Raw genomic sequence first — 57,671 nt, 5'->3', positions numbered from 1 at the left:
ACACCTTCACCACCTGGGCCGAGACCACCACGGTCTACCACGAGGGCGTCCCCGGCCACCACCTGCAGGTGGCGACCGCAACCTACCGCCGGGAGCTGCTGAACAAGTGGCGCCGGAACGTCTGCTGGACCTCCGGTCACGGTGAAGGCTGGGCGCTCTACGCCGAGAAGCTGATGCAGGAGTTGGGCTACCTGACGGACCCTGGTGACCACATGGGCATGCTGGACATGCAGCGCATGCGTGCCGCCCGCGTGGTGTTCGACATTGGTGTCCACCTGGAGCTGGAGGTGCCCGAGCGTTGGGGGTCGGGCACCTGGACTCCGGAGCAAGGGTACGGCTTCCTCCAGCAGAACCTCGCCATCAGCGAAGGCCAGCTGAGCTTCGAATTCACCCGCTACCTCGGTTGGCCGGGCCAGGCGCCGTCGTACAAGGTGGGCCAGCGGCTGTGGGAGCAGATCCGCGCCGAGCTCGAATCCCGGCCGGGCTTTGACCTGAAGGCCTTCCACACCAAGGCGCTCAACCTGGGCTCCGTCGGACTGGACACCCTGAAGCGGGCGCTGCTGGGATAGGCCCGCAACGACCCTCCGTCCCGGAGATCGGCCATCCTCCGGTCCCTGCTTCACGAGACAATCGCCACATTCGACCGGGGAATAACTTCACAAACGGGTAGTCTTCCGGCGGAAATCCCGTGATTCCGTGGCCGGGACCGAAAACCCCCCGCGTAACATTTCTCAACGTTCGTTCGCCGTGCTAAGTGCCGCAGTCCTAGCGTGTTCCAGTGAGCACTCAGACAAGCACCCCCGCATCCGCCGGAAAGACCGGCTTCCAGCTGCCCAAGTGGGCCGGCTCGTTCGGCTTCCAGATCATCGCCGCCCTGATCGTAGGCCTGGGTCTCGGCCTGCTGGCCAAGTACACGGGCAGCACCAAGGCGAACCCCAATGCCCTCGGCGCAACCCTGCAGACCATCGGCTCGAGCTACGTCTCGCTGCTGCAGACCGCCGTAGTGCCCCTTATCTTCACGGCAGTCGTGAGCTCCATCTCCAACCTGCGTGCCGTCTCCAACGCCGCCCGGCTGGCCTGGAACACACTGCTCTGGTTCGCCATCACCGCCTTGATCGCCGTGCTGATCGGCATCGGCCTGGGGGTGTTCCTGCAGCCCGGCGCCAATACCGGCATCACCCAGGAGGCCAAGTACAACGGCAAGTCCGGCGACTGGTGGGCCTTCCTGGTCGGCCTGTTCCCGAAGAACTTCCTGGGCCTCGGCGCCAGCACTACCGTGGCCGACGGCGTCGCCACCACTTCGGTGAGCTTCAACGTCCTGCAGATCCTGGTGATCGCGGTCGCCGTTGGCATCGCAGCCCTGAAGGTGGGCAAGGCCGCCGAGCCGTTCCTGAACCTCAACGCCGCAGCCCTGGCCGTGATCCAGAAGGTCCTCTGGTGGATCATCCGGGTCGCCCCGCTCGGCACCGTCGGCCTGATCGGCAACGCCGTGGCGATCTACGGCTGGGACACCATCGGTTCGCTGGGCAAGTTCACCTTCGCCATCTACGTGGGCCTGGCCCTGGTGCTGTTTGTGGTCTACCCGGTCCTCATCCGCAGCCACGGCCTGTCCGTCAAGCAGTACTACTCCGGCGTCTGGCCCGCCGTGCAGCTGGCCTTCGTCTCCCGCTCATCCGTGGGTACCCTGCCGCTGACCCAGCGCGTGACCGAACGCAGCCTGGGCGTACCCCGCGCCTATGCCTCCTTCGCCGTGCCGCTTGGCGCCACCACCAAGATGGACGGCTGCGCCGCAATCTACCCGGCCGTCTCGGCGATCTTCGTGGCCCAGTTCTTCGGCATCCAGCTGGACTTCACGCAGTACCTGCTGATTGCCCTCGTCTCCGTGCTGGGCTCCGCCGCAACCGCCGGAACCACCGGCGCCGTCGTTATGCTGACCCTGACGCTCTCCACACTGGGACTGCCGCTGGCCGGCGTCGGACTCCTGCTGGCGATCGACCCGATCCTGGACATGGGCCGCACTGCGGTCAACGTGGCCGGGCAGGCTTTGATCCCCACCATCGTGGCCAAGCGCCAGGGCATCCTCGACGAGTCGCTCTACAACGCACCGCGCAACGGTGACCCGTTCGCGGACGACGACGAAACCGCCGCCGGCGCCGTCGACCCTTCCGCCGCAGCCGCTCCCGCAGCCGCTCCCGCAGCGTCCCCGGATGGCCGCGAGCTGGCCGCCGCCAAGGGATAACCCGGCCCCGGGCAGAACCACAGGAAGTCCCCGGGAGGTTCCCGGGGACTTCCTTGGTGTTGCCGGCTCAGGGACGGCGGCGACGTAGGATCCTAGTGTCCGCCCCGGCCTTCGCCCCCGCCGATAACTCCCGCTGCCACTGCCTTTGCCACGGCGTCCGCCTCGGCCTGGGTCAGGGTGCCATCGGTGACGGCCTTGTCCAGACGGGTCTTTAATACCGCAGCCCGGTCGGCCTGTGCAGCGGTGCGCAGCTCCTCCAGCGCCGTGGTGACCTTGGATTCATCGATTCCGAGGGAGGCAGCGAGTGACTTCGCCAGTGCCGCCTCCCTGGTGGCCCGGTCCGGCTTGGTGCCTTCGGCCAGCGGTGTGGCCGGCTTATTGGCTTCGCGGAACGCCTTCAGGGCCTCCGTTACCTTGGCCTCGTCCACGCCGAGCTTGGCAGCGAGTTCGGCAGCCTGGGCTGCGCCGCGATCGCCACCACCGTGTCCGTGTCCGCCCCGCATGCCCCCACCCTCGGTGGCGCCGGGCGTTGCCTCTGTCGAAGCGCTGGAGCTGGGGCTGGGGGTCGGCGTGGTGGCGGCTGAGGCCATCCCGGTGACCCCAAGCCCGGCTCCGAGGGCCAGGGCCCCGGCCGAAATCGCGAGTGTCATTCTCTTCGTTCGTGACATGCGCTGTCTCCTGTTCTGCAGCTTCGTGCCCGCTGCCATTGGTGATTGTCTCTTCCAAGACGTAGTTCCAGTCTCCGCCGGGCACTTCGGCAGAAGCTGTCCGGAACCTTTCATCTTCCTGTGAAGCCAGGCGGCCGCCGCCTGCCGGAACTTTGGCCGGTTTCCGCGCTGCGGTTCCGGTCCGGGGAGCTCCGGAGTCGGTAGGCTCGGTGCATGCTGATCGTGACCTCCAATGACATCCCCGGCCACCGGATTGACGCAGTATTCGGCGAGGTCATGGGCCTTACCGTCCGCGCCCGGGATATCGGCGGCCAGGTGATGGCCGGCTTCCGTTCCCTTGGCGGCGGGGAACTGCCCGAAATGACGCGCATGCTCTACGAGAGCAGGCAGCAGGTGATGGCGCGGATGGTCACAGAGGCGGAACAACGCGGGGCCAACGCCATAGTTGCCTTGCGTTTCGACAACTCCCAGCTGGGGACCACGTGGACCGAGGTCTGCGCCTACGGTACAGCGGTATTCATCGTGCCGATCCCGGCCGGCGAACCGGGGGCCACCGGCCAGTCGGCCTTCCTGAGCCAAGCTGCCGCGGACAGAAATTTGCCCTGAGTGCAAACATGCACGTAGTGTAAATACGTGCATCCATCCCTGCCCTCCCGAGCCGCGGTACCTCCTGCGGCCGAGACCCTGCCCGAGGCGCCGTCGCGCCGTGAGCTGAACAAGGCCGCCACCCGCCAGGCCATCATCGACTCAGCGCTGGCCTTGCTCCGATCCAATGGTCCGGGCAACTTCACGGTCGAAGACATCGCTGATGCTGCCGGAATCTCGCGCCGCACGTTCTTTAACTATTTCGGCAGCACCGAAGCCGCCATCGCCGCGGTCACCTTCGGCTTCCTGGACAAGGCCCTTCAGCAGTTCCGGCTGCGCCCGGCCGGAGAACCCTTCCTGGACTCCGCCCGTGCCGCGCTGGCGGAACTGGCCGATCCGATGACGGTGGCCCCGTTGGCCGAGCTGTACAGCCTCGGCCAGGCCTATCCGCAGCTGAGCCGCTCCGAGCTGGAAGCCTGGGACCACTGCACGGGCCAGATCATCACCGCAGCCCGCGAGCGTGTCAGTGGCGGCGGCGTCGAACTCGATGAGCTGTACCTCCGGGCACTGGCCGGCTCAGTAATCTCCTGTGGCAAAGCCGCCATGGATGTCTGGTTCGCCCGGTGCGGCGGATCACTCACACCGGAGTCCCTATCCGTCCTCCGGCAGCTCCTGATCGATTCCATGAGCCTGCTCGGCTCCGGATTTGCCCGCCCCGGCACCCTTCAGGCCGGCACTCCGGCCGCCAACTCCAACTCCACCCTTTTCGCAGATCGGCTCTGACATGGCACTTTTGCTCTACCGCCTCGGCAAGTTCTCCTACCGGCACCGCTGGCTTGTCATCTCCGTATGGCTCGCCGTGTTGGTGGCCGTCGGCGGCGCGGCAGCCGCTTTCCACGGCACCTTGTCCAACAACTTCCAGATCCCGGGAACCGAGACCCAGCAGATGGCGGACAAGCTCAAAAATGAGCTCCCCTCATCCTCCGGCGGCTCCGCGAGTGTGGTTTTCGAAGCGAACGATGCCCAGTTCAGCCAGGCCGGAAAGGAAGCCGTCACGGCTGCGCTGGCCAAGCTCAAGACGCTCCCCGACGTTCAGGGAACGGTTGATCCGTTCGCCACCCAGGCGCAGCTGGATAAGGCGGGCACGGATCTGGCAGCAGGCCAGGAGCAGTCCGCCGCCGGGAAAGCCCGGCTGGAGCAGTCGGCCGCAGAACTCGCGGCAGGAAAAGCCAAGCTGGACGCGGCCGAGCAGCAAATGACGGCGGCCGGTATGGCGCCCGCCGCGATCGAGGCACAGCTCGGCCAGCAGAAGGCGGCCCTCGCCGACGGTCAGGCAAAGCTGGACGCCGGCACCAAGGACCTCCAGGCAGGCGAAGCCAAGCTGGCCCTGGGAGCACGCCAGATGGAAGCCTCGAAGGGCCTCCGTTTCGTCTCCGAGGACGGCAAGGCCGCGATCGCACAGGTCCAGTTCAAGACCTCAATCAACGGGCTCAAGCCAGAGGTCCGCCAGGAAGTCCAGGACATCGCCAAGGAGGTTTCCGCCGCCAACGTCACGGCGCTGCCCAGCAAGGAAATCAGCGAAGACATCTCCGAGCTCTTTGGCACCGCCGAAATTCTCGGCATCGCCGTAGCCGCCCTGGTGCTGATCATTATGCTCGGGACCCTGATCGCCGCCGGACTTCCGCTGCTGATGGCAATTGTCGGCGTCGCCGTCGGAGTGGGCGGCACCTTTGCCCTCAGCGGCACTATGGACATGAGCTCCATCTCGCCGATGCTGGCACTGATGCTTGGCCTTGCGGTCGGGATCGACTACTCCCTGTTCATCGTCAATCGGCACCGCGGCCAAATGCTCGCGGGCATGGACCCCGAGGAGTCAGTGGCGCTGGCAACCGGCACCTCCGGCAACGCCGTGCTCTTCGCCGGCCTCACCGTGATCATCGCCCTCGCAGCCCTGGTGGTCCCGGGTCTTCCGTTCCTCGCCGTGATGGGCCTCTCGGCCGCGGCGACGGTGGCCGTCGCCGTCGTCGTTGCCCTGACACTGACGCCGGCCGTCCTCTCCCTGGTGGGCCGAAAACTGATCTCTAAACGGGCCTGGGCCAAGGCGGAAAAGCACAATGCCGCGCCCGGCCACGAAACCGATGACCGTGCCAAGGACGAGTACCGCAGCAGCCACGGCTGGGGCGGTGTGGTAACCAACCACCCGTGGCTGGCCCTGCTCGCCGGAGTGGTCCTGCTCGGGGTTGTGGCGCTGCCGGCCAGCCAGCTCCGGCTCGCCCTGCCGGACGCCAGCTCCGAGCCGGTCGCCTCGCAGGCATTCAAGGCCTATGACGTCACCAAACGAAGCTTCGGTGAGGGCATGACCGGCCCGATCATTGTGGTGGGTGACTTCCCGGCGGGACTCAGCGTAGCCGAGGCCCAGGCCAAGCAGTTCGACGTCGCGGACATCCTGCGCGGAACCGACAATGTCAGCGCAGCCGTGCCGCTGGCCCTGAGCGAGGACCGCCGGACCGCTGTGTTCCAGGTCATTCCGAAGGAAGGCCCCGCCAGCGCCAGCACCGTCCGGGTGGTCTCCGAACTCCGCGCCGAGAAGGGCCAGATCAAGGACTCCACCGGCGTCAGCATCGGCCTCACCGGCCAGACCGCCGGCAACGTCGATGTGTCCACCAAGCTCGGTGACGCGCTGCCGCCCTACCTGATGATTGTGGTGGGCCTCTCGCTGGTCCTGCTCCTGCTGGTGTTCCGCTCCATTTGGGTTCCGCTGCTGGCGACCGGCGGTTTCCTGCTCTCGCTGGCCGCCGCCTTCGGAGCCGTCGTCGCGGTCTACCAGTGGGGCTGGCTCGGGGCTGTCTTTGGCGTCGAGAACCCCGGTGCAGTGCTGAGCTTCCTGCCCATCATCCTGATCGGTGTGCTGTTCGGCCTGGCGATGGACTACCAGGTGTTCATCGCCTCCGGCATGCGCGAGTCATATATGCACGGCGAATCGGCCAAACATGCGGTCCGCTCCGGCTTCAGCCATGCCGCTGCGGTGGTTACCGCCGCCGCGATCATTATGGTCAGTGTGTTCTCGGGCTTTATCTTCTCGCACCTGAACATGGTCCGGCCGCTCGGCTTTGCGATGGCCTTTGGTGTGCTGATTGACGCCTTTGTGGTCCGGATGACGATCGTTCCGGCCGTGATGTACCTGCTCGGCGAAAAGGCCTGGTGGCTGCCCCGCTGGCTGGACCGGATCCTGCCGGATGTGGACGTCGAAGGTGCCAAGCTGCGCAAGCCCAATGCCGACGCCGGGGATCCCGTCGCGGAAAGCGCCGGAACCGCTGCCCGGTAGCTCCACCGGCTGCCCCCAAGCACCAAACTGGCCGCCCGCTGATCACTCTGATCGGCGGGCGGCTCTGTTGTGGGCACGTTCGACGGCGGCCTTACCGGTTACTCATTGGGCCCCTTGGCGGCTCTTCGCCCGGGCACGAAGGAGCGTCCTGGCCCGTTCGCGGCGTTCGCGGCGTTCGCGGCGGCGGTCGCGGCGGTCGCGGTGGCTGGCCACCGCTGGGTCCGGCTGCGGCGGGTCTGCACCTTTTCCCGCGCTTGCTTCTGCACCTGCACCCGCGCTTGCTCCTGCACCTGCACCCGCGCTTGTCCCCGCGCCTGCTTCTGCACCTGCACCCGCGCTTGTCCCCGCGCCTGCTTCTGCACCTGCACTTGCCCCCGGTAACGGAGGGGCGGTGGAGTGATAGCTGTGGCCGGTGGGGGTGGTGACTTCAAGGATGTGCCGTTGGCCCGGCAGTGGTCCAGGGCGTGGCCGTGAGCTCCAGCCGGGGGTTTCTTTGGTGTGGTTGCAGGCTTCACAGAGCCCGGCGCCGTTGCTGTGTCTGGTGGTGCCGTTGTGGTGCCAGGGGATGATGTGGTCGGCGTGCCGGATCGGGGCGTCGCAGTACGGTGTGCGGCAGGTCTGGTCCCGGATGGTGAGGAAGCGACGCAGCCCGGGCGGGAAGAGCCGGGCCTTCGACTCCACCGCTGTCAGCTCGCCCGGGCCGGGCGCGGTGAAGAGCCGGCGGAGCCAAACGTTCAAGGCCGTGTTTTCGCCGTTACCCGGGTTGGCAAGAACTTCGCGGGCCCAGCCGGCGGGGACGATGCCGTAGCCGGGGAGGCGGGCGGGTTCGCTGTCGGCCTGGAAGAGGGTGCGGTCGGTCATCACGAGTTGGATCTCGATGCCGCTGATACCCCCTGGGGTTCCAGTGGTGCGCTCCACAAGGGCATCCGCCATGAGCTGGCCACGGGTCCGGGGGTCCCCGCCGGCGCGAAGGCTGTCTGCATTCCTGCTCAGGGCTGCGTGGACAGCCACGCCCTCGGTGACAGGGAGCAGGGCGGTCAGATAACACATGGTGTCCGGGGCCGGGCGGAGGCTAACGTGGCGTTCGGCGGCGGCGTGGCTGGCACGGCCGGTGACGGAGCGGGGGTCGCGCCGGTAGGCCGCGGTGCGGGCCGCGGCGACGAGCGCACGGTCTCCGGCGCCGTCGAAGGTTCCGGTGTCCGGCGCCAGTTCCTCATCCACGGCGCAGCGGCCCTCGGCGCACAGGCACGCGGTTTCACGCACGAGGAGGGTGGCGCGCCATTCGTTGAGCTGCCCCGCCTCCAGCGCGGCCAAGGTGTGGGGCATTTCGGTGACCAGGGCCTTCGCCAACCCTAAAAGCCGGCTGCCTTTGGCGGGTGATTCGCGGCGGGCGAGGGCGATCTGCGCCCCGACCCCGGCACCGAGCTCCGCGGCCGGCATCCCGGCGTCCGACTGTTCGCGGCGCTGGAGCAGATCGAAAGCGACGGACAGCCGGGCCTGACGGGCGGCCAGGGCGGACTTTTGGTCCTCCAGGGACCGGATTTCAGCAATTAGCCAGGCAGCGTCCGGCACAGGCACGTCGCTCCCGAAAGCCATGGCTGCCTCTTCCGTTCCCGGCTTCTTCCCGCAGCCAAAGGCGCAGGTGCACCCCATTGCTGCCGGAACCGCCGCGGTCGACCCATAACCGTCCATAGGTCAAGTGTTCCGCAGGGCTACGACATTATTGAACGCCTATAGAAGCCGGCCAACCGCTTCGAAGGCCAGCTCCGCCACCCGCCAATTCAGTTCGATCCGCCGTGTACTGCTCTCGGGCAAACTAATCTCCTGAAGCGCGCGGCCGGACATCGCCAGCACGCAGCGAAGGTTCCCCTCCGGTCCTTGATTCCCCTTTATGAACGAACTTTCCCAGTGGCCTCGGACATTAGGTCACCTCGACTACCGGCACAACGAACTAGGCTGGAGCGGTGACCCGCCTCATTCTTGCCTCCCAGTCCCCCGCCCGAACCAAGCTGCTCACCGACGCCGGAATCCGGCACGAGATCCTCGTCTCGGACGTCGACGAGGATGCCGTCCAGGCCCGCTACGGCGTCACGGACCCGCACGATACCGCGCTGCTGCTCGCCCGCGCCAAGGCCGAGGCCGTCGCCTCCCTGCCCGAAGCCGACGGCGCGCTGGTGATCGGCTGCGATTCCGTGTTTGAGTTCGACGGCGAGGCGCACGGCAAGCCCTACACGGCCGACGTCGCCAGGGAGCGGATGCTCCGGATGAGCGGCGGCAAAGGCGTCCTGCACACCGGGCACTGGCTCGTTGACTGCCGGGACACCGAGGGCACCGACGAGTCCCACGCCGCCGGCTCCGGCGCCACCCTCGGGCACGTCACCTCCGCCGAAGTCCACTTTATGGAGATGACCCCCGAGGAAATCGACACCTACATCGCCACCGGGGAGCCGCTGCAGTGCGCCGGCTCCTTCACGATCGACGGCTACGGCGGGGCGTTCATCCGCAAGGTCGACGGGGACCCGCACGCCGTCGTCGGGCTGTCCATTTCCACCCTCCGCGGGCTGCTGGGACAGGCGAAAGTAGGCATCACCGAATTGTGGACCAGCGGTGCCGCCGATCCCGCCCTCCTCCGGGCCGAGTGAGCTAATTCGCACGCACTTGTAGCAACCCTACAAAGGCAAGGGGCTTTACCCGCGGAATCCGCAAGTAATATCGGCGGAACCCACAAAACCGCGCTAGGCTCCCTGAAGGAAAGAAGGAGACGCCTTGTCAGCAAATTCGGAGCAGTCCGCAAATCCCGTGCAGCGATCAGCCCAAGAAGGCACCGCCGTAGTAACCCACCCCCTGAGCAAGGTGCTGATCGCCAACCGCGGCGAAATCGCGGTGCGCATCATCCGCGCCGCCCGCGATGAAGGCATCGCCTCCGTAGCGGTCTACGCGGACCCGGACCGCGACGCCCTGCACGTAAAGCTTGCTGATGAGGCCTACGCCCTGGGCGGCAACACCGCCGCCGAGTCCTACCTCGTGATGGACAAGCTGATCGAGGTGGCCCACCGCTCCGGCGCCGACGCCATCCACCCCGGCTACGGCTTCCTCGCCGAGAACGCCGAGTTCGCCGCCAAGGTGATCGACGCCGGCATCACCTGGATCGGGCCCTCCCCCGCCGCGATCGCCGCCCTGGGCGACAAGGTCCAGGCCCGCCACATCGCCGAAAAGGTCGGCGCACCGCAGGTTCCCGGCACCGCCGACCCGGTGGAGTCGGCCGAGGAAATCCTTGAGTTTGTGGACAAGTTCGGCTTGCCGATCGCCATCAAAGCAGCCTTCGGCGGCGGCGGGCGCGGCATCAAGGTGGCCCGCACCCGAGAGGAAATCCCCGAACTCTTCGAATCGGCCGTCCGCGAGGCTGTCGCCGCCTTCGGCCGCGGCGAATGCTTTATTGAGCGCTTCCTGGACGCCCCGCGGCACGTCGAGACCCAGTGCCTCGCCGACGCGTACGGCAACGTCGTGGTGGTCTCCACCCGTGACTGCTCGTTGCAGCGCCGCAACCAGAAGCTCGTCGAGGAGGCACCGGCCCCGTTCCTCACCGAGGAGCAGAACCGCCGGCTCTACGAATCCTCCAAAGCCATCCTCAAGGAGGCCGGCTACCTTGGCGCCGGCACCTGCGAGTTCCTCGTGGGCCAAGACGGCACCATCTCCTTCCTCGAGGTCAACACCCGACTCCAGGTAGAGCACTGCGTCTCCGAGGAAGTCACCGGCATTGACCTTGTCCGCGAGCAGTTCCGGCTGGCCCGCGGCGAGGAACTCGGCTACGGGGACCCGGAGATCCGCGGCCACTCGATCGAGTTCCGCATCACCGGCGAGGATCCGGGCCGGAGCTTTATGCCCGCCCCCGGCACCATCACCCGGCTGTTGAACCCGACCGGACCCGGCGTCCGGATCGACTCCGGGGTGGAGCAGGGGGACGTCATCAGCGGCAACTTCGACTCGATGCTCTCCAAGCTGATCATCACCGGCGCCACCCGCCCGCAGGCCCTGCAGCGCGCCCGCCGCGCCCTCGAAGAGATGGTGGTTGAGGGAATCCCCACCGTCATCCCGTTTGACCTCGCCGTCGTCACCAACCCGGATTTCGCCCCCGCCGAGGGCCCGTTCAAGGTCCACACCCGCTGGATCGAGACGGCGTTCGTCAATGACATCCCCGCGTGGACGCCGACCGGCACCGAGGCTGAAGCGCCCGACGCCGTCGAACGCCAGCGCGTCGTCGTCGAGGTCGGCGGCAAACGCCTTGAGGTCGTCCTCCCTGCGTCGTTGGGTACCGGCGGCGGCGCCGCTAAACCGGCTAAGGCGAAGAAGCGTTCGCGCGCCGGCGGGGCCGTCGCGGCGGCCGGCGGCAACGCCCTGACGTCCCCCATGCAGGGAACCATCGTGAAGGTAGCTGTCGGCGAGGGGGACCTTGTGGCCGAGGGTGACCTTGTTGTGGTGCTCGAGGCCATGAAGATGGAACAGCCGCTCACAGCGCACCGCGCCGGCATCGTGATCGGACTGACAGCGTCCGCCGGCGAGACGGTCTCCGCCGGCGCCATCATCGCTCTGATCGAGGACGCAGCCGGCCAGTAGCTTCCCGGCCACTGCTGCACGGGCAGGACGCAGGCGCGCCTCTGGCGCAGCGCTCTTCCGCCCGTGCAGACTTGGTCTGTGAAACCTTTCCTGCTCCTCGCGTCCCGGGCCGAGGACGCCGCCGCCGAGGATGAATACGAAGCCTACCTGCGCTACGGCGGCCTCGAACCCGCGCAGCTGACGCGCATTCGGATGGAAGCCGCGCCGCTGCCCCCACTGGACCTGTCCGATTACTCGGGGGTGATCGTAGGAGGGAGTCCGTTCACCTCCAGTGATCCTGCCGGGCAAAAAAGCGACGTCCAGCACCGGGTGGAGCGTGAACTCGCGGCCCTGCTCGACCGGATCGTGCCTTTGGATTTCCCGTTCCTCGGTGCCTGTTACGGCGTGGGTACGCTCGGCCGGCACCAGGGCGCCGTGATTGACCGCACTTACGGCGAGGGGCTGGCCGGTGTGAGCATCAAGCTGAGTGCGGAAGGCCTGGTGGATCCCCTGCTGCGGGGTCTGCCGGAGAGCTTCACGGCCTTCACCGGCCACAAGGAAGCCTGCACCCTCCTTCCTCCCCACGCGGTGCTTCTGGCCAGCTCCGCCACCTGCCCGGTGCACATGTTCCGGATTAAAACCAACCTGTACGCCACCCAGTTCCACCCCGAGCTCGATGTTGACGGGTTGGCGACCCGGATCGATATCTACCGCCATGCCGGGTACTTCCCGCCGGATTCGGCCGAAACGCTGCTGGCGGAGGTCAGGCGGTCCACCGTCACGGAACCGATGCAGATCCTGCGAAACTTCGTGGAGCGCTACTCCCGCTAGCCTGCCCCTAACAACCCTCCCGCAGATCCTGCCGCCATCCGAACAACCCTCCCGCATCCTCGGAATCGACCTGCGGGAGCGTCGGCCCCTTCCCGACCGGACCTGCGGGAGCGTCGGCCCCTTCCCGACCGGACCTGCGGGAGCGCCGGGCCCTTCCCGACCGGACCTGCGGGAGCGCCGCGACACCGAAATGCCCGGCGTGTTCGGTGAACACGCCGGGCATTTCCGCTCCCTACCAGGCCAGGGAGCGGGCCTGGGATCGAGGATTAGGAGACGTTGTTAGTGTACTCCAGGTCGCGGGTTTCCTTGCTGACGAAGAGTGCGATCAGCGTCAGCACGGACATGGCGGCAAGGTAGATGCCGACCAGCACTGGGCTGCCCTTCGCCAATTCCCACAACCAGACAGCGATGAACGGGGCCACCGCGGCACCGAGGATGCTGGAGAAGTTGTAGCTGATGGCGGAGCCCGTGTACCGCACGTTCGTCGGGAACAGCTCCGGCAGCAGCGCACCCATCGGCCCGAAGGTCAACCCCATCAGCGAAAAGCCGATGATCAGCAGCGCCATGGTGCCCACGAAGCCGGCACTGAACAGCGGGACAAAAAGCAGGCCGAAAACGAAGATGCCGGCGGTGACGACGATAAGCATCTTGCGGCGGCCGTACTTTTCGGCCAGCGGCCCGGAAACCAGTGTGAAGATGCCGAAGAATACGACGCCGGCAATCAGCATCCACAGGAAGTCGTTGCGGGTGTAGCCCAGGCCGGGGACGAACGCTGCTGCAGCGGCCTCCGTCATCGGCTTGCCGGCCTTCTCGGCTGCGGCCTTGGCGGTTTCAAGGCTGGAGGCGCGGGTGCCGTAGGTCAAGGTGTAGGTGGTCATCAGGTAGAACAACACGTAGGTGGCGAGCATAATAAACGTCCCGAGAATCAGCTGGCGCCAGCTCGACTTAAAGACCCGGGCCAGCGGCAGCTTGGCAACTTCTTTGGATTCCAGGACCTTGGTGAACGCCGGGGTTTCGATCAGTTTGAGCCGGACGTAAAGGCCGATGATCACCATCACGGCGCTGAGCAGGAACGGCACGCGCCAGCCCCACGCCTCGAAGGCGGCCGGCGTCAGGGTGTAGCTGAACACCAGGAAGATCACGTTAGCGATGATAAAGCCGATCGGGGCACCCAGCTGCGGGAACGTGCCGTAGATGGCACGCTTGTTCACCGGCGCGTTCTCGGTCGCCAGCAGCGCCGCGCCGCTCCATTCCCCGCCGAGGGCCAGCCCCTGGGCGAAGCGCATAACAACCAGCAGGGCAGGCGCCCAGAAGGTCCAGCCGGGAACGGTCGCCGTTGGCAGGCAGCCGATCAGGAAGGTGGCGATACCCATGGTCAGCAGCGAGGCGACCAGGGTGCCCTTGCGGCCAAACTTGTCACCGAAGTGGCCAAAGATCACGGACCCGAGCGGCCGGGCAACGAACGCGACGCCGAAGACAGCGAAGGAGCTCAACAGCTGGGTGGTCTCGTTTTGACCGGGGAAGAACAGTTTGGGGAACACGAGCACGGCGGCGGTGGCGTACACGTAGAAGTCGTAGAACTCGACGGTGGTCCCGATCAGGCTGGCGACGATAACGCGGCCGCGCGAGTTCACCGGCTTGGCGGACCCCTGCTCTGCGGAAGTGGCAGTGGATGACATGTAGTAGCGCTTTCATAAAGACCGGACCGGTGATGATTGAGACCGCCCGGATGGGGATAAGTAGGATTACATGATAGTTCCAACAGTCCATCCAATGGACAAGTGTTCCACTATTTGGACACCGGGATTCGTCTCACGTGGTGCTCATCACACTACGCCCCACGCCACCCCTAACACCGTTACAAACGCGCCGATAGCCAAACGTCACAGCACGTTAACAAACGGCGAGGCTCCCGGAAACGCGGCTTACCTTACTGCCGGCGGCCGGCTTCACCTTCACCACCTCGGAAATCATCTGGCTCATTTCCATGCCGAGCCTGGTCGGCGCCACCCCCGGGATCCCTATGCCTTATGGTCCGCGCTTCGGCGGCCGCAACTGGACCATCGGCCCGGCCCTGCTGCTGCTCATCCCCTCAACTGGCCTGGCCCTGTGCGTCTCCAACCCGGAGACCCCCTTCGGCACCATGCTCTTCGTGGCAGCGCTGGCCGGCTTCGGCGGGGGGCAACTTCGCCAGCTCGATAGCCAATATCACCTTCTTCCATCCGGCCCACGAAAAGGGCTGGGCGCTGGGGCTAAACGCCGGCGGCGGAAACCTCGGCGCCGCCGTCGCACAGCTCGCCGTCCCAACCGCCACCACACTCCTGGCCTAGTTGACTTGGAGACGAGAATGCCGGGCGCCTAAAGACCCCCGGCATTCTCATTCAGAATGCCGTCCAGCACTTCAGCTGTGGTTTAGTTCCTGATGCCACCGTGCCTGCTGCATGCTCCCTGCCGCGTGGCGCTGGGCCAGATGTAACCGTCCTTGCAGATGATCGTGCCCCCGACCGGAGCGGGTACCGCGGGGACTGCAGGGACCACCGGAGGAGCCGCAGGAGCGGGAGCGGGGGCCCGTCGGGCGGCAGCGTCTGCCGCAGCCTTATCCGCCGCTGCCTTGTCGGCAGCAACTTTGTCAGCCGCTGCCTTGTCTGCAGCAGCCTTCTCCGCCGCTGCCTTGTCTGCAGCAGCCTTCTCCGCTGCCAACTGGTCCGCAGCAGCCTTCTCCGCTGCCAACTTATCGGCGGCAGCCTTTGCAACGATCTTCTTTGACTCCGCTTCCGACAACCACACCAGACGCTGATCCGCGCCCATCGTGCAAACAAAGACATCGCCGTTGTAGCTTTTAGTCTCGTTGACCGTCAGGCAGGCCGACTTCGCCGGATTCGTGGCTGTCGGCGTCGGCGTCGGCGTCGCGTTCGCGGATGCTTGCGGAGAAACCAGTGAAGACCTGCTTTGGTTGCCCGTCGACGAAGCCGTCGCTCCGCCAACAATGCCACCGACGATGAAAAGGGCAATTCCCGAGCCGGCAACCAGCAGTGCGCTCTTGCGGTGCGGAATGCCTACCCACGATCGCCGCTTGAACAACAGCGCGTAGAGTCCGGTCACCACGGCAATGAGGCCCAGGAGGATCAGGACGGCACCAAAGCCTCCTGCAGCGGCGAATAGAAGGGCCAGAAGGAACACAACGACCGCAACGACCCAAAACAGGACCCTCGGGCGCCAACCGAACTTCGTGCGCGGCGAAGCTTTTGAAAAATCGAGCATATTTTCCCTCGGGAAATTAAGAATGATGCGATTGAGGCGACGTCACATTAGCAGCATGCCGAAGGGCTTCAACGCTGGCCTCGGGTTCGGTTCGCCGGCAGTCAGCGGCCCTCGTTCCGGGTCCAGACGGCATCAGGCCAGCCGCGGCCCGTTATCGGCTTCCGCGTCACGGGAATCGGGCATCGGCCGGAAGCCCGGTAGCATCGGGGCCATGAGCGCCGACGACGACGACATCACCGAAGAACTCCTGACCGACGCCGACAAGCTGACCGGGCTGAGCCTGGAATTGCTGGGCCTGGACCCACATCCGGCGGACATGACGCCGGAACAGCGGCTCCAGTTTGACCCGGAAGACTTGGCTGAAATGGTAGCCCTCGGGCCAGAGGACCGCGGGCAACAAGTGCAACAGGCCCGACTTCTCGCCGGTCTCTTGTGGAATTCCTCCAGCATCCTGATCGACCAGCTCTTCCGCGACCTGGGTAACCTGAGCCAGCTGCAGTCCGTCACGGCGTCCGAAATCGCCGGGACCTCCGTGCTGTCCTCGCTGCCGCCACAGTTTGCGTCCAGCTACGACGCTAAGTTCACCCAGAAGTTCATCGTCGTCGCCGCCGACGTAACAGCCTCACTGGTCCGTGGCTGGACCGCACCCGGGTGCCTTGCCGCCGAACTCGCCGTCCGCTGCCTGCTCGACCAGGCGGAGATCACCGAGGATATCTACGAACTCGACCTCCCGGCCGACTGGCGGGCACAGGTTGATGAAGTCCTGCTGGCGGACGCGGACAGTGCAGCGCTGTACTCAGAGGGCCTCGCCGTCCTGGAGGACGACGCCGACCAACTGGGCTTCGAGCACTGGTTCCAGCCTTTCGGTGCCGGGGACACGGTCCCGCCTTACGCCTGCTCCTGAGCCGCCGCAGACTACATGTGGACGTGCAGGCGCCGGGCGGCTTCGGAGATCGACCCGCTCAGCGACGGGTAGACGGTGAAGGTGCTGGCGACGTCGTCGACGTGCATTTTCTGGGTGACCGCGAGGGAGATCGCAAAAATCAGCTCGGAAGCGTTCGGACCCACCACAACACCGCCGATGACGGTGCCGGAACCCTTGCGCGCGAAGATTTTGATAAAACCGTCCCGGTGGTTGCGCATCTTGGCGCGCGCGTTGCTGCGCAGCGAGAGCTTCACGACGTCGGCCTGGTATTTGCCCGATTCAATCTCGGCCTCGGACACACCCACGTTGGCGATCTCGGGCGAGGTGAAGATGTTGGAGGCCACCTGGTGCAGCTTGAGCGGGGCCACACTGTCGCCCAGGAAGTGCGCGATGGCAATCCGGCCCTGCATCGCGGCCACGGACGCGAGCGCCAGCACACCGGTGCAGTCGCCGGCGGCGTAAATGTTCGGCGCTGTGGTGCGGGAGACGCCGTCTACCTTGATGTGCCCGCTCCCGGTGAGCGCGACGCCCGCCTCCTCGAGGCCGATCCCTGCGGTGTTCGGGATGGAGCCGACGGCGACCAGGCAGTGGCTGCCGGTGACCTGGGAGCCGTCTCCGAGGGTGACGATAACGCCGTCCGCGGTGCGCTCGACGGACTCTGCGCGGACCTGGGAGAGGACCTTGACGCCGCGGCGTTCGAAGACGCCTTCCAGCACCTCGGCGGCATCGGTGTCCGAGCCGGGCAGCACCCGGTCGCGGCTGGAAATCAGGGTGACTTTGGACCCGAGCCCGTTGTAGGCGGAGGCGAACTCGGCGCCGGTGACACCGGAGCCCACCACAATCAGGTCCTCGGGCAGCTCATCCATGTTGTAAATCTGCGCCCAATTCAGGATCCGCTCGCCGTCCGGCCGGGCGGTGGGCAACTCCCTGGGGTGTGCCCCGACGGCGAGCAGGATCGCGTCCGCTTCGATGGTCTCGGTGCCGTCGACGGTGAGAACCTCGATGGTGTGGTTGTCCAGCATTTTGCCGGATCCCAGCATGATCCGGACGCCCTGGTTTTCCAGGCCGCGCTGGATGTCGGTGGACTGCTGCCGGGCCAGCCGCAGCAAGCGGTCATTGATGTGTTTGAGGTCCGCGCGCATCGTCGGGGTGCAGTCTCCGCCGTCGACGTCGAACTTGACGCCGAGCTCACCGGCCTCGCCGACCCGGGTCATCAGGTCCGCCGTCGCAATCAGGGTCTTGGACGGAACAACGTCGGTGAGCACCGCTGAGCCGCCGAGCCCCGCACGTTCAATGATGGTCACCTGTGCGCCCAGGGACGCTGCAACCATGGCTGCTTCGTAGCCGCCGGGCCCTCCGCCCAGGATTGCGATACGGGGTGAGCTGAAATCGGGATGCGTAGTCACAATCAGCCATTGTCCACCATCCGGACCGTCACCACCAAGAATCCCGCCCGCCCAGAACAGCCCACAACACAGCGCGCGGCGCTGGGCAGTACCCGGCCGGCAGGATAACTTGTGAGGGTGAGTACAACAGAATTCCTGAACACTGACCCCTTCGACGCCGCCCGCGCCGCCGCCGACTACATCGCCGAGGAGACGGGCGTCGACGCCCACGACGTCGCGCTGGTGCTCGGTTCGGGTTGGGGCGACGCCGCGGAACTGATCGGCGAAACCACGGCGACACTCTCCGCCGACGAAGTCCCCGGCTTCTCCTCCCCCTCGGTGGTGGGCCACGTTGGCACCATCCGCTCCGTGCTGACCAAGGAGGGCAAACGCGCGCTGGTCCTGGGCGCACGCACCCACTACTACGAGGGCAAGGGCGTCCGCGCCGTCGTCCACGGGGTGCGCACCGCCGCCGCGGCCGGCTGCAAGACCCTCGTCCTGACCAACGGCTGCGGCGGCCTCAACGAGGACTGGACGCCCGGCACTCCCGTGCTGATCAGCGACCACATCAACCTCACAGCCACCTCACCGCTCGAAGGGGCCACGTTCGTGGACCTCACCGACCTGTACTCCGCACGGATCCGTGGCCTGGCCCGCGAAGTCGACCCCACGCTGGACGAAGGCATCTATGCCCAGTTCACCGGCCCGCACTACGAAACCCCGGCCGAAGTGCAGTACGCCAAGCGGATCGGCGCGGACCTGGTGGGCATGTCCACCGCCCTGGAAGCCATCGCCGGCCGGCATGCGGGCATGGAGGTGTTCGGCATTTCGCTCGTCACCAATCTCGCCGCCGGCATCAGCCCGTTGCCCCTGAGCCACGGGGAAGTCCTCGAAGCGGGACAGGCAGCGGGACCACGGATCTCCAAACTGCTCGCCGAGATCATCGCCAAGCTCTAAGGGCTCAGCTCCCCACGGCAAGGTAGCGCAGCGCCTTCCGCCTGTCCTGCGGGAAACGCCGATCCATCGAGTCCGCTATCCCGGCTATGGTCTGCCGCGCCAGGGCCTGCCGCCAGGCGAGTTCGGCCTGGCGCATGGTCTGGGAGATCAGGCAGGTCCGGACAACGTTGCGCTCCATGTCGGCATCCGGGACGCTTGCCATGATGCCTTCGCAACGGAACACCGGACCGGCACCTTCCAGGGCAAGCACGATATCGAGGACTGTAACGTTTTCCGGCCTGCGCGCCAGGTGGAACCCGCCGCGCGGGCCGGAAACGGAAACAAGGATACCGGCCCGGACCAGCGCCTGGAGCTGCTTGTTCAGATACGCACCCGGAAGGCTGTAATACTCCGCCAACCGGGCACTGTTAACCGCCTCGCCGGCCGGTGTCCAAGCCATGTTAACGCAGCTGTGAACGGCCCATTCCACCCCCCGGCCCATCTTCATGTTCCAGACGCTACGTGTCCGGAAAAATAGCTGTCAAGGCCCGGAGCACCAGCCGGTTGTGATCGATCTTTCAGGGGACTCTCGCTTGTCGGGAAGGCATCCGCCGCTAATGCGGCTAGTTTGGTTGCTATGACGTCTTCTGATGCCGAACTCGCCCGACTGCTGAGCGACGCCCGGGCTTGGGCCACCCAGGACCCTGATCCCGCCACCGCCGCCACCCTGACCGAACTGATCCGCCTCGCCGACGACGGCGCCGCGTCGGCCCGCCAGGAGCTCGCGGACAGTTTCAGCGGAACCTTGCAGTTCGGCACCGCCGGCCTACGCGCGGCCCTCGGGCCCGGCCCGAACCGGATGAACCGCATGGTGGTCCGCCGCGCCGCAGCAGGCTTCGCGGCCTTCCTGACCGGCACGGTCGCCCACGCCGCCCCCGGCACCCGGCCACGCGCCGTCGTCGGCTACGACGCACGGCACAACTCGGATGTCTTCGCGGAAGAAACCGCCGCAATCCTCGTCGCTGCCGGCATTAACACCTTCCTGATGCCGTCAGCCCTGCCCACCCCGCTGCTCGCCTACGCGGTCCGGGCGCTGGAGTGCGACGGCGGTGTGATGGTGACCGCCAGCCACAACCCGCCGCAGGACAACGGTTACAAGGTGTACCTCGGCCGGCACGCCGTCGAGGAGAGCGGCCGCGGCGCGCAGATCGTGGCGCCCTACGACGCCCTGATCGCAGCCCAAATCGATGCGGTCGGCGGGCTGTCCGGCGTCGCCCTGGCCACGGCGGGATGGACCGTGCTGGATCACTCCATCGTTGCCGGCTACGAGGCCGCCGCCGCGGCACTGGCCATGCCGGCGGCCTTTCCGGCCCGCGACCTCAACATCGTCCTGACCCCGATGCACGGTGTGGGCGGCAAAACCGCCGTCGCGGTGCTGCACGCAGCCGGTTTTGCCAACGTCACGGTTGTGAGCGAACAGGCCGAGCCGGATCCGGACTTCCCCACCGTGAACTTCCCCAACCCCGAAGAGCCGGGCGCCCTGGACCTGGCCCTCGAGACCGCGGCCCGGGAGGATGCGGACATCGTGATCGCCAACGACCCCGACGCGGACCGCGCCGCGGTTGCTGCCAAGGACCCCGATACCGGATCCTGGCGGATGCTGCGCGGCGACGAGGTCGGCGCGCTGCTCGGCGCGCACATCGTGGCCCGGCTGGCAGCCGCCGGCGGCACCGAAACCACGGCAGGTGTTTTCGCTAATTCGATCGTGTCCTCGCGGCTGCTGGCGCGGATCGCGGCTGCGTCAGGCTACGCCCACGAGGAAACCCTCACCGGCTTCAAGTGGATCGCCCGCGTTCCCGGCCTGCTGTACGGCTACGAAGAGGCGCTGGGTTACTGCGTCGCCCCCGCCCTGGTCCGCGACAAAGACGGGATCTCGGCGGCCGTACTGATCGCGGAATTCGCGGCGGCAGCCAAGGCGCAGGGCAAAACCATCTTCGACACCCTCGATGAGCTTTACCTGGTGCACGGGCTCCATGCGAGCGACCAGCTCAGCATCCGGGTCGCGGACCTGGGCCTGCTGGACGCCATGATGAACCGGCTGCGCGTCAGCCCGCCGGAATCCTTTGGCGGCTCCGCCGTCGAATCCATCACGGACCTCGCGGACGGCAGCGATCAGCTGCCGCCCACCGACGGCCTGCTGTACCTGACGAAGGACCTCAGCCGCATCATCATCCGCCCCAGCGGCACAGAGCCGAAGCTCAAGTGCTACCTGGAGGTCATCCGCAACGTCGGATCGGCCGCCGAGCTGCCCGCAGCGCGGCACGAGGCACGCGCCGCGCTTGACGGCGTGCTGGCAGATGTCCGCGAGGCGCTCGGGTTGTAGCCTCCGGGGCTACAGCTCGACCTCAATGCACCCGCCCACAATCCGGGTACCGAAGGTCGGGAGCCGAAGGCCCGGCTTGCCCAGGCACTCCCCCGTTGCGAGGTCATAGACCTCCTTGTGCAGCGGTGAAGCGAGCGTGTGGCGCATCCCGCGGGAGCCGGTTATCCCGCGGGCCATCACGTGCGCCCCGGTGGCTGGGTCCTCGTGGCCGACCGCAAACACCTCGCCGGTTGCCGTGCGGAACAATGCCACCTGGTGCCCGGCAATCAGCGCCGCCTCGCCCCAGGCCGTGGATGCCATGTGGAGCACGGCGCACGAGATGGGCGTTTACAGGGAACTCGTGGCGAGCCTGAAGACCACTGTCGCCACCGCAGTGGTCGGTCCCATTACGGCGCAGCCGCTGATCGATGCCGGGCTGCAGCCGCTGGTCCCGGACCGGTTCCGGCTGGGCGCCCTGATCCGGCTCGTGGTGGAGCACCTTGCCCTCAACCACGTCCGCCGCCTGGATACCGTCTCGGGCCGGGTGGAACTCCGCGGCCGCTCCCTGCGGATCGATGGTGGTCCGGTCGAGCTGACTCCGGCCCAGCTGCTGCTGCTGCGGGCGCTGCTGGGCGCCGGCGGCGCTGTGCTGTCCCGCGAGTCACTCTCCGAGCTGTTGGGACTCCACGGTTCCGTGCACGCCCTGGACATGACCGTCAGCAGACTGCGCTCCGCCCTGCCCGATGGCCGGCTGGTGGAAACCGTGGTGAAGCGCGGCTACCGGATCGGCGTGTGACGCACGCCATTACCGGCTGGTAAACATTGGGAAACGGAACCCCAAAATCCGGCAACACCGGTGAAACACCCCGGAAAGATCGCCCGCCTAGGCTGGGGACCATCAAGGACTCCGGCCACACCACCGGCCGCCATCGAAAGGGCCTCACCATGTCCGCCAGTTCCCCCGTTCCTGCTCCGTCAGCTGCCCGGCCCCGGATCGTTATTGCCGGCGCCGGCCCCGCCGCGCAGGCCCTGGTCCGCCAGCTCACACGGACCCCGTTCGCCGGCGGGATTACAGTGCTGAGCAATCGAGATGATGCTTCCGGGCAGTTGCTGGAACTCGCGGCCCTCCCGCAGGTTTCCGTGCGGCTTGGCCAGCCGGCGAGCTACATCGACCCGGACAGCCGCTGCGTCACGACCTCGGATGGCCTGGAATTCAACTACGACCACCTGGTGATCGCGACCGGGTCCTCGCCCGTCGGCGCCCCGCTCCCAGGTGAGGGCCGGTGCCTGAACTACGCCACCATCGATGACGCGGCCCGGCTGGGCGAGGCCGTCAGGGATATCACCCGCGTCCTGGGCCGCAGGCCCCTGGGGATCCTGGTTGGCACCGGGACCGCCGCGGGTCAGGCCGAGGCTGTGTTGCGCGCCCGTGGTATCCGCCCCATCCGCACCACGCGGCGTCCGGCCTCCGTGGTACCCAACCTTGCCGGTTCCACACCCCCCGCCGGCGGTCTTGTGTTCGAGGACGGCTCCGTGATGGCCGCGGACCTGGTGGTTCTGGCCGAGGAACCGATTGCCCGTGACGCCCTCGCGGTCAGTGCCGGGCTCACCACAGCACGGCACGGCGGCATCGTCATCGGCCGCGACTTCCGCACGTCCGTGCCTGGAATCTGGGCCATCGGGGACGCCGCAGTGTTCGACGGCGTGCGCTTGGGGCTGCTGGTGGCCGCTTCCTCCGCCGCTTCCGTGTGCGCCTCGCAACTGCTTCAGGACGGCCTGCCGGAGTTCCTCTCGGAGGCCGCCTGAACCATTGCCGGCCGGCTGGGCGGACGCCCGCGGGCGACGGTCCTGTTGTGGCAAGATGGACACCTGAGAAGCGACGAAGAATGCGGTGTCTGCAGGCCCACAAGGCCCCCGAAGGGACAACTCAGGGGCTAAATCCCAGTCCCAGGCCCGCCAGGAAAGGGACCACCATGAGCGACGAAGCCGCGAACATTGCCTCCTACATCGACCACACCCTGCTCAAGCCGGAGGCCAGCGAAGCTGAGATCCTCTCGGTCTGTGCCGAGGCCGCCGAGTATCGGTTCAAGTCTGTGTGCGTCAACCCGGTCTGGGTCAAGACGGTCAAAAAGGCCTTAAAGGGAACAGACGTGCTCACGTGCTCAGTCGTCGGCTTCCCCCTCGGTGCCACCCCCAGCGACGTCAAGGCCTTTGAGGCCCGCGGCGCCGTGCTGGACGGTGCCGAAGAAGTCGACATGGTGATCAACATTGCCGCGGCCCGGGCCAACGACAAGGGCGCCCTGGCCGATGACATCCGGGCCGTGGCCACCGCAGTGCATGACGGCGGCGCGATCCTGAAGGTCATCATCGAAACCGCCCTGCTTGACGACGCCCAGAAGGTGCTCGCCTGCGAAGCGGCCGTCGAGGCCGGCGCCGATTTTGTGAAGACCTCCACCGGCTTCAACGGTGGCGGCGCCACCGTTGCGGACGTCGCGCTGATGCGCCGCGCGGTGGGCCCTGACCTCGGAGTCAAGGCCTCGGGCGGGGTGCGTTCGCTCGCCGATGCACGGGCTATGATTGCTGCAGGTGCAACACGTATTGGCGCCAGCTCCGGAATCGCGATCGTCAACGGTGAACAGGGTTCGTCCGCGTACTGATCCGCTCCGGCAGCCGCCACAGTTTTGAGCCCTACGGGGCCGAGGAGGAACGAACGAATGTCCAGCAATACCGCCAAGACCCAGCAGACGCCGCAGAACGAGAACAGCCTCGGTTCCACCATCATTTTGTTTGTCCTGATGATGGTCCTCTTTGGCGGTTCCCTGTACTCGCTGAACTTCCTGACGCTGGGCAACCCGTGGCCGATGGCCGCCTGCCTGGTCCTGTTCGCCGCGGCGTTCTGGATCCCGCAGACGATTCTTGGCCGCTCGGACTCCGCCGGCGAAAACTAAGGCTGCACCGGACTTTTACGGCTGAAGCCCCGGATCTCCGGGGCTTCAGCCGTTTAACCAGGTGTCCGTCAGGCCCCGGCAAGCAGTGCGATCAGGCTCTTGGTGAGTCCGGTGCCCAGCGCGGCCGCGGCGGGCCAGTGCTCCCTGGCCAGGGCCAGCGCGGCGCCGAACATCCCGATCATGGCATAGGCGCTGACCGGGATCAGGATGAACCATTCGCGGCGTGAACCGGCGCGGCCCAGCAGCGGGATGGAGAACGCGCCGTTGGCCTTCCAGAGGTTCTTGAGCAGGGGCAGTTTGCGCAGGAACTTCGGCGGTTTGACCACTATCGGCCAGAGCAGCGGCACTCCCCCGGTGGTGATCATGTCCCCGACAATGTGCACCAGCACGCCGGTCAGCATCGAGACCGGGAGCCAGCTCCACTGGTGCGGCGCGAACCAGGTCACCAGCCCGGCCATCGTGAGGGCGAAGACCCAGTTGCTGATCCAACCGTACTTCGGGAAGAGCTTCAGCGCCTTCGCGGCGATATTGATCATAAACATACACAGCAGTCCGGCACCCACCGACAGCAGGCCCCAGTCCGTCTGAAGCTGGACTTGCCCGGCCAGCGCCGCGATCAGTACAAAAAACGCCGCACCGAGCAGCGAATGGGTGCCCTGCCGGTGCCCGCCGGAGACGTTCTCGATGCCGACCGCGATTATGTTCGACAGCGGCGGCAGCGAGTGCGCCACGGTGCTGGAGCGGTGGTCCCAGTCGCAGACAAGCGCTGTTCCCGCCGTCGCCATCCCGCCGATAAGGATCCCGGTAGCATCCAGCGGATACCAGCCCATCGCGTAGGGGCCCGTTGACGCAACGGCAACCCACGCCGCGGCTCCCGACGCGGCGTGGTGTCCTCCCATCACCGGCTACGTCACCGCCGGCGCGGCAGCTAGTGGCGCGTCGGAGAAGATGTTTCGGATGACGCCGTTGGCCCATTCGAGGATCTCGGCGTCCTGCAGGTCCCGGCCGCCGATCCGGGCGGTCTTCGGCTTCGGGATGAGCACCGCGTCCAGGGCCGGCTTGGACTGTGCTCCGGGGTACATCCGGCTGAGCCGCATGAGTTTGGACTCCGGCAGCTGAGCCGGGGAGAACTTGATGAAATTGCCCTGCAGGGCCACGTCGGACAGCCCGGCCTCGCGGGCCCCCACCCGGAAGCGGGCAACGTCCAGCAGGTTCTTCGCCGGCAGCGGCAATTCGCCGTAGCGGTCCACAAGCTCGGCGAGCACCTCATCTATCGCCACGTAGGTGATCGCCCCGGCGAGCTTCCGGTACGCCTCGAGGCGCAGCCGTTCGCCCGGCACGTAGTCGTGCGGCAGGTGCGCATTGACCGGCAGCTCGATCTTCATTTCCGCGGCTTTCTCCTCGGCCTCGCCGCGGTATTCCGCGACTGCCTCGCCGACCAGGCGGATATAGAGGTCGAAGCCAACGCCCTGGATATGGCCGGACTGTTCCCCGCCCAGGAGGTTACCGGCCCCGCGGATCTCAAGGTCCTTCATGGCCAGCTGCATGCCGGCGCCAAGCTCGTTATGGGCGGCAACTGCCTTGAGCCGTTCCAGCGCCACCTCGCCCAGCGGCTTTTCCACGGGATACAGGAAGTATGCGTAGGCCCGTTCCCGGCCGCGGCCCACCCGTCCGCGCAGCTGGTGCAGCTGCGAAAGCCCGTACTTGTCCGCCCCGTCCACGATCAGCGTGTTGGCGTTGGAGATGTCCAGGCCGGTCTCGATGATGGTGGTGCAGACCAGCACGTCAAAGCGTTTTTCCCAGAAGTCCACGATGATCTGTTCCAGCCGGCTCTCGGACATCTGCCCGTGCGCCACCTCCACCCGGGCTTCCGGGACAAGCTCGCGGATCTTCGCCGCGGTGCGGTCGATGCTGGAGACCCGGTTGTGCACCAGGAACACCTGGCCTTCGCGCATCAGCTCCCGGCGGATCGCTGCTGACGTCTGCTTGTCCGTGTACGGGCCGACATACGTCAGGACCGGGTGGCGTTCCTCCGGCGGGGTGGCCAGCGTCGAGGTCTCGCGGATTCCCGTCAACGACATCTCCAGGGTCCGGGGAATCGGGGTGGCGCTCATGGCCAGGACGTCCACGTTGGTGCGCATCTTTTTGAGCGCCTCCTTGTGTTCGACGCCGAAGCGCTGCTCCTCGTCCACGATCACGAGGCCCAGGTCCTTAAACGCGAAGTCCTTGGAGAGCAGCCGGTGGGTCCCAATCACCACGTCCACGGAACCGACTTTAACGCCCTCGGCTGTTTCCTTCGCTTCCTTGCCGCTCTGGAAACGGGACAACGGCCTGACCACCAGCGGGAAGCCGGAGAACCGCTCGGTAAACGTTTCATAGTGCTGCTGGGCAAGCAGCGTCGTCGGCACCAGTACGGCCACCTGCTTGCCGTCCTGGACGGCCTTAAACGCCGCCCGCACCGCTATCTCGGTCTTGCCGTAGCCAACATCACCGGAGATCAGCCGGTCCATCGGGATCTCCCGCTCCATGTCGGCCTTGACCTCGTTGATGGTGGTCAGCTGGTCCGGGGTCTCCACATACGGGAACGCTTCCTCAAGTTCGCGCTGCCACGGGGTGTCCGCGCCGAAGGCGTACCCGCGGGAGGCCATCCGGGCCGAGTAGAGCCGGATCAGCTCGCCGGCAATCTCCTTGACCGCCTTGCGGGCCTTGGACTTGGTGCTTGCCCAGTCAGCGCCGCCCATCTTGCTCAGCGCCGGGGTGTCCCCGCCGACGTAGCGGGTGACCTGGTCAAGCTGGTCAGTGGGGACAAAAAGCCGGTCGCCCGGGGCGCCGCGCTTGGACGGCGCGTATTCGAGCACCAGGTACTCGCGCACCCCGTCGCCGCCGCCGGCCACCTTGCGCTGGATCAGCTCCACAAACCGGCCGATGCCGTGTTGTTCGTGGACTACGGAGTCACCGGCCACCAACTGCAGGGGATCGACGGCATTCCGCCGCTTGGACGGCATCCGGCGCATGTCCTTGGTGGACCCCGCGGACGTCCGGCCCAGCAGGTCGGCCTCGGTCAGCAGCGCAACCTTGAGCGGGTCCAGGACAAAACCGCGTCCGACGGCGGCCGTTGTCACCTCGATCAGCCCTGCCTGGGGGTCCTCGTCCAGGGCGTCGACCCGGGCGCAGGGAATGTTGTGGTCGTGGAAGAGTTCCGCGAGCCGCTGGGCCGGGCCGGGGCCTTCAGTGACCACAACGATCCGCCACTGCCCGCGCACCCGGGAGCCAATGAAGTCCATCATTTCGGCGACGTCGCCCTGGTAGCCGCGGGGTTCGCGGGCGTGCAGGTTCAGCACATCGACGTCGGGCAACAATTCCTCGTCGGTGGCCAGCGAGGTGATCGACCACCAGGACACCTCGTGTGCCAGGGCAGCGGTACGGGTTTCCGTGAGCGAGCGGAAACTGGCCGAGTGCAGCGCCTCGGACGCCGCGGCGCTCAAATCGAGCGGCGCGGTCCCGCCGTCGGATGCGGTGGACCATGCCGCCTCAAGGAATTCCTCATTCGTGGCTGCAAGGTCATGGGCGCGGGTCCTGACCTTCTCGGGCTCAATCACCACCGCCATGGAACCGGCCGGGAGCTGGTCCAGGAACGGCACCATGGCGTCCACGAGCACCGGGGCCAGGGATTCCATACCCTCGACGGCGATGCCGCCGGCGATTTTTTCCAGCATGTCAGCGGCGGCGGGGAGCTGCGATTTCAGCGTCGCGGCGCGGGACATCACGGCGGGGGTGATCAGAATCTCGCGGCACGGCGGGGCGTGCAGTTCGGTGGGGTGGTGCACCCCGGGCGCGGTGAGCGAGCGCTGGTCGGCGACGGCAAACCAACGCATTTGGTCTACTTCGTCGCCGAAGAACTCCACCCGGATGGGATGGTCCTCGGTGGGCGGGAAAACGTCAAGCATCCCGCCGCGGACGGCGAACTCACCGCGGCGGGTCACCATGTCCACCCGGGCGTAGGCGGCGTCGGCCAGGTTCCTGACGACGTCGCTGAAAGGGACTTCCTGTCCGACCTTCAGGGTGACAGGGGCCAGTTCGCCCAAGCCTGCCACGATTGGCTGGACCACGGCGCGGACCGGGGCCACCACCACGCGCAGCGTGCCGGCGGTGGTTGATTCGGGATGTGCCAGCCGGCGCAGTACCGACAGGCGCCGGCCCACAGTATCCGAGCGCGGCGAGAGCCGTTCGTGCGGGAGGGTTTCCCAGCTGGGGAACTCGGCGACGGCGTCGGCAGGAAGGAAGGCACGCAGCGCCTCGGTCAGGTCCTCGGCTTCACGGCCCGTCGCGGTGATCGCCAGGACGACGGGCGCGGGGCCGCCGCCATCGGTTCTGCCGGCCGCCGGGGTTTCGGTGCTGGTCCCTGCCGCGGCCAGTCCGTCGGCCATTTCCGCGAGCAGGGCGGAACGCAGGCCGGCGGGGGCGCTGATCTGGTAGTCCTCGCTGCGGTCCGCGAAACCGCGGGCGGCTTCGGCGCGGACGCGGGCGTAGTTCCGGTCTTCGGCAAGGACACGGCGCAGACCGGTGAGAGTGGGGCCGTTGAGGCTCATAGCTGTTGCTCCTGAAGGGATCACGGGGTGCAGGCAACACAAATACCCGAAATTCGCGAGAATTCCGGGTACCTCCAGCCTACCGCGCAGCCCGGACACCACGCCGCACCGAGCCGTCGCGGCAGCCCGGACAGAGCGGTGCCGGCTCCCGGACTAGGCTGGCTGAATACCGGGCCGTCCAAACGGCCTGGCGCTCCGAATGGCTTAGTGACGAGAAGGAGTCAGCATGACCGGCATGCCCGAAAACCAGCAGAAGACACCCGCGCCAATCACCGCTGCGAAGACGGTGCTGGTCACCGGTGCGACCGGCTATATCGGCGGCCGGCTGGTCCCCCGGCTGCTGGAAGCCGGTCACAGGGTGAAGGTCCTGGTCCGGACCCCGGCCAAAATCGCCGGCGTGCCGTGGCTGGCCGACGTCGAGGTCATCCAAAGCAGTCTTGACGACGGCGCTGCGCTGCGCGCTGCGCTGGAGGGCGTCGACGTGTTCTATTACCTCGTGCACTCAATGGCCGGCGGTGCGGGTTTCGAAGCCAAAGAAAAAGCGATGGCCCGGACCGCTGCGCAGGCCGCGGTCGAGGCCGGCGTGGACCGGATCGTCTACCTCGGCGGCCTGCACCCTTCCGACGTCGAGCTGTCCACCCACATGAGGTCCCGCGAGGCGGTAGGCCAGGTTTTCCTCGACAGTCCGGTTGACGCCGTCGTTTTTCAGGCAGGCGTTGTGATCGGCTCCGGTTCGGCGTCCTTCGAGATGATCCGCCACCTGTCCGAGGCGCTTCCGGTGATGCCCGCCCCGAGCTGGGTGCGCAACAAAATCGAAGCGATCGCCGTACGCGACGTGCTGCACTACCTGCTCGGGGCGGCTTCGCTCAAGGGCCCGGTCAACCGGACCTTCGACATCGGTTGCCGGCAGGTCCTCAGCTACGCGGGCATGATGCAGGAATACGCCGCCGAAGCCGGTCTGCCCAAGCGGTTTGTCCTGGCGTTGCCGGTTCCCGCGCCCAAGCTCGCCGGCATGTGGGTAGCGTTGACCACACCCATTCCGTTGTCGATGTCGCTGCCGCTGGTGGAATCGCTGCAACACGACGCAGTCTCCCGGGAACACGACATCGACGCCGTCATCCCGCAGCCCGACGGCGGCCTAACCGACTTCCGCTCAGCCGTGTCGCTGGCGTTGGGACGGGAACGCGACGGCCAGGTGACCACCGTATGGTCCAACGCCGGGGCCGACGCGGACCCGCTGCCCAGCGACCCTGATTGGGCCGGCCACCGCGTGTACCTCGATGACCGCACCTTCAGCAGCGACGTGGCCCCACAGCATGTCTGGACCATCATCGAGGGAATCGGCGGTAAAAACGGCTGGTACTCCATGCCCTTGGCCTGGAGTGTCCGGGGCTGGATCGACAGCGTCACGGGCGGCGCCGGGCTCAGCCGCGGGCGCCGGCACCCCCACCTGCTGGCCGAAGGCGAAGCGGTTGACTGGTGGCGGGCTGAGCGGGTGGAACGCGGCAGCCTCCTGCGGCTCCGGGCGGAAATGAGAGTCCCGGGACGTGCCTGGCTGGAGCTCTCGGTGGAGCCGGAGGGAACCGGGAGCCGTTACCGGCAGCGGGCGATCTTCTTCCCGAAGGGTCTCAGCGGGCGGCTGTACTGGCTCGCTGTACTGCCGTTCCACAGCCTGATCTTTCCTGCCATGTCGCGAAACATCACGGCCGCGGCGAAGGCTCTCCAGGATGAGGAATCGAAGCCGGCAAGTCACACCGCGTAGGATGTTTGGAGCCCAAACGACGAGTTCCACCCCATGGAGGACCCCCAATGGCATTGAGCGCATCCACCACCCTTCCGCACAGCGTCGAGAGCGTCACAGCTGTGTTCGTGAACCAGGACTTCCTGCGCCACACAAGTGAACTTGTCGGTGGCACCCTTGAGTCGTTCACCGTGGACGGTGACACGGCCGGCGCCTTCAGCACCACTACGGTGCGGACCATCCCGACCACCCGGATGCCGGATATTGCCCGGAAGTTCGTTGGCGAAACCTTGAAGGTGACGCAACTGGAGGCCTGGGACGCCCCCGCGGCCGATGGCTCCCGGTTGAGCAACATCACCTTGAAAGTCTCCGGCGCGCCGTTGGACGTTAAAGCCGTGCAGCGGCTCGTCGCCGACGGCGGCGGCACCCGGATCGAGCTGGACGGAACAGTCACCTCCTCGGTTCCGTTCCTGGGCGGCAAGATCGCCGAGGCGGCCGAGCCAATGGTGGGAAAAGCACTCAACATCCAGTCCACCCAGGCCCGGGCCTGGCTCGAAAGCCACTAGCCGATGGCGCTGACGGGGTTTCCCGCCGTCGTCCTGCTCGTCGCCGGCATCTGGTCCCTTGTGGTCTGGCCGCCCTTCCTGCGCCGGGTCCTTAAGGACCCGCGGGCCCACGACGGCAATGGCAAAGCCACCCGGTTCCTGACCGTGCACGTGGCCCTGGTCAGTATCTCGCTGATCTTCGGAGCGGCGACGGCGGCCATCGGGATCGCCGGCCTGCTGGGCTGAGCGCAAGGCCCGATCCGGTCCGGTATACACGGCGGCACATTCCGCCGCGGCCTGCTCAGGACTAGAGTATGGTTCCACCTGCTGTGCGCACCGTCGCAGCGAACGCGGCCCAGTGGGACGCGGCATACTTTCTGTGAATCGATTCGATCTCGAAGGGAATTGCCGATGCCATCCAAGCGGCTGGCCAAGCGGGAACTGTTGGCCTATCTCGCCGTGTTGGCCCTGATCGCATTCTGGCCCTCCCCGGTCGATGCCCCGGCCGCGGGCCTCCTCGCGCGGGTATTGCGTAAGCTCCACAGCTGGGGAGCGCCGCCGTGGATCAACTACGACCTTGCCGAGAGCGTTGCCAACATCCTGCTGTTTGTCCCGTTGGGAGTGCTGCTGGTGTGGATCCTCGGACGCAGTTACTGGTGGGTCGCTGCGCCCGCCGCATTGATCACCTCGGGGGCCATCGAAGTCGGCCAGTTCCTCTTCCTGCCGGCCAGATTCCCGACCTTCTCCGATGTCATCGCCAACACCGCCGGAGGAGTCCTTGGCGGGGCCCTTAGCTACCTGCTCTGGCACAAAATCGGTCCCGGCGCACGCCGTCTGCCTGCCCTGCAACCCGATCGGGGCAGCGCGCGCCCGGACCGCTCCGCCCCCTGAGCCGAGGCCCCAACCCGCCCTTTCGGAACGCCGGCGAATTACCGTGGAGCCAGGGTTTTCCAACAATCGCCTAAATGCTCGGGAACAGGTCAAGAAATGTTGGCTGTGACGTCTCGGAATGGCAAATTTTGTGGAAAACTGAGTAAATTCCGTTGCTTCATGAAAGGGATCTGCAAATGCGAATTTCCGTTATCGGCTGCGGCTATCTGGGAGCCGTCCATGCCGCCTGTATGGCCAAGCTCGGGCACGATGTTGTGGGAATCGATCTCGACGAGAAAAAGATCTCCGCACTGGCCGCAGGCAAGGCACCGTTTTATGAGCCGGTACTCGATGATCTCCTTGTTGATCTTGCACAGTCGGGCCGCTTGCGGTTCACCACGGATATACAAGAGGCACGCGGCTGCGAGGTGCACTTCATCTGCGTCGGCACGCCACAAAAGCGCGGCGAGAACGCCGCGGACCTTAAGTTCGTCGATGCTGCCGTACACTCGCTCGCGGGCCAGCTGAGCCCCGGCGATGTGGTGGCCGGGAAGTCCACCGTCCCGGTCGGGACCGCTGCCCGTCTGGCGGAAATCATCAAGGATGCGGAAAAGGACGCACATCTCGCGTGGAACCCGGAGTTCCTCCGTGAGGGCCACGCCGTATCAGATACCCTGAGCCCGGACCGCTTCGTCTACGGCGTCGAGGACGGCAACGAAGACCACCCCGCCGTCAGGGTACTGGACCACGTCTACGAGACGGCGCTCTCCACCGGAACACCGAGGCTGATAACGGATTTTGCCACGGCTGAGCTGGTCAAGACGGCCGCCAACTCGTTCCTGGCAACCAAGATTTCATTTATCAACGCCATGGCCGAGGTGTGTGAGGCCGCCGGCGCCGATGTTACCCGGCTGGCCGATGCCATCGGCCTGGATGACCGGATCGGCCGGAAGTTCCTCAACGCCGGCATCGGCTTCGGCGGAGGCTGCCTGCCAAAGGACATCAGGGCCTTTATGGCCAGGGCCGGCGAACTCGGAGCGGACCAGGCCTTGACGTTCCTGCGCGAAGTGGACGCCATCAACATGCGGCGCCGAACCCGCGTTGTGGAAGTCACCCGCGAACTTTGCGGCGGCACCCTGATGGGCCAGCGCATCGCAGTGCTCGGTGCCGCGTTCAAGCCGGAGAGTGATGATGTCCGGGATTCTCCGGCGCTGAGCGCCGCCGCGCAGCTGCAACTCCAGGGCGCAGTGGTGACCGTGACCGATCCCCAGGCGTTGTCGAATGCCGCCAAGCGGTTCCCGGAACTGCAAATGGAGTCTGATCTTGAATCCACCCTCCAGCATGCCGACGCGGTGCTGCTGCTCACCGAATGGAAGGAATACCGGGACCTGGATCCGCACACGACCGGCGCACTGGTTGCCTCGCGCCGGATACTCGACGGGCGGAACGTCCTGGACCCCGCCAAATGGCGGGCTGCCGGGTGGACGTACCGCGGAATGGGCCGCCCGTAGGCGCTTCAGTCAGGCAGCGCCCGGGCCAGGGACTCTTCCGCGGCAACCCAGGAGAGCATCGCGCATTTGACCCGCGCAGCATATTTGGAGACTCCTTCAAAGGCCGCCGCGTCGCCAAGAATTTCCGGATCAGCGGCGAGCTTTCCCCGCGAGCGGAGCACGTCCCGGAAACTGCCGATCATCTCCCGGAATGCTTCGATTTCCATCCCTTCGGCAAGATCGGTGAGCACCGAGGCTGAAGCCATGGAAATGGAGCAGCCCGCGCCGTCCCAGCGCAGTTGTTCTACCTTGCCGTGGGAAAGGGCCAGGCGCACGGTGATTTCGTCCCCGCACACCGGGTTGAGTTGGTGCGACTGGCCCGACGTTGACCCCGGCGGGAGCGCAGCCGAGCCGAGGCCGCTGCCGTGACGCAGTTTCGCGTGCTCAAGAATGATTTGTTGGTAGAGCTGTTCAAGGCTCATGGGACTCTTCCTTTATGCGCCGAAATAGGCGCGGACTTCACTGACGGCGGCGAGCAAAAAGTCCACTTCCGAGGTGGTGTTGTACAGGTAAGTACTGGCCCGGGTCGTGGCTGTTACGCCCAAACGGCGGTGCAGGGGCTGCGCACAGTGGTGGCCCACCCGCACCGCGATGCCGCGGCTGTCGAGGAACTGCCCAACGTCGTGGGCGTGGACGCCTTCGACGTCGAAGGACGCGAGGCCTATCCGTTCCACGCCCGGAGCCGGACCAAGCACCCGCACACCGGGGATGCCGGTCAAGCCCTCCACCAGGCGCTGCCCGAGCAGGGACTCCCACGCATGGATGCGCTCCAACCCGGTCTCAGTGAGGTAGTTGGCTGCGGCAGCGAGCGCGATCGCCTGGGAGATCTTCTGCGTTCCTGCTTCGAAGCGCTGCGGGGAAGGCAGGAAGCTGGCCCGCTCCATCGAGACCGTAGTGATCATGGAGCCGCCGGTAAGGAACGGCGGAAGGGCGTCGAGCAGTTCCGCACGGCCGTAAAGCACGCCGATTCCGGTTGGCCCGAGCATCTTGTGGCCGGACAGAACCGCGAAATCGACGTCCAGGTCCTTGACGTCCAGGGGCAGATGCGGCGCCGACTGGCAGGCGTCCAGGACAGTCAGCGCACCGGCGGCCCGGGCAAGTGCCACCAGGTCTTTGACCGGGTTGATCGTGCCAAGGACGTTGGAGGCGTGGCTGAAGGCGAGCAGCCGGGTAGCCGGATTGATGATTCCGGCTGCGGCTGCCATATCCAGGTGTCCCGCGTCGTCAACCGGAATGAACCGCAGGACCGCGCCCGTGCGTGCGGCAAGTTGCTGCCACGGAATGAGGTTCGCGTGATGCTCCATTTCCGTGACCACAATCTCGTCACCGGCGCCCAGCGCGAACCCGGCCGCCTCGCTGGGCGCACCCGGCAGGGAAGCGTTGAGGAAGGAATAGCTGAGCAGGTTCAGCCCCTCGGTGGCGTTGGCCGTCCAGATGATCTCCACGGCCGCTGCACCCACGAAGGCTGCCAGCGTTTCCCGTGAATCTTCAAAGGACTCCGTCGCTTCGACGGCCAATTGGTGGGCGCCGCGGTGGACTGCGGCGTTGCGCTGTTCGTAGAATTCCCGTTCGGCGTCGATAACGCTTACCGGATTCTGGGATGTCGCCCCGGAGTCGAGATACACCAGCGGACGCCCGCCAACGGAGCGGGAAAGGATGGGGAAATCGTTGCGGATGCGCAGCACTTCGTCGTCGTTGAGCGCTGGCAGCCGGAGCGCCTGGGTCCGTGACATCGGTACAGGTAACACCTTGCCTCCTCCGGTCGGGTCGAGTGGGCCAACGCCCATCATTGCACGGAAGGGGACCGCCGACAGGCAGTCCCCTTCCGTGTGATCACAATGGACAGACCGGCGCAGCCCGTCCCGGGAGCCGGGCCGTGCAGCGGACGATCAGCGCGGGTGATCCTGGCTAGAGCAGCTGGGCAGCCTGCGGTACCCGGGGGGTTCCGCCGCCGCCGACAGCGGTGGCCGAATTGTTCGACACAACACGCAGGTACTGCCGGATGGCCGCAAAGTCGTTGCGCATGCGGTTGAAGGCGGCGCCGGCCGCCGCAGGCTCGGCGTAAAGCACGGTCCCACCTGCCGCGTCAACGACGTAGGCCCCAAAGTTCTGCAGGGCTTCGGCCAGCGCACGGCCCTCAGGGCTGAGGGGAAGGGCGGCCACATTGACGTTCCCGGGGATACCGAACAGGGTACCCATCGGGATCGGACCGCTGTACGTTGAGCTGGCGTTGCCGTCCTGGCGTTTGGCCGGCCAGACCGGACCCAGCTTGAGCTTGGAACGCGGAATCGCGATGGCCAAGGCGTGCGGAATCCGCAGTTCCTGGATCTCGTGGGCCCGGATCAGACCCCCGAGTGCGCTGACCCCTGCTGCCCGGACCCCGTTGGTGCCGCCGTCGCCCTTGAGGTCCGTCTTGACCTGGAAACCGGACTTCCAAGCGGTAGCGGAGACCTGCTTCATTGTCCAGTTCTCGTAGGCGGTGGCGGCATCGGGCTGCGTGATGACCGAGTGGCCGTCAGTGCCGATGGCTACCTGGGCGTTCGAGGGAACACGGTAGTTCCACGTCCAGGTCGGGCTGGTTGACACGGACGCTGTCGGATCGCTGGTTGTTGCGTTGACGACGGGAATGGACCACTGCTCGCAGTTGATGTAGCAGCCGCCGGACATCAGGCTGCTGGTCTTGGCCGCTGACGGGCTTTCAAAGACGGCAGCGGAACCCAGTGCGGTGTTCCAGAATGACGTGGAGCTGAAGGGGTGACGAAAGACGCTTCGTGATCCGGCAGTTGCGGCGGCTTGAGCACCTGCCGTGGCTGCCATCGCCGAACCTGAGGTGGCTCCCATACCTGCGGCGGCTACGGCAGATGCCGCGAGACCTTTGAGGAACGAACTACGTGAGAAGACGGCGGACCGAACGCCGTTCAGGTTGTTTTTCGTACTCTTGTGTGAAGTTTCGTGTGACATTCATGACCTCTTGCGGAATGCGTCCGCCCCCAAGCCGACAACACAACGTCGCAGGAACTTGTGTTCCCGCGACGTCTACCCGCATGTTGATTGTTGGGTGTTTACGATCAGAACGTTACACACGCGCCGGACCGTACGGCCAATCGGAAGGTGATCTGCGTCACTTAATTTTGCGCACGACGGCGGCGGCGGGGCAGGTACTTTACCGGCGGGATTTTCCCGATCGGCCCGCCCGGGCGTTAATGGACCCGCTGGTCAGCCATCGATTGGGAAGCGCCCTTGGGGTCCGGAAACCTGAGTGCCGCCTGGATGGTTTTCGCAATGGCGGCGTGACCAAGATCACTTGGAAAAAAGTTGTCCGTGGCCCGCCCGTCGGGCAGCTTTTTGTCAGCCCAGCGGTTCTTCTCGGACTGGAAGAGACCGTTCAGGGGCCGGAACCGCCCTTGGTTGCGGCCGCAGGCATCCTCAGCGAGCCGGTCGAATTCCGCTGTCGACTTTTTGTCTCCCCACGAACCCAGGCAGAGCAACCCGGCCGTTGGGGAAGCGGCGCGTACCGCCGAGATCAGTCCCGGGTAGGCCGCGGTAAATCCAGCGAGGTCCGCCTTGGCAGCCTCGTTAGTCCCGACCATCACCAGAACCAGGTCGAACGCCTTCCTGGCGGGGAGCCTCGCGGCAAGCTCATCGGTTTTCAGGGTCCCCCCCGTCGCGGACGACGCAAGCACTGTTAACTCCACCGGCCCCTTGGACTCCAGCCCCGCTGCGAGGAGGGACCGGTAGCGAGTCCCCTCCGTGGACGCAGAGGAGCCAAGCGTAATCGCATCTCCGACCAGCAGCACCCGCAAGGGCCGGTCCGGCGGGAAAACCACCTTGACTGTCACTGCATCAAGGGCAGCCTCGGCGCGCTGGGCCATTCGTGACTCGACCTGGGCTACGTAGGCATCCGCCCGATCCAGGTCAGCCGCCGGCGGCGGGGCCACCGGTGGGGTGAGGACCATGACCGTCGTCAAAATGGTGGTGGCCACCAGACCCGTCAGGCCCGCAACCCGAAGTATCCCGGCACCCCTACCCATAGGGTGAGGCTTCCTTTGAGGCGAAGACACCACTATTGGAGAACGGCGAATTACCGCTCATGTACGACGGTCCGGAAAATTCGCTGATATCGACGATCTCCTGCATCCATTTGCGTAATTCCCGGCCGAAATCATCTCGCTCCAAAGCAATAGTGACCACCGCTTTGATGTAACTGAATTTATCCCCGGTGTCGAATCGGCGGCCGTTATAGATGACGCCGAATACACCGTTGCCTGTGCTGCCTGCCACTGCCAATGATTGCAGGGCATCGGTGAGTTGGATTTCGCATCCGCGTCCCGGTTTGGTTCGTGACAGTTCAGCAAATATCTCCGGGTGCAGAACGTAGCGGCCAATCACGGCGAGATTCGAGGGTGCACATTCCTGTTCAGGCTTTTCGACCATTCCGGTGATCCGGACATAGTCCTGGCCCGGCACAACGTCAACCGCTGCGCAACCATAGGCTGAAATCTGCTCCGGGTCGACTTCCATCAGGGCCACTACGGATCCTCCGCTGATCGCCTGCGCCTCAATCATGCGCGCCAGGAGGTCCTCGCGTTCGTCGATCAGGTCGTCTCCGAGCAGTACAGCGAACGGCTCGTTATCAATGTGCTTTTCGGCCATAAGCACCGCGTGGCCCAGTCCCAGGGGCTCGCCCTGGCGGAGGTAGTGCAGGTCCGCGAGCTCCGAGGCCTGCCGGACCGCCGCCAGTTTCGTGACATCACCCTTGCATTCCAAGATGCGCTCCAGCTGCGGCGAGCGGTCAAAGTGATCCTCCAGTGCACCTTTGTCCCGGCCTGTGATCATCAGGATGTCTTCGAGTCCGGCCCTTACCGCCTCTTCGACGACGTACTGGACGGCCGGTTTGTCCACCACCGGCAGCAGTTCCTTGGGAACTGCCTTGGTTGCCGGCAGGAAGCGGGTCCCCAGCCCTGCCGCCGGAATGACTGCCTTGCGAATCATGTTTCCCCCCATGGTCAAAGTTGACTTACACCCGCCGATGAGATGATCGGCGATGGTCGCGAAGATTACTGCACTGTTCCGAGCCATACACCCGTCTGTGGCTGGTTGGTCTGGGCGCCTCCGACGGCCAGGATGACCTTTGTGCCCACCCGCTGGACGATAGCCCCTTGCCGTGCGACCGGCAGCGAGGGCAGGACCGACCAGTTGTTGCCTACGGGGTCGTAGGCCACAACTTGGGACGTCGGTTGGAAGTTGTCCATTTGGCCGCCGGCCATAATGATCTTGCCGTCCGCGACGAAGGTGCCCGCCTCGATGTGGCTCTTGGGCATCGGCAGGCTGGAGATCTGCGTCCAGCTGTTGGTTACCGGGTTGTAGGCGTGTCCGTCGCCCTGCTGAAGGTGCAGTTTGTCGTGTCCGTGTTCGCCTCCCACAACGTAGATCTTCCCGCCGAGCACCACACAGCTCATATGGTCCTTCGGATTGGGCAACGGCGCCGCAGCAGTCCACCGCGTTGTCGTGAGGTTGTAGACAAAGTGGTCTCCCACATTCGTTACGCGGTCCGCGGGATTACCGCTGATATAGTGCAGCTCGCCGTTGAGGGCAGCGAACGCACCGGCTCCGCGGCCCGCCGGCAATCGCGTAAGCAGGGCAAAGGAATTGGTGGAGGGATCGTAGCGGTAGACCCGGTCGCTCACCGTCTGGGTGGGCGTCTTGGTGGTGTCCAGGTTCCCGGCAAAACCACCGCCGAAGTAGATGTAGCGGCCATCTTCCGTGATGCCGAGATGGGTCTCGGCCATCCCTGCGGGCAGGCTCCCCAGCGTGGTCCACGTGTTCGTGGCCGGGTTGAAGCTGGAGTAGGACCTAATGGCCCGGAAGCTCGAATCGAAGCCGCCAAAACGGTAGATTATGCCGCCCAACGCAAGGCCGGCCGCTTCAAAACAGGCGACGGGGGACGATTTTCCGGCCGCCCAACTGGCAGGCCACGGGGTGTTTGCCGGGACCGGAAGCGGTGCGCCCGCAGGATAGGTGATTTCAATTGCCGATACTTTCGGCTGGTTCACCGTGGCCGTGAAGTCCAGGTTAAGGACTCCGTTGGTGACGTTGACCGTAAATTCCTTGACGGCCGCACTTGCGGCACCCACGTCGGCGAAGATGTCGTAATTGGCCAGCTCCACGGCGCCGCCCTCGAGGTTTGCGCTGAAAATTCGTTTGCCCGCTCCGCCTGGACCGCCGCCGGCGGCCCCGAACCAGATCTCAGCGAAATGCAGGCGGACCGTGTAGGCGCCGGCCGCCGTGACCGGGACGGCGTACCCAAAGCTTCCGCCGTCTGCTGTGGCGCTGCGCTCCGTGGTGTACAGAACGTCATCGGTGGTTCCGGCGATGGCGGTGGCCGCTGAATTCGTGAAGGCTTTGCCGCCGGTGAAGTATTGGTCCGCCAACCAGGACACTCCACCGCTGACCAGTGCCGGGCCCCCTGCATTGATCCGCAGGGTGGCACCGCCCGCCGGCGGGGGTGTGACGGTGCCTGTCGGGAAGACAACTTCGATGGCGGAGACTTTGGGCTGGTCCGCGGCCGCGGAGAACGCGATGTCAATGACAAAGTTGTTGACGTCCACGGTGAAGGTCTTTGCGGCGGCCGCCACGGCCCCCACGCTCGCAAACAGGTCGTAGTTGGCCAGTTCCACGGCGCCGCCTTGAAGGTTGGCGCTGAACACACGTTTCCCGGCACCGCCGGGGCCGCCCCCCGGAGCTCCGAACCAGATTTCCGCAAAATACAGGTTGACGGTGTAGCTGCCGGCGGCCGGGACCGGTATGGAGTAGTTAAAGGATCCGAGGTTGCTGGTGGCGCTGCGCTCGGTCAAGTACAGGACGTCATCCGTTGTGCCGGCAATCGACGAGACAGCTGGGTTCGTGAACGCCTTGCCTCCGCTGAAGTACTGATCGGCCGACCACACTACTCCGCCGGTGGTCACAGCGGGTCCGCCGGCGTTGATGCGAATTGCTGCCGGTGTTGCGGCCTGGGCTTTGAGCTGGGATGCGACAGTGATGGTGCCGAAGGCCGCCAAGCCCATCAGGACGGCGGTCCGCCTGCCCACCTGATAGTCCGGCAAAGGCGACCGGGAGGAGTTCGCTGCCGGTTTCTGGAATGCGTTTCCGGTCATGTCTGGTCCTTGTCAGGGTGGTGGTGTGGTTCGGTCTTGGCCGCAGTTTATCCATCCGGGATTGGGGCCTTCAATGGCAAATGGCGGCCGATCCGGAAGTCCAGTAGGTGCCCCGGCAGCCCCAAGTAGGCGTTTGCGGCGGTGCAGGTAGAAAGCCCGAAACTGTTGAGTAGGGATCGGCCCCGGCCACGTGCTGCCGCCGCCAAAGACCAGTCCCTGCCTCGCTGTTCGGAGCGAACCCGGCGTTGTTAGCTGATGTGGGAAACCTGCACCGTTGGCTGAGGGAGGATGCATGAAGACCCAGTTCCTGGTATTGCTGTCGGCACGGGTCTTTGCCACCGGCATGCAGGCCTTGACGTTTATCCTGCTCGCGCGTTGGGCCGGCGTCCGGGACTTCGGGATTGTGGCCGTGATTGCCGGCGTCGGGGCGGTCCTTTTTACCGTCGCCGACTGGGGGCTGTCCTCCTACATTCCCCGGGCACGAGCCAAGGGCCGCGACGCCGAGGTGGCCACCGGACTAAAGATGGACCTGATCGGAAACGCAGCCGCCGGAAGCTTCGCGGCACTGGTCCTCACCGCTGTGGCCGCCACGACCGGCCTCAATCCATGGTTCATCCTGGTCCCGGTGGCACTTGCGCTGGAGCAATTCGTTGAGGTCGGGCTGACGGTTCCGATTGCCGACAAAGCGAAAGCGCCGTTGGTCATCTCGCTGGTGCTGCGCCGAATAACGTCCTTTGGCCTGTTCGTCTCGCTCTACGCCCTGGGCTTTGAGACTATTGCCGCCTATTCCCTCGGAATGATTACAGCCTCAGTGGTGGGAATCGCGCACGTGCTGCGTGTTCTGCACCAGCGGCTGGCCGGCCGGGCGCGCGCCGCGAGCGCCCGGGAGATGTACAAGTTCCTGATCCCGTACTTCCTGGCCAATCTGAGTTCCCAGGCCCGAACACTGGATTCCGCCATCGTTGGGGCGGCCAGCTCCGTTGCCTCTGCCGGGCTCTATTCCGCGGCCTTCCGGCTGATCAACCCGCTGATGCTGGTCTCCGGCTCCATCGTCGCCGTTGTGCTGCCCCACGCGTCACGGCAAGGACTCCCTGAAGCCAAGAAACTTGGCCAGAAGTTGTCCTTGGCGGCTCTCCTTGCCAGCTTGCCGTTGATTCCCGTCATCATCTGGTCCCCGGCAATCGTTGAACTGCTATTCGGGTCCGAGTTTGCTGCAGCCGCCCCGGCCTTTGCTTTTGCCGTCGCGGCACTGCCGTTCCTTTCCCTGGCACCACCGTTGGGAGGACTGCTGCAAAGCCAGGGCCTTGAGGCATTCGTCGCGACCAACGGCATCATCTTCGCCGTCCTGAACCTGGGCGGTGTCCTGCTCGGTGCACTGCTGTGGGGCCCCGCCGGTGCCGCCGCAGGGGTCGCCATTGTCTATTCGGCAAAGTCCCTGGTCCTCTTCGGCCGGCTGCAAACCGCAAAAGCCACCCTAATCATGGTCCCGTCGCAGTCGCGCCTGGCCCCCTCCGGAACGGTGTGATGACGTGAAACGAAACGGCCGCCCCGCAGTGTCCGTCCTTATGCCGGTGCGCAACGGCAGCAAAACCATCCAGTCCGCCGTCAGGTCCACCTTGGCAGCACTGCCACGGGAGGGTCAGTTGCTGGTCACCGACGACGGCAGCACCGACGGAACGCCGGAAATCCTTGGCCGTTTCAGGGACTCTCGCCTCACGGTCTTTCGGAACGAAAAGTCCCAGGGGGTGGCCGCCACGCTTAATGCGCTGCTCTGGCGCGCCGGAACCCCATACATCGGCCGGATGGACGCCGACGACCTCGCCATGCCCTTCAGGTTCGCGGCACAGCGTACCCACCTGGGCAGCGACCACGAAGTGACGTTCACCTCCGTTGTGAACTTCGGCCCGCGAATCGGCAACTGGAAGCCTGCGATCCCGATCGGCATCACCGCAGAAGCCATGCCCTATTTCCTCCTGCTCGGAAACCCGTTGGGTCATTCGGCGATGTACGGCTCCACCGAGACACTGCGCCGCATGTCCGGGTACATCGCCGGACCTGCCGAGGACTACGAACTCTGGATGCGTCTCGCGGCGTCCGGCTATCGGCTACGCCGCACCGCAGTGCCGTTCACCGCCTACCGCCATCATCAGTCCCAGACAACAAAAGAGGCCGACTGGAAGCGCCGGGTGCTGGATGATCCGGCCCTCCGGTCCTCCCACCGGGCCCTTGCAGCGTCCGTTGGCTGGGATGGTCCGGACTTCTTCGATGTTGTCGTGCAGGGAGCGCACGGCACCGGCGGAGCGCGTCTTGTCGCGGAACTCTCGTCCTTTCTGGACGCGGGTTGCGGGCACCTCTCCGGCACGGAGCGCCGTCATCTGGCTCACCAACTCGGCAAGCTAACAGCAAAAAGGGGACCGTCATGATGCAAGACAAAGCGAAGGTCTACGTACTGCACGGCCTGCGCATCGACGATGTCACGCTTGAGGAGGCGGCTGATTCCGTTGTGGATCTCGCCCGCGGCCCCCAGGCGGCGCTTGTTGTCACACCCAACTCGGACCACTTCCTGCGCTGGCAGCGCTCCGCGGCTTTCCGGTCGCTCTATGAGGGGGCGGCGCTTGTCCTTCCCGACGGGTTCCCCCTGCCGCTGATGGCGAGGTTCGAGGGTCACTCCGGTGCCACCCGGTTGACCGGATCCGATCTCTTTATGTCAGCCATGGACCGCGCAGCAACCGAAGGAGTTCCGGTCGCCATTATCGGGGGCAAAGACGGCGTTGCCGAAGCCGCGGCCGCGCGGCTGTCGCTTTCACGCCCGGGCCTGCGCTTCTTCCTCCTCGACTCCCCCTCCCCCGCGCAGCTCGCTGATGACACCTACGTGCGCGGCCTGGCGGATCGGCTTGCCGCCGAACCGGACAAGATTGTTGCGTTGTGCCTCGGCTCCCCCAAGCAGGAGCAGCTGTACCACCAGCTTGCGCGGTTTGCTGAGCTGCAGGGCTGCTTTCTCGGCGTCGGGGCAGCCGTGGACTTCGCGGCCGGAACAGTCCGCCGGGCACCGGCGGCGATCCAAACCCTGGGGCTGGAATGGCTCTTCCGCCTTGTCCAGGAACCTCGGCGGCTGTGGCGCCGCTATCTGCTCGATAACACCCGAATCCTGCCATACGTAGTCCGTTCTGCAGCCTACGGGCTTGCGTTGCGTGCTCGGCCCAAGGCACCCGTCCGCCGGGCGGCCCTGGCCATCGCCGCCCTGGGCTACTGGAACGCGCCCCGCCAGGATCCGGCACCCACGACCGCGGAACGGCCTAAGCGGGTAGTCCTCCACGTCGGGCCGGACGTCACGACCCAAGGCGGTATGGCGTCTGTCATCGCCGAGTACCTGACCTTCGGCATGAGCGACTTCACCATGACCAGCTACGCCACGTGGGCGCCCGGCTCCAAGGCAGGGTCCGTCCTGCGGACGGCAAAGCTGGGTCTTTCGATGATGCGCGGCAAGCACTCCCAGCAGTTCCTCCATGTTCATGTCAGCGAGTCCGGCAGCCTCGTCCGGGAAGGTGCCGTCATCGTTCTGGCCCGGATGCTTGGGATACCCACGTGTGTTTCCCTTCATGGCGCTGATTTCGGCGATTCGGTCAAAAGGTATCCACGGCTGACAAAGGCCGTTCTCTCGCGTGCCTCGCAGCTGATCTGCCTGGGGCCGAAGCAGAAGGAACTTGTGGCGGGCATTGTCCCGGACGTCCCCACCGAGGTCGTTTTTAACCCGAGCGGGCCGGCCCCGGCTGCTTCTCTGGATGCCGCGGGGCCGTTTGGTCCTGCCACCCGGCATTTCGTTTTCGCCGGCGAGGTCGGCACCCGAAAGGGCTTTGACCTGATTGCGGAAATCTGGCCCGGCATTGCCAGGAATCACCCCGATCTCTGGCTGCACGTCTGCGGTCCGGCCGCCGATGTGGACATCTCGCAGCCGCTTCCGCAGACAAGCTATCACGGCACCGTTTCCAGGGCAGAGGTTCAGTCCTTGCTCCGAGGCGCAGAGGCGCTGCTCCTGCCGAGCCGGCGCGAGGTCCTGCCGATGAGCGTGCTCGAATCCCTGCGGTTGGGTGTCCCTGTTGTGGCCTCCCACGCCGGCGAACTTGATTCCGTGCGGGCCTCCTCGGCCGTGTACTACTGCGAACCCCAGGCCTCATCCCTCCAGGACGCCATCGAAGACCTTTTGGCCACCGCCCCGGCGCAGCAGTCGGCCCGCAGCCGGGCCGCAGCCATCTGGAGTGCCGCCCATACTTCCAACGAATCGATTGCCGCGCGGCTGGAACTCGTCTACTCGCAACTGCAGCCCCGCCTCGACGGCGGCGGTTTTGAAAGGACAAATGATGTCGACAGGCTCAGTCACCTGCATCGTTCCGACGCATCGGCGTGATGCCGCGCTGGCCCGGGCCCTTGCGTCAATCGTCGAACAGCGCCACACCCCTGCCGTTGTCGTCGTCGTCGATGACGTGGCTTCCCCGGACACCCGCCAGCTGACGCGGGAGCAAACCGGCCACCCGGACATCACCTATGTGGATAACTCCGGCACACAACGGCCCGGCGCCTCCTCCTCACGCAACGCCGGGGCAGTTCTCGCTTCATCGGAGTACCTGGCTTTTCTCGACGACGATGACCGCTGGGAGGCCGGGTTCCTGGAGCAGTGCGTGGCCAGGCTCGAACTCGGGGACGTTGATCTGGTCACCGTCGCCGGCGCCGTAGAAATCGGGGCGGAGCGCACGCGGCGCCCATGGCTGGGCTCACGCCCGGTTACCGCCCGGGATTGCCTGGCATGGAACCCGGGAGTGACGGGCAGCAACTTTGTGATCCGCCGGACGGCCTTCGAGGACATCGGCGGATTCGACGATACCCTCCCGGTCTTCAACGACTTGGATTTTTTCGTCCGGTACCTTCAATCCGGGAGGCACTACGCGGTTGTGGATGAGGAACTGTTCATTCAGACAGCCGACGGCGACGACCATTTGTCCTCCCGCAGCGCGAGGCGGGCCGCGGGCATCCAGAAATACATCTCGAAGCACAGCTCCCAATTAAACGCAGGCCAGCTCCGTGCCCTTAAACGGGAAGTGCATCTCGCCCAGCGGTACGTGGGCCAGCGCCAGCATCTCGCCGCCTACCATTTCGTCCTGATGTGGGCAAACTCCAGCCCTGCGCAGTTCCTCACGGTGCTCCGGCGAAAGCTTGCCGGAGGCAGGAAAATGTACGTCTAGCCGGTAGGTGCCCGGCGGGTTGGGGCAGGCGCCCGGATCCTTCGACGCGGCCGGGGCGGCGCTCGAAGACCACCAGGGGCCGGTGATCACAGCCGGCGCCAAGTTCCCCGCGGCCCGCCCTCCGGCGGCACTGTTAGGCCGTCAGCTTCTGCCGGGGACTCCAACACCGGCAGAGCCCTGCAGCGCGGAGGGCAGCGCGGTTCCCGGGGCGGGGACCTCCACGGGGCGCCGCTTCTGCGCCGTCTGGGCCAGGATAAAAAGCAGGATGGTCATCGACGAGGGATAGAAGAGGACCGGATCGCTGATGGAGGTGGCAAGGACGTAGATCCATGCGACCAGCTGGATACGGTTTCGGAACGAAACGATCAGGTGGGCCGCAACAACGAGCAGCACGAGCACAAGGGACGCCCAGCCCAGCTCGACGGCCAGCTGCACGTAGGCATTGTGCGCGCCGAGATTGTTTCCGATCCTCAGCGGTATTTCACCCCAGCCGATGCCGGTGGCTTCGTTGCCTTCGAGCAGCCGCAACGCACGCTGCCACTGGCCCAAGCGCCACGCGCCAGAGTTGGAGGCCGCAGCCGGCCCGGCCGCCGTCTGGCTGACAAAATCCAGCCTGCTCAGCAGCGTCTGGCCAACGGTGGCCACAAAGACGCCCAGGACCAGCAGCCCGGCCATCAGCCGCTTGATGTTTCGGGCCAGGAGAATGCCGGCGGCTCCGAAGAGCATCATGGTCGCCGTGATGCTCCCCGTCGTGAGCACGGCTCCGCCGGCCATCAGGAGATATCCGACCCGCCAGGTGTTGAGCTTCTGGGACAACACATAGAGGATGGACAGGGAGAGCGCGTAGGCCGCAAAGTTGGGATGGCCGAAAAGTCCGCCGTACCGAAGGCCGGTGTTTTCGGTGTCCTTGAACGGATGAGGGTACCCAATCAGTGGCTGGGAAAACACCGTGAGGGCACCGACGGTCATAATTCCCAGGAAGATTCGCAGGTTGGCCGCTGAACTGCGCGGAGAATCGCTCGCAACCCAAGGCACCGCAGCCAGCGAAATGAACCGCAGGCAGGCCTCCCAGTTCGGTGACCCATTAAGATTCCCGGTCACAAAGATGGCCGCGGCGAGAACCAGGGGAAGCACTGACCAGCGGTTAAAGGGCAGCTGGCGCCGGATGAGGGCAAGGATGGCGACCAGGCCGAGCCCGGCAATCACCATCACGTTGTCCAGGCTCACCGCTCCCAGCTTGAAGGTGGATGTCAGCAGCGGCCCAACGAGCAGCAGGAGCAGCGCCACCGGCTGCGGATAGCGCAGGGTGAGCACCAGGGCCGCGAGGCCGGCAGGGATCACCAGCACGGTCACGTCCCAGACAGCGGCCCACGACAAAATGACAACCGCGACGAAAGCGGCGGCAACAGCCGCCGCACCCCTTACGTCAGTGAATCTGCGGGTCAGCACGACGACCGCGAGAGCATAGAAATCATTTGGTGTCGCTACCCCCCGGGCCGACTCATTCGCAGCAGAAACGGAACTTGTTAAGACCCTAGCGCCGGACCGCCGGCACAGCCATGAGTAGTTCGGCCGGTTTCTACTTGTTAGCGCACAAAACCACTACCTGTTTGTTGGCCCAACTCCCTGCTTTATCCGGATTCCATTGCCACCTCGCTGGGCCTGCGGATAGGTTCTGAACATGCAGGTGCCGCACTCGCGACCGCCCCTCATGGCGGCGGCCGAAGGTCTTCGCGGAGACACAACTGGTCTCGAAAAATCATCCACTCGAGGGGGAAAATTGGAATTAGGCGATTACGGTCGGCATTTGCGCCGCAACTGGATACTCATCCTGGTGTGCATTTCCTTAGGCTTGCTGTCTGCAGGTGCCGCCTCCGCGGCGATGGCACCGGTGTACAAGTCCACCACCAAGCTGTTCGTGGCGATTCAGAATTCCGGGTCCGTTTCAGAACTGCAGCAGGGAAATAACTTCAGCCAACAGCGCGTGCAGTCGTACGCCATCACCGCCGCGACGCCGCTTGTCCTGCAGCCGGTGGTCGACGGCCTGGCCCTTCCCATGAGCGCCGCCGAGCTCGGTTCCAAGGTGGCCATCACGGCAGAGCTGAACACTGTTGTCCTGACCATCACGGCCAGCGATGAATCCCCGGAACGCGCCACGGCAATTGCCCGTGGGGTAGGACAAAGCCTGATTGAAGCCGTTGATACCCTTGAGACGGCTGCTGACAACGGAAAATCGCCGTTGAAGCTTACGGTGGTCACACCGGCCGATATTCCGTCCGAGCCGGCTTCACCGAACACCCGCCTGAATCTCGCCATCGGCTTTATTGTCGGGTTGGCCCTCGGGATCGGACTCGCCGTCCTCCGAACGATACTGGACACGAAGATCCGCGGCGAAGCCGACGTCCGCCGCATCAGCGACCTGCCGGTCCTTGGCGGAGTTCCTTTCGACAATACGGCCAGCAAAAAGCCCCTCATCGCCGCAACAGCGGGAAGTTCACCGCGGGCCGAGTCATTCCGGCAATTGCGGACCAACCTGCAATTTACCCACGTCAGCAATAAGTCCAAGACGGTGCTTGTGACCTCATCGGTGCCCGGGGAAGGCAAAACCAGCACCAGCCTCAACTTGGGCATGACCATGGCTCAGAGCGGCCAGTCCGTGGTAGTCGTCGATGCCGACCTCCGCCGTCCACGGCTGGCCGGCTATCTCGGCATGGAGCACGCAGCTGGCCTGACAACCGCATTGATCGGCAAAGCCCGGCTCGATGATCTCCTGCAGCCCTACGGTGAACACGGGCTGCATGTGCTCACATCCGGCCAGATCCCGCCGAACCCGAGCGAGTTGCTCGGCTCGGACGCCATGAAGGAGATCCTCCAGGAACTGGAGGCACGGTTCGACGTTGTGATAATCGACGCTCCCCCCCTGCTCCCGGTGACCGACGCCGCAGTTCTGTCGCAGGAAGTGGGTGGTGTGCTCCTTGTGGTCGGCGCCCGGAAAGCGCGTATAGCCGACGTGAAAAAGGCAATTTCTTCCCTGCAGATGGTCAATGCGGGCGTGCTGGGGGTAGTGCTGAACCGGATGCCGTCGAAGGGGCCGGATGCCCACCGTTACGGCTACGGAACCTATGGGCCAACACCCCGCACGCTCAGGGCCGCCGCTCGAAAGGAACGCCGGCGCAGCAAGGAAGCCGCCGCGGCGGCCCGTGCGCCAAGGCCGGTAAACGTGCCCGCACCCGGCACACCGCCGCAGGACACTATTCCAGTCCTGGTTGATGGCCAGCGGCGCGGAGCCAGGGCGGGCCGTACATCCTGAGACGGCGCCCTGTCCGACCCCCTGAAAGGGGCTGACCGGCACTAGCCGGTTGGCCCTTTTTCGTGCGCCCTTTTACTGCAGGGGACCGTGTATTACCTAGGTAGCTTCGTGATGCTACTTGCTTCAAAAAGCTCCTTACGTGTCTTTTCCAGCGGGTATGTTCAGCCGTCCGCAGGCCTGAGAGATTGTTGAAGTGAAGTGGGCCACGAATCGGCTGCAGTGACGTCAATGACGCCGGAAAACACACTGCCAGCCTTCCTAAAGCCGCTCTGCAGAGGTCTCGATTACTAGGATGGCCCGCCGCGCCTCGCGCCGGCCGGCCAACGAATGTTTTGTGGGGAAGGACAGCCTGTGTCTAGAAAAGCCGTCAATGCCGTGGACCCGCGGACCCGTGGGTGGCTCCACCGAGGAACCGCAGTTATCGCCACCACCGCAGTCCTCGCGGCGACGCTTTCAGCGACTACCGCGAGTGCAGCCCCGACGGCTGTGTACCCCGCCGATCCCGCACAGTGGGACAGCTCGCCTTACTCTCCGCTGCCCCCAAACGGGGTCGCTGCGGCCGGCAACACCGTATCCCTGGACTTCGCGGGGATATCAGGCGGCCTGCAGACCCCCGACGGCGCCGGGACCGGTTTTACGTCCGTGCTTCCCTCGGCTGCCACAGGCAGCACACCCTACTTCGCCCGTGAAAACCTCGCCACCGCGAACGGCGCCCTCAACGTCGTCGCCACACCGGGAACGGTGTCAGGAGCCGCGAACGACCAGGACAACGCGCTGGGCGTAGGACTCAAACTGACCACGAGGACACTTCGGCTATCCACCACTGTGATCAGTCCCGCGGATCTTGCCGGTGGCGCCCAGCTCGGCCTATGGTTCGGTCCGAACGACGATAACCTCGCGACCCTGATGTTGGGCGGCGGAGGAACAGCCGGCGAGCGCCGAATCGAGCTCAAGCGCGAACGGAACGGCGTGTCCGAGCCCGCCACCACGGCTGCGCCGACGTCCGCGGATCTGGTATCAGTCGGCACCAGCCAGAACCTCATCGGGAACCGTCCGGTTCAGCTGACCCTGGACGTGAACCCTGCCGAGAACTCCCTGATCGCCGCCTATCAGATCGGCGCTGACGCACCCGTTCCGGTGGGACGGCTGGACCTGCCGGCAAATTTCATCGACGGTTCCGCCCTCAAGCCGTCGCCCCTAACGGACGTCGCAACTTTCGCCGGGATCCTGGCCAGCAGGGGCGCGTTGCCCGCGTCCACACCCATGACGGCAGTGTTCCAGGACTTCGCCTCGGCTGAACTGCCCGCAGCGGCCGCAACCACCGCCACGCCGGTGCCGACCGCGACGCCAACCACCACCGCCACGCCGGTGCCGACCGCAACGCCAACCACCACCGCCACGCCGGTGCCGACCGCGACGCCGACCCCAACCGCCACGCCGGTGCCGACCGCAACGCCAACCACCACCGCCTCGCCGGTTCCGACCCCTACCGCCACAGCCACTACGGTGCCGGCGCCGACGATCAGCTCCACCCCTGTGCCAGAACCGGCCGCCGCCCCCTCCGCCACCGCCGTGAACAACAGCTCGTGCCTCGCAGGCGAATGGCAGGTGCAGTATTTCATCGGTACCTCCTTGGCCGGGTCCCCGGTTCGCGCGGATTGTGATGCCGATATTGGCTTCAATTTCACCGCCGGCTCCGGACCTGCCGGCGTTGGTCCCGAGCAATACTCGGCCCGCTGGGCTAAGACGATCACCTCCGGTGCCGGGACCTACAGCTTCACCACACGGGCCGACGACGGACTTCGACTGACAGTTGACGGCCGGACGATCGTTGACCAGTGGGTTCAGCAGTCCGCCTCTGCAGTCAAAACCACCGATGTTGTCCTTGCCGACGGTCCGCACCTGGTAACCGTGGAGTACTTCCAGGCCTACGGTGACGCTCTGATCTCTGTGGGCTACTCCAAGGACGGGGTGGACAGCGAGGCGCCCATTGCGCCAACGCAGCTCGTCGCCACCGGTGGGTCCGCTGGCGTCGATCTGGCCTGGACAGCCAGCCGCTCCCGCGACGTCACGGGCTACCGGGTCTTCCGGGCCACCAGCAGCGGCGTCGACCTGAAGGGACTGCCGCTGACCGGGACGGAAACCCTTGCAGGCACTTCCTTCAGCGACGTCTCCGCCGTTTCGGGGACGACCTACTATTACGCGGTGACCGCCGTTGACGGCGCCGGGAATGTCTCCGCGGGTTCGAACGAAGCAGCCGGACAGCGGACATCGTCGGCCCGTGCCACGATCCAGGCCCTGGACGTTACTCCGCCACCGGCGCCGGCGGCGCTTTCAGCGGTTTCCGGCGACACAAAAGTAACGCTGAGCTGGACCGCTTCCGCCGCCGCGGACCTTGCCGGTTACCGTGTCTACCGTTCGCTGCAGCCGGTCGTTGGCGATACCGGCTCCCTCCTGTCCGGCTCGGCGCTCGTCACGGGCACGGGCTACACGGACACCACCGCCACTAACGGGACCACGTATTTCTACGTGGTCACTGCCGTGGACCTGTCGGCGAACGAATCCGGCCCCTCCAATGAGGCCCACGCCGTTCCGGTGGTACCCAACACGACCAATATCAAGGTCGACTTCACCACCACATCAGGCCTTCCGGCACCCGGCTACGCCGCTGACTGGGGCGAATCCTTCGGTCCGCGCACCGGACCCAACCAGGGCACGGGCTTGACCTACGGCTGGAAGACCCCGGACGGAAATCCCTTGAGCCTGGTCGGCAATGGCCGTGACAGGGGCCGGGTAGGCATCGACGACCGGCTCGATTCCATCCTGCACATGCAGTACGGCGACGACCCAGGCACTAACGGTGTCAAAACCGAAGGCGTCTGGGAAGCCTCGGTACCGGACGGACTTTACCGGGTGACGATCGCGGCCGGGGACATGGCGTTCGCGGCAGGGTACAACTCCGTTCATGCCCTCAACGTCGAGGCGGGCGTCGGCATTGAGAAGTTCCAAGGCACAGCCGGTCAGGAGTACCAGACCACGACCGTCGTCGTCGGTGTTTGGGACGGCGCCCTCACCGTGACCGCCGCGGGCGGAACCAACACGAAGATCGCCTACATCGATATCGTCGGCATCGAGCGGGCGCCCCATGTTGACACGATGCGCCCGGACAACCGCTCAACCGGGCAGGATCCCACCGACGGCGTATCGGCAACCATCCGCGTCCCCTACGCCGGCGTGGGTGTGGATGCCACAACACTGCCCGGCAACGTGCACCTCTACGAAACATCCACCGGCGTCGAGGTGCCGTCATCGACCGGAACCTCCGGTGGCAATGATGTGATTTCCACCCAGGCAAGCAGCCCATTAAAGGCCAACACAAGCTACCGCTTCGTCGTGACCGGCAACGTCAAGGACAACTACGGTGCCGCATTCGTCCCTTTCACTTCTGTCTTCACCACCGGTTCCGGTGGAACGAGTACCGGGGCGAACTACTCACCCCTGACCGGGGTGTCCTTTGACAAGGTCGAACAGCCGGTGGCGGCAGGGAAATACTGGTCATCGATGGCGTTCGGCCCGGACGGCAAAATGTATGCGTCCACCATCGGACAGGGCCTCTTCCGGTTCACGGTTGCAGCCGACGGATCCCTCTCCAACATGGAGAGCCTGGGTTACCCGGGCCGTGCCATCATCGGCCTGGTCTTCGACAAAACCGGAACGGCAGCCAGCCCGAAGCTGTGGATCACGTCAACCAGTGCCAACACCTTCAACGAACAAGGTGAATGGATTTCGGGCGTCAGCATGCTCTCCGGGGCCTCGCTGCAGACCGAGTCCAAGGTCTTCACGGGTCTCCCCCGTTCCCAGGCTGACCACCTCACCAACTCGATGGCGTATGGCCCGGACGGGCGGCTGTACTTTATGCAGGGATCCAACCAAGGCGCCGGCGACCTGGACAACTCCTGGGGCCAGCGAGGCGAGAAACTGCTCACAGCGGCCACTCTGGTCTTCGACCCGGCCGACCCGGCCGTGCAGCAGGCCATCTCCACCGCGACGCCGATCAGCGTGCAGACCTCCGGAGGGGGAACCTACAACCCCTACGCGGCAGGTGCGCCACTGAAGATCTATGCCACCGGCATACGCAACGCCTACGACCTGGTGTGGCACTCCAACGGCCACTTGTACGTGCCCACGAACGGAACCGCCGGCGGCGCAAACTCCCCCGGTGTCATCAAGAACTCCAACGGCACGTACACCAGGGTGGCGGCGGCCGGGATTCCCGGATTCAGCTCCGTCAACGGTCTGGACGTAACCTCCCAGTGCCTGCGCCGGGGATACACCGGCGGCTCGGTTCCCGCGATCGGCAACCAGCCCACCCAGCGCGACTTCCTCTTCGACGTCGTGCAGGGAGGCTACTATGGCCATCCCAACCCGGAACGCTGTGAGTGGGTCCTGAACGAAGGCAACGACCCGGCGAATCCGCCGGTGTCCCCCGGCCAGGGCGGCACTAAATACCCCTCCGGCACCAAAGCCGACCCAAACTACCGGGGTTTCGCCTATGACCTCGGCTTCAACAAGTCGCCCAACGGGTCCATCGAGTACAAGAGCAGCTCCTTCGGCGGCCAGCTCAAAGGCCGGCTTATTGTGACCCGGTTCTCCAACAACAATGACCTCTTGTTTATGCAGGTGGACCCCGCCACCGGCAAGGTCCTCGGCGAACAGACCTCACTGGGAATCACCGGGGTTCCCAACTCCGCAATCGGCAACGTCGACGGCTTCAACGACCCCCTGGAAGTCGTGGAAGATCCCAAAACCGGCAACCTGTACGTCAACCAGTACGACCGCAGCGGCAGTAACCAGGCCATGTTCCTGCTTCGGGTACCGGCCGGCCAGCAAGCCGCGCCGCTCACCTCTTCGGCGCCCGAGATGGTCTTCTCGGCGGTCAAGAGCACCACGGGAGCCACGAAGTCCGTCACCATCACCAACACCGGGTCCGCTCCCGCGGCCTTGGGCACCAGCATCGCCGGGGCCAACCCGGGCGAGTTCACCACCACAGGCGGGAACGGGACCACGCTGGCTCCAGGCGCCACCGTCACCATCCAGGCGACCTTCAAACCAGGTACCACCGTCGGACAGCGCTCAGCGGTCCTTCGCATCACAGCCGGTGGCAACGCACTCGACGTCGGACTCTATGGCCTGACGATGAACGGCATTGAGGGGCTGAACGAACCAACCCTCCAGGACGTCGTCGGGACCCTCGGGTACAAAATCAACGTAGGCTGGAGCAACCTCGAAGGCGGCACCCAGGCCATTGCCAAGGGTGACGAGCTGCTGGAGCCGCTGTTCGTCAAGTCCGGCACCGGAGCCGTCTCAATGACGCCCCTGGCCCAGTACGCCCCCAAGGAAGACCTCCCGTTCGGTTGGTACACCGGGGATGGACGGCCCGCAGAGCTGCACAAGCTCGGCTCGATCGATACCGCCGGCTATCAGTCACTGCTTCCGCCGTCCTCGCCCGGAACGGTGAAGACTTTCGATCCGGGAAGCCAGAGCTTCGGGCTGTACTACTACTCCAACGCATTCCTGCGGACCGGCTACACGGAGGACCGGCTCAACACCGGCGGCGTGGCCCACCGCGCCCGGGTGTACCCGGCGAAAGACCGCGCCGGAGTGGCCATCGCCAACAGCTACATTGTGGCTTTCGAGGACGCCAGCAACGGCGACTTCCAGGACTACGTTTTCCTGGTCACTGGTCTGCGTCCCGCCACCGCCGCTCCGGTCGGTAGCGGAGCCTTCAAGGTCAACTTCTCCAATCTGGCGGCCGGTCTGCCCACCGGGTACCTCCGCGACTTCGGTGAGCCGTTTGGCCCCCGGACCCGCACCGACCAAGGCACGGGCCTCAGCTACGGCTGGAAGAGCCAGGCGACAGGTTCCCCGATCGACCTTTCCACGGCCGGGACTGCGGGTCCCGGGAACGGCCGGCTTCGCAGCACCACCCAGCCGGACCTGCGCCTGAACACCTTGATGCATATGCAGTCGGCGGACCTGGCAGCCTTCAACGGCCTGTCCACCTACGCCTTCTGGGAGGCGGCGGTCCCCAACGGCGACTACGACGTGACGGTGGCTGTCGGAGATGCTGCACCGCAGACGGCGCCGGAGTTGCATTCCATCAATCTGGAAGGCAAAAAGGTCATCGACCGCTTCGCCCCGTCCGGTGCCGCAGGCAGCGACACCCGGCACAACACCGCTGTGACCCGGGTGACTGTGACCGACGGTTTTCTGACCGTTGACGCCCTCGGCGGTACCAACACCAAGATTGATTACATCGATGTCGTTCCGGCCCCTACCGATCCCGGTGGCGATCCGACGGTCGGCGCCCAGGTCAAGGTGAATTTCCAGACTGCCGGTGCTCCGACGCCGGCCGGCTGGACCGCTGATACCGGAGCAGCCTTCCAGGCCCAGCGAAAGTTCGGCTGGCTGGTCGGCACAACGCCCACTGACCGGAGCGCCGCCACCCGGTACCGGACTGCGGCCACACCCGGAATCGCATACCCGTCGGATCCGCTGCTGCAGTCGCTGAACACGATGGGCCCCGCAAGCAACGTGACAACCGGGATATGGGAGTACGAGCTCCCAAATGGCACCTACACGGTGGCAGTCTCGGCCGGCGACGCCGGCTACCTTGACTCGACGCACGGGATTGCTGCCGAAGGGCAGCCGCTGATCGCCACTTTCGTTCCCACCGGAACATCGCCTTTCCAGACCGGATCACGGCAGATTACCGTCGCAGACGGCAAGTTGACCTTGTCCTCCAGCGGCACTAACTCCAAGATCAACTGGGTGTCGATCAAGGGTCCGGGCCTGGACACCCAGCCGGCCACAGTTCCCACGGCCGCGTACAACTTCACCTTGCCGGGAGCCATCACCCCCAGCGGGTGGACCGCCGACACCGGTGGGATGTACGACGCCCGCGGCTTCGGCTGGCTGGTCAACGGCACCCCGACGGACCGCACGCTGGAAGCAAGAAACCGCACGACCGCGGCTGCAGGGATCACCTTTCCCTCGGATCCGCTGCTGCAGTCACTGATTCAGATGCAGACGGCCAGCAAGGGCGGCACCGATGGCGTGTGGCAGCGCGCGGTTCCCAACGGCAGTTACGAAGTCAGTGCCTCCGTCGGCGACGCGGGCTATCTTGACTCCACACATGCCTTGAATGTCGAAGGCACCGCACTCGTTGCACCGTTCACCCCCAGCGGCACGGCTCCCTTCAAAACGGGCACCACCACCGTAAACGTCACCGACGGTATGCTCACCCTTTCCCCGGCCGGAACCAACACCAAGATCAACTGGGTCACCATCAAGGGCGCCAACCTGCTGAACCCGGTGATCTCGGTGACGGTCAACGGGCAAACCCTTGCCGGTGACTACGCCGGGGGCCAGGCGACTGTTTCCCTGGGTGGACAAGCTTCCGCCGGTTCCCAGATCACCACACTGAGCTACGCAGTCGACGGCGCACCAGCCGCCGGCTACAGCGCCCCGTTTAGCATCGGCAACGGTACCCACACCCTGGTGGTTACCGCCGTCGACGATGCCGGCCGGACCTCAACGCGCAGCGCGTCCTTCGTGGTCCAAAATGTCGGCGGGACGCTGACACTCAGCAATACGCAGGCAACCCGCCGGGCCGGACAGCCCGTCCCCGGCTTCTACGACGACTGGCTCGTGATGCACCGGCTCAACAGCGGAGTCGTCCAGCATAAGGTGACGGACTCCGCCACGGTAACCCTGAGCAACACCGGTGACAAGGATCTGGTCATCACCAAAATGGCGATCACCGGAACCGGGGCCAGCGGATTCGTCCTCGCCGCACCCCCGGTATTGCCCCTGGTCATCGGTCCCGGCGGCTCAGCGCCGTTGACGGCGCAGTTCACGGAAACCGCCGGAAGCAAGGGAGTCCGTGCCGCCCAGCTGGAGATCAGCTCCAGCGACACCGTGTCCGCCGTCAAGACCGTCCAGCTGCGCGGCATCTTTATGACTGCACCCGAAGGAACGAACGAACTGACGCTATCCCAGATCAGCCAGGCCTTTGGGATCACCACCGCCTACGGGACCCTCGCGCCGGGCGCCCAGATTCCTAACTCTGCACTGAACGGAGACGAAGTCCGTTCCCCGTTCTGGAAGCGCGCGGACAGCACCAAAGCCGTGACCGTCCGTCAATTGGCGTCCTTCCATGGCTGCTGCAGTTCCGGCGAGAGGATCGACATTGACGGCACAGCCGCTGACGCCAGCGGGCTGTACGCCCAAACCATCCTGCCGCTCAACCTCGGGGTGACCGGTCCGCTCGAGTTCGATGCGAATCCGGCCGGCGCGTTCCCCCTCAAAATCGCGGGCCAGTCGACCGATAACAGCAATTACCTTGCCGTCAAGACCTGGCCGGTCAGGGACAGGGCAGGCCAGCTGGTCCCCGGATCCTACGTTGTAGCCCAGGACTACATGTACTCGGCGAACGACTGCACCGCGGGTTCAGCCAACTGCGACTACCAAGACAACGTCTATCTCATCACTAACATCATTCCCGCCGGTGCTCCGGACACCACGGCGCCAGCGGCCCCCGCCGGGCTGAGCGCAA

41 protein-coding genes and 2 pseudogenes (1 of these 43 running past the window's edge) are annotated in these 57,671 nt (G+C 65.6%); 27 read left to right on the top strand and 16 right to left on the bottom strand.

Going from position 1 to position 57,671, the window contains the following annotated elements; all coding sequences use genetic code 11:
• Together QK287_RS03370 and QK287_RS03365 are read left to right on the top strand one after the other, a co-directional pair.
• On the top strand, positions 1 to 569 hold the end of the coding sequence (locus QK287_RS03370; protein ID WP_226773631.1) for a DUF885 domain-containing protein. Its footprint begins 1,141 nt before the window's first position; 569 of the gene's 1,710 nt are visible here — the last part of the coding sequence; the start codon falls outside the window, past its left edge; the stop codon is at positions 567 to 569.
• Between the two features lie 209 nt (positions 570 to 778).
• Positions 779 to 2,239 carry a dicarboxylate/amino acid:cation symporter gene (locus QK287_RS03365; protein ID WP_282359242.1) on the top strand — a complete coding sequence of 487 codons (1,461 nt, stop codon included), beginning with the start codon at positions 779 to 781 and terminating at the stop codon, positions 2,237 to 2,239.
• Positions 2,240 to 2,331: 92 nt separating this feature from the next.
• On the opposite strand, the gene QK287_RS03360 is transcribed toward QK287_RS03365, so the two are convergent.
• The gene (locus QK287_RS03360) at positions 2,332 to 2,907 is read right to left on the bottom strand and encodes a hypothetical protein (protein WP_282359240.1); all 576 of its coding nucleotides are present in this window, start codon (positions 2,905 to 2,907) and stop codon (positions 2,332 to 2,334) included.
• Positions 2,908 to 3,120: 213 nt separating this feature from the next.
• Here QK287_RS03360 and QK287_RS03355 point away from each other — a divergent pair, with 213 nt between their 5' ends.
• The 3 genes from QK287_RS03355 (at position 3,121) to QK287_RS03345 (ending at position 6,817) form a co-directional block, all read left to right on the top strand.
• Positions 3,121 to 3,513, top strand: a complete 393-nt coding sequence (locus QK287_RS03355) for a YbjQ family protein (RefSeq protein ID WP_226773634.1) — start codon at positions 3,121 to 3,123, stop codon at positions 3,511 to 3,513.
• Positions 3,514 to 3,591: 78 nt separating this feature from the next.
• A complete protein-coding gene (locus QK287_RS03350) occupies positions 3,592 to 4,275 on the top strand; it encodes a TetR/AcrR family transcriptional regulator (RefSeq protein WP_282359422.1) in 684 nt (227 codons plus the stop codon).
• Between the two features lies 1 nt (position 4,276).
• Positions 4,277 to 6,817, top strand: coding sequence for an MMPL family transporter (locus QK287_RS03345; RefSeq protein WP_282359238.1), 2,541 nt, complete (start codon positions 4,277 to 4,279; stop codon positions 6,815 to 6,817).
• A 102-nt stretch (positions 6,818 to 6,919) separates the two neighbouring features.
• On the opposite strand, the gene QK287_RS03340 is transcribed toward QK287_RS03345, so the two are convergent.
• Positions 6,920 to 8,413, bottom strand: a complete 1,494-nt coding sequence (locus QK287_RS03340) for an HNH endonuclease (RefSeq protein ID WP_282359237.1) — start codon at positions 8,411 to 8,413, stop codon at positions 6,920 to 6,922.
• Between the two features lie 368 nt (positions 8,414 to 8,781).
• Here QK287_RS03340 and QK287_RS03335 point away from each other — a divergent pair, with 368 nt between their 5' ends.
• From QK287_RS03335 to QK287_RS03325, 3 genes are all read left to right on the top strand, one after another.
• Positions 8,782 to 9,459: a Maf family protein gene (locus tag QK287_RS03335; RefSeq protein WP_282359236.1), complete on the top strand. Its 678-nt coding sequence runs from the start codon at positions 8,782 to 8,784 to the stop codon at positions 9,457 to 9,459.
• Between the two features lie 157 nt (positions 9,460 to 9,616).
• Positions 9,617 to 11,431: a biotin carboxylase N-terminal domain-containing protein gene (locus QK287_RS03330; protein WP_282359421.1), complete on the top strand. Its 1,815-nt coding sequence runs from the start codon at positions 9,617 to 9,619 to the stop codon at positions 11,429 to 11,431.
• 78 nt (positions 11,432 to 11,509) lie between these two features.
• On the top strand, positions 11,510 to 12,241 hold the full coding sequence (locus QK287_RS03325) for a glutamine amidotransferase (RefSeq protein WP_282359235.1): 732 nt from the start codon (positions 11,510 to 11,512) through the stop codon (positions 12,239 to 12,241).
• A 266-nt stretch (positions 12,242 to 12,507) separates the two neighbouring features.
• Here QK287_RS03325 and QK287_RS03320 read toward each other — a convergent pair whose 3' ends face one another.
• Positions 12,508 to 13,920, bottom strand: a complete 1,413-nt coding sequence (locus tag QK287_RS03320) for an MFS transporter (protein ID WP_226773639.1) — start codon at positions 13,918 to 13,920, stop codon at positions 12,508 to 12,510.
• Between the two features lie 254 nt (positions 13,921 to 14,174).
• On the opposite strand from QK287_RS03320, the pseudogene QK287_RS03315 reads away from it, so the two are divergent.
• Positions 14,175 to 14,568, top strand: a pseudogene (locus QK287_RS03315) (MFS transporter); the annotation flags it as partial.
• Between the two features lie 85 nt (positions 14,569 to 14,653).
• Here QK287_RS03315 and QK287_RS03310 read toward each other — a convergent pair.
• Positions 14,654 to 15,502: a hypothetical protein gene (locus tag QK287_RS03310; protein ID WP_282359231.1), complete on the bottom strand. Its 849-nt coding sequence runs from the start codon at positions 15,500 to 15,502 to the stop codon at positions 14,654 to 14,656.
• Between the two features lie 211 nt (positions 15,503 to 15,713).
• On the opposite strand from QK287_RS03310, the gene QK287_RS03305 reads away from it, so the two are divergent.
• On the top strand, positions 15,714 to 16,406 hold the full coding sequence (locus QK287_RS03305; protein ID WP_226773641.1) for a hypothetical protein: 693 nt from the start codon (positions 15,714 to 15,716) through the stop codon (positions 16,404 to 16,406).
• A gap of 11 nt (positions 16,407 to 16,417) precedes the next feature.
• Here the strand turns inward: QK287_RS03305 and QK287_RS03300 are convergent, their stop codons facing one another.
• Positions 16,418 to 17,833 carry an NAD(P)H-quinone dehydrogenase gene (locus tag QK287_RS03300; protein WP_226773642.1) on the bottom strand — a complete coding sequence of 472 codons (1,416 nt, stop codon included), beginning with the start codon at positions 17,831 to 17,833 and terminating at the stop codon, positions 16,418 to 16,420.
• A 117-nt stretch (positions 17,834 to 17,950) separates the two neighbouring features.
• Between QK287_RS03300 and QK287_RS03295 the strand changes: the two genes are divergently transcribed.
• Positions 17,951 to 18,769 (top strand): purine-nucleoside phosphorylase, encoded by an 819-nt coding sequence (locus tag QK287_RS03295; RefSeq protein WP_282359227.1) that lies wholly within the window; start codon positions 17,951 to 17,953, stop codon positions 18,767 to 18,769.
• Positions 18,770 to 18,773: 4 nt separating this feature from the next.
• Here QK287_RS03295 and QK287_RS03290 read toward each other — a convergent pair whose 3' ends face one another.
• Entirely contained in the window at positions 18,774 to 19,250 is a 477-nt protein-coding gene (locus QK287_RS03290; RefSeq protein ID WP_282359420.1) for an Rrf2 family transcriptional regulator, read from the bottom strand.
• Between the two features lie 135 nt (positions 19,251 to 19,385).
• On the opposite strand from QK287_RS03290, the gene QK287_RS03285 reads away from it, so the two are divergent.
• On the top strand, positions 19,386 to 21,131 hold the full coding sequence (locus QK287_RS03285) for a phospho-sugar mutase (protein WP_282359225.1): 1,746 nt from the start codon (positions 19,386 to 19,388) through the stop codon (positions 21,129 to 21,131).
• 9 nt (positions 21,132 to 21,140) lie between these two features.
• Here the strand turns inward: QK287_RS03285 and QK287_RS03280 are convergent, their stop codons facing one another.
• Positions 21,141 to 21,431 carry a nitrite reductase (NAD(P)H) small subunit gene (locus QK287_RS03280; protein ID WP_309485670.1) on the bottom strand — a complete coding sequence of 97 codons (291 nt, stop codon included), beginning with the start codon at positions 21,429 to 21,431 and terminating at the stop codon, positions 21,141 to 21,143.
• On the opposite strand from QK287_RS03280, the pseudogene QK287_RS03275 reads away from it, so the two are divergent.
• The 4 genes and pseudogenes from QK287_RS03275 to QK287_RS03260 all read left to right on the top strand — a co-directional run.
• Positions 21,418 to 21,906, top strand: a pseudogene (locus QK287_RS03275) (winged helix-turn-helix domain-containing protein); the annotation flags it as partial. The gene QK287_RS03280 and the pseudogene QK287_RS03275 sit on opposite strands and share 14 nt — an antisense overlap.
• 149 nt (positions 21,907 to 22,055) lie before the next feature.
• Entirely contained in the window at positions 22,056 to 22,916 is an 861-nt protein-coding gene (locus tag QK287_RS03270; RefSeq protein WP_226773646.1) for an FAD-dependent oxidoreductase, read from the top strand.
• 167 nt (positions 22,917 to 23,083) lie between these two features.
• Positions 23,084 to 23,767 carry a deoxyribose-phosphate aldolase gene (gene deoC / locus QK287_RS03265; protein WP_226773647.1) on the top strand — a complete coding sequence of 228 codons (684 nt, stop codon included), beginning with the start codon at positions 23,084 to 23,086 and terminating at the stop codon, positions 23,765 to 23,767.
• A gap of 57 nt (positions 23,768 to 23,824) precedes the next feature.
• A complete protein-coding gene (locus QK287_RS03260; protein ID WP_226773648.1) occupies positions 23,825 to 24,058 on the top strand; it encodes a hypothetical protein in 234 nt (77 codons plus the stop codon).
• A 68-nt stretch (positions 24,059 to 24,126) separates the two neighbouring features.
• On the opposite strand, the gene QK287_RS03255 is transcribed toward QK287_RS03260, so the two are convergent.
• Positions 24,127 to 24,957 (bottom strand): metal-dependent hydrolase, encoded by an 831-nt coding sequence (locus QK287_RS03255; RefSeq protein WP_282359223.1) that lies wholly within the window; start codon positions 24,955 to 24,957, stop codon positions 24,127 to 24,129.
• A gap of 6 nt (positions 24,958 to 24,963) precedes the next feature.
• Positions 24,964 to 28,647 (bottom strand): transcription-repair coupling factor, encoded by a 3,684-nt coding sequence (gene mfd / locus QK287_RS03250; RefSeq protein ID WP_282359221.1) that lies wholly within the window; start codon positions 28,645 to 28,647, stop codon positions 24,964 to 24,966.
• A 226-nt stretch (positions 28,648 to 28,873) separates the two neighbouring features.
• Here mfd and QK287_RS03245 point away from each other — a divergent pair, with 226 nt between their 5' ends.
• The 5 genes from QK287_RS03245 (at position 28,874) to QK287_RS03225 (ending at position 33,314) form a co-directional block, all read left to right on the top strand.
• Positions 28,874 to 30,409 (top strand): SDR family oxidoreductase, encoded by a 1,536-nt coding sequence (locus QK287_RS03245; protein WP_282359219.1) that lies wholly within the window; start codon positions 28,874 to 28,876, stop codon positions 30,407 to 30,409.
• A 47-nt stretch (positions 30,410 to 30,456) separates the two neighbouring features.
• Positions 30,457 to 30,954, top strand: coding sequence for a DUF2505 domain-containing protein (locus tag QK287_RS03240; protein ID WP_226773652.1), 498 nt, complete (start codon positions 30,457 to 30,459; stop codon positions 30,952 to 30,954).
• Between the two features lie 3 nt (positions 30,955 to 30,957).
• On the top strand, positions 30,958 to 31,179 hold the full coding sequence (locus tag QK287_RS03235) for a hypothetical protein (RefSeq protein ID WP_282359217.1): 222 nt from the start codon (positions 30,958 to 30,960) through the stop codon (positions 31,177 to 31,179).
• Between the two features lie 165 nt (positions 31,180 to 31,344).
• Positions 31,345 to 31,824 carry a VanZ family protein gene (locus QK287_RS03230; protein ID WP_253033342.1) on the top strand — a complete coding sequence of 160 codons (480 nt, stop codon included), beginning with the start codon at positions 31,345 to 31,347 and terminating at the stop codon, positions 31,822 to 31,824.
• 176 nt (positions 31,825 to 32,000) lie between these two features.
• On the top strand, positions 32,001 to 33,314 hold the full coding sequence (locus QK287_RS03225; protein WP_226773655.1) for a UDP-glucose/GDP-mannose dehydrogenase family protein: 1,314 nt from the start codon (positions 32,001 to 32,003) through the stop codon (positions 33,312 to 33,314).
• Positions 33,315 to 33,319: 5 nt separating this feature from the next.
• Here the strand turns inward: QK287_RS03225 and sufU are convergent, their stop codons facing one another.
• The 6 genes from sufU to QK287_RS03195 form a co-directional block, all read right to left on the bottom strand.
• On the bottom strand, positions 33,320 to 33,775 hold the full coding sequence (gene sufU / locus QK287_RS03220; protein ID WP_226773656.1) for a Fe-S cluster assembly sulfur transfer protein SufU: 456 nt from the start codon (positions 33,773 to 33,775) through the stop codon (positions 33,320 to 33,322).
• 12 nt (positions 33,776 to 33,787) lie between these two features.
• Positions 33,788 to 35,086 (bottom strand): SufS family cysteine desulfurase, encoded by a 1,299-nt coding sequence (locus QK287_RS03215; protein ID WP_282359212.1) that lies wholly within the window; start codon positions 35,084 to 35,086, stop codon positions 33,788 to 33,790.
• A gap of 175 nt (positions 35,087 to 35,261) precedes the next feature.
• Positions 35,262 to 36,314, bottom strand: a complete 1,053-nt coding sequence (locus QK287_RS03210) for a hypothetical protein (RefSeq protein ID WP_282359210.1) — start codon at positions 36,312 to 36,314, stop codon at positions 35,262 to 35,264.
• Positions 36,315 to 36,553: 239 nt separating this feature from the next.
• A complete protein-coding gene (locus QK287_RS03205) occupies positions 36,554 to 37,384 on the bottom strand; it encodes an SGNH/GDSL hydrolase family protein (protein ID WP_226773659.1) in 831 nt (276 codons plus the stop codon).
• Entirely contained in the window at positions 37,377 to 38,357 is a 981-nt protein-coding gene (locus tag QK287_RS03200) for a UTP--glucose-1-phosphate uridylyltransferase (protein ID WP_282359419.1), read from the bottom strand. The genes QK287_RS03205 and QK287_RS03200 overlap by 8 nt, the downstream gene beginning before the upstream one ends.
• 53 nt (positions 38,358 to 38,410) lie before the next feature.
• Positions 38,411 to 40,507 (bottom strand): malectin domain-containing carbohydrate-binding protein, encoded by a 2,097-nt coding sequence (locus QK287_RS03195; protein ID WP_282359209.1) that lies wholly within the window; start codon positions 40,505 to 40,507, stop codon positions 38,411 to 38,413.
• A gap of 292 nt (positions 40,508 to 40,799) precedes the next feature.
• On the opposite strand from QK287_RS03195, the gene QK287_RS03190 reads away from it, so the two are divergent.
• From QK287_RS03190 to QK287_RS03175, 4 genes are read left to right on the top strand one after another with little or no spacing between them, the layout of a single operon-like run.
• Positions 40,800 to 42,032 (top strand): oligosaccharide flippase family protein, encoded by a 1,233-nt coding sequence (locus QK287_RS03190; RefSeq protein WP_282359208.1) that lies wholly within the window; start codon positions 40,800 to 40,802, stop codon positions 42,030 to 42,032.
• A gap of 4 nt (positions 42,033 to 42,036) precedes the next feature.
• The gene (locus tag QK287_RS03185; RefSeq protein ID WP_282359207.1) at positions 42,037 to 42,930 is read left to right on the top strand and encodes a glycosyltransferase family 2 protein; all 894 of its coding nucleotides are present in this window, start codon (positions 42,037 to 42,039) and stop codon (positions 42,928 to 42,930) included.
• Positions 42,927 to 44,912 carry a WecB/TagA/CpsF family glycosyltransferase gene (locus QK287_RS03180; protein ID WP_282359205.1) on the top strand — a complete coding sequence of 662 codons (1,986 nt, stop codon included), beginning with the start codon at positions 42,927 to 42,929 and terminating at the stop codon, positions 44,910 to 44,912. The genes QK287_RS03185 and QK287_RS03180 overlap by 4 nt, the downstream gene beginning before the upstream one ends.
• Positions 44,866 to 45,744, top strand: a complete 879-nt coding sequence (locus tag QK287_RS03175; RefSeq protein ID WP_282359203.1) for a glycosyltransferase family A protein — start codon at positions 44,866 to 44,868, stop codon at positions 45,742 to 45,744. The genes QK287_RS03180 and QK287_RS03175 overlap by 47 nt, the downstream gene beginning before the upstream one ends.
• A gap of 141 nt (positions 45,745 to 45,885) precedes the next feature.
• On the opposite strand, the gene QK287_RS03170 is transcribed toward QK287_RS03175, so the two are convergent.
• Entirely contained in the window at positions 45,886 to 47,121 is a 1,236-nt protein-coding gene (locus QK287_RS03170) for an O-antigen ligase family protein (RefSeq protein ID WP_282359202.1), read from the bottom strand.
• A 403-nt stretch (positions 47,122 to 47,524) separates the two neighbouring features.
• Between QK287_RS03170 and QK287_RS03165 the strand changes: the two genes are divergently transcribed.
• On the top strand, positions 47,525 to 49,054 hold the full coding sequence (locus tag QK287_RS03165; protein WP_282359199.1) for a polysaccharide biosynthesis tyrosine autokinase: 1,530 nt from the start codon (positions 47,525 to 47,527) through the stop codon (positions 49,052 to 49,054).
• A gap of 351 nt (positions 49,055 to 49,405) precedes the next feature.
• Positions 49,406 to 57,671 (top strand): choice-of-anchor D domain-containing protein (locus QK287_RS03160; RefSeq protein WP_282359198.1); only part of this gene is annotated, 8,266 nt, incomplete at its 3' end.

It is taken from the genome of Arthrobacter sp. AL05 (genome assembly GCF_029960715.1).
Lineage (GTDB): Bacteria > Actinomycetota > Actinomycetes > Actinomycetales > Micrococcaceae > Arthrobacter.
This window is presented reverse-complemented; position numbering and strand designations above follow the sequence as displayed.

What these genes read in the sequence shown, in the direction of transcription:
- QK287_RS03305 (WP_226773641.1), top strand. Translation starts at nt 15,714, where the DNA reads ATGAGCGCCGACGACGACGACATCACCGAAGAACTCCTGACCGACGCC.
- QK287_RS03210 (WP_282359210.1), bottom strand. Translation starts at nt 36,314, where the DNA reads ATGTCACACGAAACTTCACACAAGAGTACGAAAAACAACCTGAACGGC.
- QK287_RS03190 (WP_282359208.1), top strand. Translation starts at nt 40,800, where the DNA reads ATGAAGACCCAGTTCCTGGTATTGCTGTCGGCACGGGTCTTTGCCACC.
- QK287_RS03355 (WP_226773634.1), top strand. Translation starts at nt 3,121, where the DNA reads ATGCTGATCGTGACCTCCAATGACATCCCCGGCCACCGGATTGACGCA.
- QK287_RS03340 (WP_282359237.1), bottom strand. Translation starts at nt 8,413, where the DNA reads ATGGCTTTCGGGAGCGACGTGCCTGTGCCGGACGCTGCCTGGCTAATT.
- QK287_RS03310 (WP_282359231.1), bottom strand. Translation starts at nt 15,502, where the DNA reads ATGCTCGATTTTTCAAAAGCTTCGCCGCGCACGAAGTTCGGTTGGCGC.
- QK287_RS03200 (WP_282359419.1), bottom strand. Translation starts at nt 38,357, where the DNA reads ATGGGGGGAAACATGATTCGCAAGGCAGTCATTCCGGCGGCAGGGCTG.
- QK287_RS03215 (WP_282359212.1), bottom strand. Translation starts at nt 35,086, where the DNA reads ATGTCACGGACCCAGGCGCTCCGGCTGCCAGCGCTCAACGACGACGAA.
- QK287_RS03175 (WP_282359203.1), top strand. Translation starts at nt 44,866, where the DNA reads ATGTCGACAGGCTCAGTCACCTGCATCGTTCCGACGCATCGGCGTGAT.
- QK287_RS03345 (WP_282359238.1), top strand. Translation starts at nt 4,277, where the DNA reads ATGGCACTTTTGCTCTACCGCCTCGGCAAGTTCTCCTACCGGCACCGC.
- QK287_RS03270 (WP_226773646.1), top strand. Translation starts at nt 22,056, where the DNA reads ATGTCCGCCAGTTCCCCCGTTCCTGCTCCGTCAGCTGCCCGGCCCCGG.
- QK287_RS03290 (WP_282359420.1), bottom strand. Translation starts at nt 19,250, where the DNA reads ATGGGCCGGGGGGTGGAATGGGCCGTTCACAGCTGCGTTAACATGGCT.
- QK287_RS03180 (WP_282359205.1), top strand. Translation starts at nt 42,927, where the DNA reads ATGATGCAAGACAAAGCGAAGGTCTACGTACTGCACGGCCTGCGCATC.
- QK287_RS03240 (WP_226773652.1), top strand. Translation starts at nt 30,457, where the DNA reads ATGGCATTGAGCGCATCCACCACCCTTCCGCACAGCGTCGAGAGCGTC.
- mfd (WP_282359221.1), bottom strand. Translation starts at nt 28,647, where the DNA reads ATGAGCCTCAACGGCCCCACTCTCACCGGTCTGCGCCGTGTCCTTGCC.
- QK287_RS03260 (WP_226773648.1), top strand. Translation starts at nt 23,825, where the DNA reads ATGTCCAGCAATACCGCCAAGACCCAGCAGACGCCGCAGAACGAGAAC.
- QK287_RS03230 (WP_253033342.1), top strand. Translation starts at nt 31,345, where the DNA reads ATGCCATCCAAGCGGCTGGCCAAGCGGGAACTGTTGGCCTATCTCGCC.
- QK287_RS03225 (WP_226773655.1), top strand. Translation starts at nt 32,001, where the DNA reads ATGCGAATTTCCGTTATCGGCTGCGGCTATCTGGGAGCCGTCCATGCC.
- QK287_RS03245 (WP_282359219.1), top strand. Translation starts at nt 28,874, where the DNA reads ATGACCGGCATGCCCGAAAACCAGCAGAAGACACCCGCGCCAATCACC.
- QK287_RS03235 (WP_282359217.1), top strand. Translation starts at nt 30,958, where the DNA reads ATGGCGCTGACGGGGTTTCCCGCCGTCGTCCTGCTCGTCGCCGGCATC.
- QK287_RS03280 (WP_309485670.1), bottom strand. Translation starts at nt 21,431, where the DNA reads ATGGCATCCACGGCCTGGGGCGAGGCGGCGCTGATTGCCGGGCACCAG.
- sufU (WP_226773656.1), bottom strand. Translation starts at nt 33,775, where the DNA reads ATGAGCCTTGAACAGCTCTACCAACAAATCATTCTTGAGCACGCGAAA.
- deoC (WP_226773647.1), top strand. Translation starts at nt 23,084, where the DNA reads ATGAGCGACGAAGCCGCGAACATTGCCTCCTACATCGACCACACCCTG.
- QK287_RS03195 (WP_282359209.1), bottom strand. Translation starts at nt 40,507, where the DNA reads ATGACCGGAAACGCATTCCAGAAACCGGCAGCGAACTCCTCCCGGTCG.
- QK287_RS03320 (WP_226773639.1), bottom strand. Translation starts at nt 13,920, where the DNA reads ATGTCATCCACTGCCACTTCCGCAGAGCAGGGGTCCGCCAAGCCGGTG.
- QK287_RS03255 (WP_282359223.1), bottom strand. Translation starts at nt 24,957, where the DNA reads ATGGGAGGACACCACGCCGCGTCGGGAGCCGCGGCGTGGGTTGCCGTT.
- QK287_RS03205 (WP_226773659.1), bottom strand. Translation starts at nt 37,384, where the DNA reads ATGGGTAGGGGTGCCGGGATACTTCGGGTTGCGGGCCTGACGGGTCTG.
- QK287_RS03360 (WP_282359240.1), bottom strand. Translation starts at nt 2,907, where the DNA reads ATGTCACGAACGAAGAGAATGACACTCGCGATTTCGGCCGGGGCCCTG.
- QK287_RS03285 (WP_282359225.1), top strand. Translation starts at nt 19,386, where the DNA reads ATGACGTCTTCTGATGCCGAACTCGCCCGACTGCTGAGCGACGCCCGG.